General features: G+C 70.8%; 61 protein-coding genes (2 of these 61 running past the window's edge). 28 read left to right on the forward strand and 33 right to left on the reverse strand.

Going from position 1 to position 55396, the window contains the following annotated elements:
* Both OIE40_RS04395 and OIE40_RS04400 read right to left on the reverse strand, forming a co-directional pair.
* Window positions 1–138, reverse strand: partial view of a DUF202 domain-containing protein gene (locus tag OIE40_RS04395; protein ID WP_264700396.1) — the 5' end (the start) only. It extends 210 nt beyond the left edge of the window; the window shows 138 of its 348 coding nt (coding positions 1–138); the start codon lies at window positions 136–138; its stop codon lies beyond the left edge, outside the window.
* Entirely contained in the window at window positions 138–515 is a 378-nt protein-coding gene (locus tag OIE40_RS04400) for a YidH family protein (RefSeq protein WP_264700397.1), read from the reverse strand. Before OIE40_RS04400 ends, OIE40_RS04395 begins: the two co-directional genes overlap by 1 nt.
* Before the next feature lie 81 nt (window positions 516–596).
* On the opposite strand from OIE40_RS04400, the gene OIE40_RS04405 reads away from it, so the two are divergent.
* Entirely contained in the window at window positions 597–2165 is a 1569-nt protein-coding gene (locus tag OIE40_RS04405) for a hypothetical protein (RefSeq protein ID WP_264700398.1), read from the forward strand.
* 41 nt (window positions 2166–2206) lie between these two features.
* On the opposite strand, the gene OIE40_RS04410 is transcribed toward OIE40_RS04405, so the two are convergent.
* Window positions 2207–4069, reverse strand: a complete 1863-nt coding sequence (locus OIE40_RS04410; protein ID WP_264700399.1) for a Na+/H+ antiporter — start codon at window positions 4067–4069, stop codon at window positions 2207–2209.
* 140 nt (window positions 4070–4209) lie between these two features.
* On the opposite strand from OIE40_RS04410, the gene OIE40_RS04415 reads away from it, so the two are divergent.
* The 3 genes from OIE40_RS04415 (at window position 4210) to OIE40_RS04425 (ending at window position 7720) form a co-directional block, all read left to right on the forward strand.
* Complete coding sequence (locus tag OIE40_RS04415) at window positions 4210–5967, forward strand: proline--tRNA ligase (protein WP_264700400.1); 1758 nt, start codon at window positions 4210–4212, stop codon at window positions 5965–5967.
* Window positions 5967–6764: a sulfite exporter TauE/SafE family protein gene (locus OIE40_RS04420; RefSeq protein ID WP_264700401.1), complete on the forward strand. Its 798-nt coding sequence runs from the start codon at window positions 5967–5969 to the stop codon at window positions 6762–6764. Before OIE40_RS04415 ends, OIE40_RS04420 begins: the two co-directional genes overlap by 1 nt.
* 353 nt (window positions 6765–7117) lie before the next feature.
* On the forward strand, window positions 7118–7720 hold the full coding sequence (locus tag OIE40_RS04425; RefSeq protein ID WP_264700402.1) for a site-specific integrase: 603 nt from the start codon (window positions 7118–7120) through the stop codon (window positions 7718–7720).
* A gap of 57 nt (window positions 7721–7777) precedes the next feature.
* Here the strand turns inward: OIE40_RS04425 and OIE40_RS04430 are convergent, their stop codons facing one another.
* Genes OIE40_RS04430 through pduA form a run of 15 tightly spaced genes read right to left on the reverse strand, consistent with a single transcriptional unit; the run spans window position 7778 to window position 19765 of the window.
* Entirely contained in the window at window positions 7778–9187 is a 1410-nt protein-coding gene (locus OIE40_RS04430) for an aldehyde dehydrogenase family protein (RefSeq protein ID WP_264700403.1), read from the reverse strand.
* Window positions 9184–10182: a cob(I)yrinic acid a,c-diamide adenosyltransferase gene (locus tag OIE40_RS04435; RefSeq protein ID WP_264700404.1), complete on the reverse strand. Its 999-nt coding sequence runs from the start codon at window positions 10180–10182 to the stop codon at window positions 9184–9186. Before OIE40_RS04435 ends, OIE40_RS04430 begins: the two co-directional genes overlap by 4 nt.
* Complete coding sequence (locus tag OIE40_RS04440) at window positions 10182–10454, reverse strand: EutN/CcmL family microcompartment protein (RefSeq protein ID WP_264700405.1); 273 nt, start codon at window positions 10452–10454, stop codon at window positions 10182–10184. The genes OIE40_RS04435 and OIE40_RS04440 overlap by 1 nt, the downstream gene beginning before the upstream one ends.
* A gap of 1 nt (window position 10455) precedes the next feature.
* Window positions 10456–11319: a flavoprotein gene (locus OIE40_RS04445; RefSeq protein ID WP_264700407.1), complete on the reverse strand. Its 864-nt coding sequence runs from the start codon at window positions 11317–11319 to the stop codon at window positions 10456–10458.
* A complete protein-coding gene (gene eutJ / locus OIE40_RS04450) occupies window positions 11312–12154 on the reverse strand; it encodes an ethanolamine utilization protein EutJ (protein WP_264700686.1) in 843 nt (280 codons plus the stop codon). The genes OIE40_RS04445 and eutJ overlap by 8 nt, the downstream gene beginning before the upstream one ends.
* 5 nt (window positions 12155–12159) lie before the next feature.
* The gene (gene pduL, locus OIE40_RS04455) at window positions 12160–12801 is read right to left on the reverse strand and encodes a phosphate propanoyltransferase (protein ID WP_264700409.1); all 642 of its coding nucleotides are present in this window, start codon (window positions 12799–12801) and stop codon (window positions 12160–12162) included.
* Window position 12802: 1 nt separating this feature from the next.
* On the reverse strand, window positions 12803–13081 hold the full coding sequence (locus OIE40_RS04460; RefSeq protein ID WP_264700411.1) for a BMC domain-containing protein: 279 nt from the start codon (window positions 13079–13081) through the stop codon (window positions 12803–12805).
* Window positions 13082–13093: 12 nt separating this feature from the next.
* Entirely contained in the window at window positions 13094–13558 is a 465-nt protein-coding gene (locus OIE40_RS04465) for a BMC domain-containing protein (RefSeq protein ID WP_264700413.1), read from the reverse strand.
* 30 nt (window positions 13559–13588) lie between these two features.
* Complete coding sequence (locus OIE40_RS04470) at window positions 13589–13939, reverse strand: glycerol dehydratase reactivase beta/small subunit family protein (protein WP_264700414.1); 351 nt, start codon at window positions 13937–13939, stop codon at window positions 13589–13591.
* A complete protein-coding gene (locus OIE40_RS04475) occupies window positions 13936–15750 on the reverse strand; it encodes a diol dehydratase reactivase subunit alpha (protein ID WP_264700416.1) in 1815 nt (604 codons plus the stop codon). Before OIE40_RS04475 ends, OIE40_RS04470 begins: the two co-directional genes overlap by 4 nt.
* Before the next feature lie 13 nt (window positions 15751–15763).
* Window positions 15764–16309 (reverse strand): diol dehydratase small subunit, encoded by a 546-nt coding sequence (locus OIE40_RS04480; protein WP_264700417.1) that lies wholly within the window; start codon window positions 16307–16309, stop codon window positions 15764–15766.
* An 11-nt stretch (window positions 16310–16320) separates the two neighbouring features.
* Window positions 16321–16992: a propanediol/glycerol family dehydratase medium subunit gene (locus OIE40_RS04485; RefSeq protein WP_319805200.1), complete on the reverse strand. Its 672-nt coding sequence runs from the start codon at window positions 16990–16992 to the stop codon at window positions 16321–16323.
* A 10-nt stretch (window positions 16993–17002) separates the two neighbouring features.
* Window positions 17003–18664, reverse strand: a complete 1662-nt coding sequence (locus OIE40_RS04490; RefSeq protein ID WP_264700418.1) for a propanediol/glycerol family dehydratase large subunit — start codon at window positions 18662–18664, stop codon at window positions 17003–17005.
* A 15-nt stretch (window positions 18665–18679) separates the two neighbouring features.
* A complete protein-coding gene (pduB, locus tag OIE40_RS04495) occupies window positions 18680–19477 on the reverse strand; it encodes a propanediol utilization microcompartment protein PduB (protein WP_264700420.1) in 798 nt (265 codons plus the stop codon).
* A gap of 9 nt (window positions 19478–19486) precedes the next feature.
* Complete coding sequence (pduA, locus tag OIE40_RS04500; protein WP_264700422.1) at window positions 19487–19765, reverse strand: propanediol utilization microcompartment protein PduA; 279 nt, start codon at window positions 19763–19765, stop codon at window positions 19487–19489.
* A 234-nt stretch (window positions 19766–19999) separates the two neighbouring features.
* On the opposite strand from pduA, the gene OIE40_RS04505 reads away from it, so the two are divergent.
* Window positions 20000–20365: a BMC domain-containing protein gene (locus OIE40_RS04505; RefSeq protein WP_319805201.1), complete on the forward strand. Its 366-nt coding sequence runs from the start codon at window positions 20000–20002 to the stop codon at window positions 20363–20365.
* A gap of 7 nt (window positions 20366–20372) precedes the next feature.
* Entirely contained in the window at window positions 20373–20798 is a 426-nt protein-coding gene (locus OIE40_RS04510) for a EutP/PduV family microcompartment system protein (protein ID WP_264700423.1), read from the forward strand.
* 73 nt (window positions 20799–20871) lie between these two features.
* Here the strand turns inward: OIE40_RS04510 and OIE40_RS04515 are convergent, their stop codons facing one another.
* The 3 genes from OIE40_RS04515 to OIE40_RS04525 form a co-directional block, all read right to left on the reverse strand.
* The gene (locus OIE40_RS04515; protein ID WP_264700424.1) at window positions 20872–22017 is read right to left on the reverse strand and encodes an iron-containing alcohol dehydrogenase; all 1146 of its coding nucleotides are present in this window, start codon (window positions 22015–22017) and stop codon (window positions 20872–20874) included.
* Complete coding sequence (locus OIE40_RS04520) at window positions 21956–23263, reverse strand: AraC family transcriptional regulator (protein ID WP_264700425.1); 1308 nt, start codon at window positions 23261–23263, stop codon at window positions 21956–21958. The genes OIE40_RS04515 and OIE40_RS04520 overlap by 62 nt, the downstream gene beginning before the upstream one ends.
* Window positions 23264–23390: 127 nt before the next feature.
* Window positions 23391–24329: a DUF4439 domain-containing protein gene (locus OIE40_RS04525; RefSeq protein ID WP_264700426.1), complete on the reverse strand. Its 939-nt coding sequence runs from the start codon at window positions 24327–24329 to the stop codon at window positions 23391–23393.
* An 82-nt stretch (window positions 24330–24411) separates the two neighbouring features.
* Here OIE40_RS04525 and rimP point away from each other — a divergent pair, with 82 nt between their 5' ends.
* Window positions 24412–24888, forward strand: a complete 477-nt coding sequence (rimP, locus tag OIE40_RS04530; protein ID WP_264700427.1) for a ribosome maturation factor RimP — start codon at window positions 24412–24414, stop codon at window positions 24886–24888.
* Between the two features lies 1 nt (window position 24889).
* On the forward strand, window positions 24890–25858 hold the full coding sequence (gene nusA / locus OIE40_RS04535) for a transcription termination factor NusA (protein ID WP_264700429.1): 969 nt from the start codon (window positions 24890–24892) through the stop codon (window positions 25856–25858).
* Window positions 25859–26377: 519 nt separating this feature from the next.
* On the opposite strand, the gene OIE40_RS04540 is transcribed toward nusA, so the two are convergent.
* Window positions 26378–26944 carry a Clp protease N-terminal domain-containing protein gene (locus OIE40_RS04540; protein ID WP_264700431.1) on the reverse strand — a complete coding sequence of 189 codons (567 nt, stop codon included), beginning with the start codon at window positions 26942–26944 and terminating at the stop codon, window positions 26378–26380.
* A 279-nt stretch (window positions 26945–27223) separates the two neighbouring features.
* Between OIE40_RS04540 and OIE40_RS04545 the strand changes: the two genes are divergently transcribed.
* Window positions 27224–27826, forward strand: a complete 603-nt coding sequence (locus OIE40_RS04545) for a hypothetical protein (protein ID WP_264700432.1) — start codon at window positions 27224–27226, stop codon at window positions 27824–27826.
* Window positions 27827–27874: 48 nt separating this feature from the next.
* On the opposite strand, the gene OIE40_RS04550 is transcribed toward OIE40_RS04545, so the two are convergent.
* Window positions 27875–28045, reverse strand: coding sequence for a hypothetical protein (locus tag OIE40_RS04550; protein ID WP_264700433.1), 171 nt, complete (start codon window positions 28043–28045; stop codon window positions 27875–27877).
* 52 nt (window positions 28046–28097) lie between these two features.
* Here OIE40_RS04550 and OIE40_RS04555 point away from each other — a divergent pair, with 52 nt between their 5' ends.
* The 7 genes from OIE40_RS04555 to OIE40_RS04585 all read left to right on the forward strand — a co-directional run bounded on the left by OIE40_RS04555 (window position 28098) and on the right by OIE40_RS04585 (window position 34481).
* Window positions 28098–28607 (forward strand): hypothetical protein, encoded by a 510-nt coding sequence (locus OIE40_RS04555; protein ID WP_264700434.1) that lies wholly within the window; start codon window positions 28098–28100, stop codon window positions 28605–28607.
* A gap of 226 nt (window positions 28608–28833) precedes the next feature.
* Complete coding sequence (locus OIE40_RS04560; protein ID WP_264700436.1) at window positions 28834–28995, forward strand: helix-turn-helix domain-containing protein; 162 nt, start codon at window positions 28834–28836, stop codon at window positions 28993–28995.
* 610 nt (window positions 28996–29605) lie between these two features.
* On the forward strand, window positions 29606–29857 hold the full coding sequence (locus OIE40_RS04565; protein ID WP_264700438.1) for a YlxR family protein: 252 nt from the start codon (window positions 29606–29608) through the stop codon (window positions 29855–29857).
* 159 nt (window positions 29858–30016) lie between these two features.
* Entirely contained in the window at window positions 30017–32965 is a 2949-nt protein-coding gene (infB, locus tag OIE40_RS04570; protein ID WP_264700440.1) for a translation initiation factor IF-2, read from the forward strand.
* Window positions 32966–33055: 90 nt separating this feature from the next.
* Window positions 33056–33484, forward strand: coding sequence for a 30S ribosome-binding factor RbfA (rbfA, locus tag OIE40_RS04575; protein WP_264700441.1), 429 nt, complete (start codon window positions 33056–33058; stop codon window positions 33482–33484).
* 104 nt (window positions 33485–33588) lie between these two features.
* Window positions 33589–33744 (forward strand): ribbon-helix-helix domain-containing protein, encoded by a 156-nt coding sequence (locus OIE40_RS04580; protein ID WP_264700443.1) that lies wholly within the window; start codon window positions 33589–33591, stop codon window positions 33742–33744.
* Complete coding sequence (locus OIE40_RS04585) at window positions 33744–34481, forward strand: hypothetical protein (RefSeq protein WP_264700445.1); 738 nt, start codon at window positions 33744–33746, stop codon at window positions 34479–34481. Before OIE40_RS04580 ends, OIE40_RS04585 begins: the two co-directional genes overlap by 1 nt.
* A 19-nt stretch (window positions 34482–34500) precedes the next feature.
* On the opposite strand, the gene OIE40_RS04590 is transcribed toward OIE40_RS04585, so the two are convergent.
* Window positions 34501–34701, reverse strand: a complete 201-nt coding sequence (locus OIE40_RS04590; protein ID WP_264700447.1) for a hypothetical protein — start codon at window positions 34699–34701, stop codon at window positions 34501–34503.
* A gap of 83 nt (window positions 34702–34784) precedes the next feature.
* Between OIE40_RS04590 and OIE40_RS04595 the strand changes: the two genes are divergently transcribed.
* The 9 genes from OIE40_RS04595 to OIE40_RS04635 all read left to right on the forward strand — a co-directional run bounded on the left by OIE40_RS04595 (window position 34785) and on the right by OIE40_RS04635 (window position 43305).
* Window positions 34785–35381, forward strand: coding sequence for a GNAT family N-acetyltransferase (locus OIE40_RS04595; protein WP_264700448.1), 597 nt, complete (start codon window positions 34785–34787; stop codon window positions 35379–35381).
* Between the two features lie 17 nt (window positions 35382–35398).
* Window positions 35399–36289, forward strand: a complete 891-nt coding sequence (truB, locus tag OIE40_RS04600; RefSeq protein ID WP_264700450.1) for a tRNA pseudouridine(55) synthase TruB — start codon at window positions 35399–35401, stop codon at window positions 36287–36289.
* Between the two features lie 75 nt (window positions 36290–36364).
* Window positions 36365–37780: an APC family permease gene (locus tag OIE40_RS04605; protein ID WP_264700452.1), complete on the forward strand. Its 1416-nt coding sequence runs from the start codon at window positions 36365–36367 to the stop codon at window positions 37778–37780.
* Between the two features lie 178 nt (window positions 37781–37958).
* Entirely contained in the window at window positions 37959–38957 is a 999-nt protein-coding gene (locus tag OIE40_RS04610) for a siderophore ABC transporter substrate-binding protein (RefSeq protein WP_264700454.1), read from the forward strand.
* Window positions 38958–39000: 43 nt separating this feature from the next.
* A complete protein-coding gene (locus tag OIE40_RS04615) occupies window positions 39001–39951 on the forward strand; it encodes an ABC transporter permease (protein WP_264700456.1) in 951 nt (316 codons plus the stop codon).
* The gene (locus tag OIE40_RS04620; RefSeq protein WP_264700457.1) at window positions 39944–40978 is read left to right on the forward strand and encodes an iron chelate uptake ABC transporter family permease subunit; all 1035 of its coding nucleotides are present in this window, start codon (window positions 39944–39946) and stop codon (window positions 40976–40978) included. The genes OIE40_RS04615 and OIE40_RS04620 overlap by 8 nt, the downstream gene beginning before the upstream one ends.
* Window positions 40979–40982: 4 nt before the next feature.
* Window positions 40983–41735 (forward strand): iron ABC transporter ATP-binding protein, encoded by a 753-nt coding sequence (locus OIE40_RS04625; RefSeq protein WP_264700459.1) that lies wholly within the window; start codon window positions 40983–40985, stop codon window positions 41733–41735.
* Window positions 41736–41815: 80 nt separating this feature from the next.
* Window positions 41816–42067 carry a hypothetical protein gene (locus OIE40_RS04630; RefSeq protein WP_264700460.1) on the forward strand — a complete coding sequence of 84 codons (252 nt, stop codon included), beginning with the start codon at window positions 41816–41818 and terminating at the stop codon, window positions 42065–42067.
* Complete coding sequence (locus tag OIE40_RS04635) at window positions 42064–43305, forward strand: DUF6895 family protein (RefSeq protein ID WP_264700461.1); 1242 nt, start codon at window positions 42064–42066, stop codon at window positions 43303–43305. The genes OIE40_RS04630 and OIE40_RS04635 overlap by 4 nt, the downstream gene beginning before the upstream one ends.
* A gap of 15 nt (window positions 43306–43320) precedes the next feature.
* On the opposite strand, the gene OIE40_RS04640 is transcribed toward OIE40_RS04635, so the two are convergent.
* A complete protein-coding gene (locus OIE40_RS04640; protein WP_264700462.1) occupies window positions 43321–44331 on the reverse strand; it encodes an aldo/keto reductase family protein in 1011 nt (336 codons plus the stop codon).
* Between the two features lie 70 nt (window positions 44332–44401).
* Here OIE40_RS04640 and OIE40_RS04645 point away from each other — a divergent pair, with 70 nt between their 5' ends.
* The gene (locus OIE40_RS04645; RefSeq protein ID WP_264700464.1) at window positions 44402–45325 is read left to right on the forward strand and encodes a bifunctional riboflavin kinase/FAD synthetase; all 924 of its coding nucleotides are present in this window, start codon (window positions 44402–44404) and stop codon (window positions 45323–45325) included.
* 134 nt (window positions 45326–45459) lie between these two features.
* Window positions 45460–45960 (forward strand): hypothetical protein, encoded by a 501-nt coding sequence (locus tag OIE40_RS04650; RefSeq protein ID WP_264700466.1) that lies wholly within the window; start codon window positions 45460–45462, stop codon window positions 45958–45960.
* Between the two features lie 32 nt (window positions 45961–45992).
* Here the strand turns inward: OIE40_RS04650 and OIE40_RS04655 are convergent, their stop codons facing one another.
* From OIE40_RS04655 to OIE40_RS04670, 4 genes are all read right to left on the reverse strand, one after another.
* The gene (locus OIE40_RS04655; RefSeq protein WP_264700468.1) at window positions 45993–46481 is read right to left on the reverse strand and encodes a GNAT family N-acetyltransferase; all 489 of its coding nucleotides are present in this window, start codon (window positions 46479–46481) and stop codon (window positions 45993–45995) included.
* 108 nt (window positions 46482–46589) lie between these two features.
* Complete coding sequence (locus OIE40_RS04660) at window positions 46590–47969, reverse strand: NAD(P)(+) transhydrogenase (Re/Si-specific) subunit beta (protein WP_264700470.1); 1380 nt, start codon at window positions 47967–47969, stop codon at window positions 46590–46592.
* 5 nt (window positions 47970–47974) lie between these two features.
* Window positions 47975–48283, reverse strand: coding sequence for an NAD(P) transhydrogenase subunit alpha part 2 (locus OIE40_RS04665; RefSeq protein WP_264700471.1), 309 nt, complete (start codon window positions 48281–48283; stop codon window positions 47975–47977).
* 4 nt (window positions 48284–48287) lie between these two features.
* Complete coding sequence (locus OIE40_RS04670) at window positions 48288–49472, reverse strand: NAD(P) transhydrogenase subunit alpha (RefSeq protein WP_264700473.1); 1185 nt, start codon at window positions 49470–49472, stop codon at window positions 48288–48290.
* Between the two features lie 173 nt (window positions 49473–49645).
* Here OIE40_RS04670 and ahcY point away from each other — a divergent pair, with 173 nt between their 5' ends.
* On the forward strand, window positions 49646–51061 hold the full coding sequence (gene ahcY, locus OIE40_RS04675; protein WP_264700474.1) for an adenosylhomocysteinase: 1416 nt from the start codon (window positions 49646–49648) through the stop codon (window positions 51059–51061).
* A gap of 159 nt (window positions 51062–51220) precedes the next feature.
* Here ahcY and OIE40_RS04680 read toward each other — a convergent pair whose 3' ends face one another.
* From OIE40_RS04680 to OIE40_RS04695, 4 genes are all read right to left on the reverse strand, one after another.
* Complete coding sequence (locus OIE40_RS04680; RefSeq protein ID WP_264700476.1) at window positions 51221–51622, reverse strand: ribosomal maturation YjgA family protein; 402 nt, start codon at window positions 51620–51622, stop codon at window positions 51221–51223.
* 92 nt (window positions 51623–51714) lie between these two features.
* Window positions 51715–52860: an ABC transporter ATP-binding protein gene (locus tag OIE40_RS04685; protein WP_264700478.1), complete on the reverse strand. Its 1146-nt coding sequence runs from the start codon at window positions 52858–52860 to the stop codon at window positions 51715–51717.
* Window positions 52857–54620 (reverse strand): ABC transporter permease, encoded by a 1764-nt coding sequence (locus OIE40_RS04690; RefSeq protein ID WP_264700480.1) that lies wholly within the window; start codon window positions 54618–54620, stop codon window positions 52857–52859. The genes OIE40_RS04685 and OIE40_RS04690 overlap by 4 nt, the downstream gene beginning before the upstream one ends.
* 7 nt (window positions 54621–54627) lie before the next feature.
* On the reverse strand, window positions 54628–55396 hold the 3' portion of the coding sequence (locus OIE40_RS04695) for an ABC transporter substrate-binding protein (RefSeq protein ID WP_264700482.1). Its footprint extends 275 nt past the window's final position; the window shows 769 of its 1044 coding nt (coding positions 276–1044); its start codon lies beyond the right edge, outside the window — the gene reads right to left on this strand; it ends in the stop codon at window positions 54628–54630.

A 55396-nucleotide genomic window follows, 5' to 3' on the forward strand; every position in this document is an offset into this window, starting at 1 on the left:
GACCTCGATCACCAGCCGGGCGCTGACCAGGCTCGCGCCCAGGCCGGCCAGGTTGACCCGCTGCCAGGCCAGCGAGGTTCGCTCGACCTGCAGCCCGACGTCCCAGATCGCATCCTCGGGGTTATCGGAGGCCGACATCAGCCGAGCAGGGTGATGGCGGTCAGGCCGGCGATGAGCAGCAGCACGACGGTGAGCATCGGCAGCACGGTCGGTCGCGGCAGCGCCGTGCCCAGCCGCATCGCACGCTCGTTGCGCGCCCAGCGGGTCAGCGCGGTGACGCCACAGACCACCCCGCACAGCAGCATCACCACCGCGGCCAGGGTGAAGCGGCGTCCGGTCTGCGGGGCGAAGTGGGAGAGGGCGGCGATGCCCAGTCCGGCGGTGACGAAGGCCAACCCGGTGCGGACCCAGGCCAGGAACGTGCGTTCGTTGGCGAGGCTGAAGCGTGGGTCCGGATCGTCACCCCGGCCGTACACCCAGCCCGGCCATCGGGAATCGCGCTGCTGTGCCGGCATGCGCCTGAGGATAGCCGCGTCGGTTCACCGGCGACCGCCCGGAACCGTACACTCTGCTGCACAGCGGGGGAAGGACATGCGATGAGCCAGAACGGACCGTACGACGGCATGGGCAACGGCAACCAGCAGGGCCCGGTGCCCGGCGGCCAGGGTGGCGAGGGCGGCCAGTGGCCGGGGCAGTCGTCCGGCTACCCGCCGGCAGGTTCGTCCTTCCCCTCGGCGGGGACGCCGCAGGCTCCCGCCGGCTGGGACCAGCAGGGGCAACCTCCCGCCGCCGACCAGGGCTGGCCGGCCCAGGGTGGGCAGGGCCAGCCGTCCGGACAGGGTTGGCAGGGCCAGCCGCCTGTCTATCCGTCGGCCGGGACGCCGCAGGGTCCGGCCCCCGACTGGGGTCAGCAGCCGTCCGGCCAGGGTTGGCAGGGCCAGCCCACCCAGCAGCAACCCGCCGCGCAGGGTTGGCAGGGCCAGCCCGGCGGCTACGGTGACCAGCAGGGCTACAACCAGCAGGGCTACAACCAGCAGGGTTACGACCAGCAGGGCTACGGCGCCCCGCCGGCCGGCAACTACCCGGGCGGTCCCCAGCAGCCGTGGGGCTACCCGCCCGACGGGGGGCAGAACCAGCCCCGGCGCGGCAACAAGGCGGTGCTCGGGGTCGTCGGCGGCGTGGTCGGGCTGGCACTGGTGGGCGGCACCGTCTGGGCCGTCAACAACCGCAACTCCGCCGATCCCACGCCCAGCGCCTCCCAGGTCTTCGTCCCCTCGGCCTCGGTGCCGAGCAACTCGACCTCGGTGCCGCCGCCGACGGTCGCGACCGTGAAGGCGTCCGACGCGGTCACGGCGTACCTGCAGGCCCTCGCCATCGGCGACTCGATGGCTGCGTTGAGCCTGGCGGCCGTCGCGCCCGCCGGCGACACGACCTTCCTGGACAACAAGGTGCTGGCCACGACGACCCGGGGCAAGCTGACCGACATCCAGGTCGCCGAGGTGACCGACCCGAACGCCACCAGCGTCGACGCCAGCTACACACTCAACGGCAAGCAGGTCACCACCACCTTCGGGGTGACGAAGGTCGGTGACCAGTTCCGGCTCAACCAGGTGGCCGCCAGCGTGGACATCTCCCGGCTGCCCTCCCAGAAGGTCGCTGTCGCACTGGCGGGCGTGAAGCCGACGAGCACCGTGGTCAACCTCTTCCCGGGCGTGTACCGGGTGACGGCGGCCAACAAGTACTTCAGCTACGGCTCCACCACGATCAGCGTCACCGACCTTGAGGAACAGACCACGGGGCAGGGCAAGGTGTCGATCAGTTCGTCGGGCAAGACCGCGGCGGTCAGGGCGGCGAAGGCAAAGTTCTCCGCCTGCCTGAAGAAGCACCAGGTGAAGCCCTCGGGCTGCGGGTTCGCGGTCCGGGTGCCGACCGGAGTGAAACTGCGCAGCAGCACGATCAAGTGGACGACGCGCAGCGCGATCAAGTGGAGCAAGGTGTCGCCGAAGCTCGTGGCCGCCAACGTGGTCGAGGCGAAGGCCAAGGGCAAGGTGCACTTCTACGCCCGCGACGCCCGGGTCTCGGGCCGCTACTGGTACAAGGACGTCACGGTCACCGGCTTCATGGCCAAGATCTCCGGCTCGAAGGTGACCGTCTCGTTCTACTGACCCGCGATAGGGCTCCGGGGCGGACGGCGGGGCGCGGGCGGTCAGTCGTCGGGGCCCTCGTCGTGCAGCTGGTCGACGTAGCACCAACGCCAGTGCTCGCCGGGCTCGATCGAGCGCATCACCGGGTGACCGGTGCGGCGGAAGTGCAGCGCGGCGTGCTTGCCGGGTGAGGAGTCGCAGCACGCCACGTGCCCGCAGGTCAGGCACATCCGCAACTCGACCGGTTCCTGGCCGAGCCGGACGCAGTCCGCGCACTCACCGTGGGCCTCGAAGTCGACCTCGGCCGGCACTTCCCCCAGGTGCACGCACGGCGCCTCGCCGGACGCCCGGGCCGGCGCCTCCCGCACCTCGCGTTCCCGGTCCTCGCGGGTGACCAGGGTGGCCTCCTCGACGTCGAGTTCGGTGAGCAGGGTGCTGAGCACCTCGTGGTCGGCGAAGCCCTTGTCGCGGATCTCCAGCAGCTTGCGCCGCTCGCCGGCCATCGCCGCCTGCCGCAGCCGGCGCTGAGCCATCGCGGTCGACTCGGCGCCGTCGCGGGAGCGCCCCAGCCGTTCCCACTGCAGGTCGATCCGGCGCCTGGCCATGTTCTTCATCCGGTCCACCAGTTCGGCGTCGTCGGGTCCCGCGGCCGTCTTGAGGGCGTCGATGCCGGCCGAGATCGAGCGTTGGGTGACCATCGCCTCCTGCAGGGCGTCCTCGCGCGGATCGGGCCCACGGACGCCGAGCCGGCGCGCCACCAACGGCAGGGTGAGCCCGTGGATCAGCAGCGTGCCCGCCACCGTGACCAGCGCGATCAGCAGCAGCACCGGCCGCAGCGGCGTCTCGGCCGGCAGGGTGAGCGCGGCCGCGAGGGTGACCACGCCCCGCATCCCCGCCCACGAGATGACCAGCCCCTCCTGCCACGACAGCGGCCGGTGTCGTGGGCTGAGCAGCGGCCGGATGGCCATCACGTACACGATCCGCAACCCGATGACGGACGTCAGCACGGCCAGCGCCACCAGGGCGATGCGGCCGTTGCTGACCGGGTCGTCGCCGGCGGCGGCGAGGATCTGGTGGGTCTGCAGCCCGATCAGCAGGAACACGGTGTGCTCCAGGATGAACTGCACGGTCGACCAGTTCATCCAGGTCGACACCCGGGCCGGCGCGGATCGCACACGGGGCGTGGCGTGGCCGACGACCAGCCCCGCGACCACCACTGCCAGGACGCCCGAGGCGTGCACGCTCTCGGCCAGCGCCCAGGCGGCGAACGGGATCAGGAAGGTCAGCGTGGTGCTCGACGGGGTGTCGGTCAGCACCCGGAACAGCCAGATCGCGACCTTGGCGACGAGCAGCCCCGCCAGCGGCCCGACGACCACCGCCAGCGCGAGGTCGCTGCCGATGTCGGTGAAGGTCACCGAGGCGCCGAGGGCGGCGATCGCGGTGCGCAGGCTGACCAGCGCGGTGGCGTCGTTGAGCAGCGACTCGCCCTCGAGGATGGTCACCACCCGGCGCGGCAGTCCGGCCCGGCGGGCGACGGCGACGGCGGCGACGGCGTCCGGCGGGGCGACGATCGCGCCGATCGCGAAGGCGGCGGCGAACGGCACCGGCAACAGCCCGGCGATGACGAAGGCGACGCCCAACGCGCAGAACAGCACGAATCCGAACGACAGCCAGCCGATCGCGGCCAGGTTGGCCTTGAAGTCGACCAGTGAGGTGTTCACCGCCGCGGCGTACAGCAACGGGGGCAGCAGCCCGAACAGCACCAGCTCGGCCGACAGTTCGGGAATCTCGAACCACGGCTCGTAGGACACCGCGGCGCCCACCACGAGCAGCAGCAGCGGCGCCGGCACCGGCAGCCGGCGGCACAGCGAGGTGACCAGCAGCACGGTGCTGACGCAGCCGACGACCAGCAGCAGAATCTCCATGGCTCCTCCAACCCGAACCTTCGTGCGCTATCTCACCATGGCCGGCAAGCCGGGGCGGGAAATGGACGCCCAGCGCCAGCCACTAGGCTGACCCCTGCTCACCGGTCACCGTCCGGCGAGTGCGTCTGAGAGGGAAAGCGTTGATCACCCGCCTGTCGAAGTTGTTCGTCCGCACGCTGCGCGACGACCCGGCCGACGCCGAGGTCGCCAGCCACCGGTGGCTGGTCCGCGCCGGGTACATCCGGCGCGCCGCCCCGGGGATCTACAGCTGGCTGCCGCTGGGGCTGAAGGTGCTGGCCAAGGTCGAGGCCATCGTCCGGGAAGAGATGGACGCCATCGGCTCGCAGGAGGTGCGCTTCCCGGCGCTGCTGCCCCGCGAACCCTACGAGGCGACGAACCGGTGGACCGAGTACGGCCCGAACCTGTTCCGGCTGCGTGACCGCAAGGGCGGTGACTACCTACTCGGCCCGACCCACGAGGAGATGTTCACCCTGCTGGTGAAGGATCTGTACTCCTCGTACAAGGACCTGCCGCTCAGCCTGTACCAGATTCAGACCAAGTACCGCGACGAGGCACGGCCGCGGGCGGGCATCCTGCGCGGCCGCGAGTTCGTGATGAAGGACAGCTACTCCTTCGACATCGACGATGCGGGCCTGGAGGCGTCCTATCAGCGCCACCGGGAGGCCTACATCGCGATCATGAACCGGCTCGGGCTGGAGTTCGTGATCGTCCGGGCCACCTCGGGGGCGATGGGCGGTTCGGCCTCCGAGGAGTTCCTGGCCGTCGCCGACTCCGGCGAGGACACCTTCGTCCGCTCGCCCGGCGGCTACGCCGCCAACGTCGAGGCGGTGACGGTGCCCGCCCCCGAACCGGTCGACTTCTCCGGTATCGGGGCGCCGCGGCGGGTTCCGACCCCCGACACGCCCACCATCGCGACGCTGGTCGACCGGGTGAACGCCGACCATCCGCGTGACGACCGGCCCTGGCAGGCGTCCGACACGCTCAAGAACGTGGTGTTCACCCTGGTGCAGCCCGACGGCAAGCGCTCGATCGTGGCGATCGGGCTGCCGGGCGACCGCGACGTCGACACCAAGCGGCTCGAGGCGGCGGTCGCGCCGGCCGAGGTGCTGCCGTTCCTCGACGAGGACTTTGCCGCGAACCCGGCGCTGAAGAAGGGCTACATCGGCCCGGAGGCGCTGGGGGAGTCCTCGGCGAGCGGCGTGACCTACCTGGTCGACCCCCGCGTGGTCACCGGCACCCGCTGGGTGACCGGGGCCAACGAGTACGGCGTCCACGTGATCGACCTGGTGGCCGGTCGCGACTTCACCCCCGACGGGGTGATCGACGTGGCCGAGGTGCGTGAGGGCGACCCGGCGCCGGACGGCTCGGGCCCGCTGTCGCTGGCCCGCGGCATCGAGATGGGTCACATCTTCCAGCTCGGCCGCAAGTACGCCGAAGCGTTGGGACTGAAGGTGCTCGATTCCAACGGGAAACTGGTGACGGTCACGATGGGCTCCTACGGGGTCGGGGTGTCCCGGGCCGTGGCGGCGGTGGCCGAGGCGCGCTCCGACGAGCGGGGCCTGAACTGGCCGCGCGAACTGGCACCCTTCGACGTCCAGATCGTGCCGGCCGGCAAGGACGCGGCGATGGCCGAGTACGCCGAGACGCTGGCGATGGAGCTGTCCGCAGCCGGATTCGACGTGCTGCTCGACGACCGCAAGGCCAGCCCGGGGGTGAAGTTCACCGACGCCGAGATCCTCGGCGTGCCGACCGCGGTGGTGGTGGGCCGCGGCCTGGCCGACGGCGTCGTCGAGGTGCGTGACCGGGCCACGGGCGAGCGTTCCGAGTTGGCCGCCGAGGGTGCCGCCGACGCGTTGATCGATCTGCTCCGCACCTGATGGTCACGGGCCTCGAGCTCCCGCTGCTCACCCTGGCCCTGCTGGTGCTGGCGTCCTTCGTCGCCGGCTGGGTGGACGCCGTGGTCGGCGGCGGGGGACTGATCCAGCTGCCGGCGCTGCTGATCGGGCTGCCCGCCGACACCCCGGTGGCCACCATCGCCGGCACCAACAAGGTGCCGTCGTTCCTGGGCACCGCCACCGCGGCGGCCACCTACCTGCGCTCGATCAGGGTCGACTGGACGCTGGCCTGGCCGTTGCTGGTGATGGCGGCGGTCGGCTCGTGGTGCGGTGCCCAGCTCACCCACTTCATGTCCCGCCAGCACTTCACCCCGCTGGTGCTGTTCGCGGTGGTGACGGTCGGGGTGTACACGTGGCGGCGTCCGCAGTTGGGCCTGCACGGCCACGTCAAGCACACCGGCAACGACGCCCGGCTGCGGATGGCGGCCATCGGCGCGGTCGTCGGGCTGTGGGACGGCTTCATCGGGCCGGGCACCGGCACCTTCTTCGTCATCGCCCTGGTGTCGGTGATCGGGCACGACTTCCTGGCGTCCAGCGCGCTGGCGAAGCTGGCGAACCTGACCACGAACGCGGCGGCGATCGTCGCGTTCGCGGTGACCGGGAACCTGCTGTGGGGGCTCGGGCTGCTGATGGGCGCGGCCAACCTGACCGGCGGCTTCCTGGGTGCCCGCACCGCCCTGGCCCAGGGCAACGCGTTCGTCCGGAAGGTCTTCCTGGCGGTGGTGTCGGCGCTGGCCCTCAAGCTGGCCTGGGACACCTGGTTCACCTACCTGGGCTGAGCGTCCGGCCGACGCCGCCGGCCGCACGGCGCACGCCGCCCCACCTCGACGCTCGCCTAACCACCGAGCGCTCGCCAATGTTGGCGAGCGCTCGGTAGTCAGGCGAGTGCGTGGAGGCGGGGGAAGGGCGAAGACAACCAATTTGTGCTGGTCGACGTCGCTAGCCTGGGACCACAACAAGATCCGCTGGGCGGAGGGAAGCCGGTGAAAGACCGGCACTGACGCGCAACCGTGAGTCGGCGTGGCCGACGAGTCGGAATGCTCCTCCCGGCGGTTAGGCCCTTGACCCGCTGTCGCGAGCGCACGGTAGGCGATCCGTCGTCCTTCGTGCATGCAGCAGAAGGACGACGACGATGATCAGTCCGGTATCCACCCCTTCGCACCCACCGGCCCGCCTCTACGACCGCTTCCGGCGTCCGCTGCCTCCCCGCGCCGTCGCCGCGACCGCGCCCCCACCGGACGGTGGCATGCGCCCCTTCACCCCCGACGAGCTGGAGTGGGCGTGGGAGGCCTGGTGCGCGCAGTCGCCGGTGCTGGCCGACGCGCTGCTGGTGCTGGCGCGGACGGGGCTGCGCTGGGCGGAGTTGCGCGCGTTGCGGGTGGGCGACGTGGACGCGGACGTCGAGTCGGCCCTGGTGGCGCGCTCGGCGCCCGAACCGGAGCCGGCAGGGCCGCTGTCGCCCGACCGGGTGCGCCGGGTGCCGCTGGCGCCGCGGATCCGTGGGGCGGTCGCACGCGAGGTGGCCGGGCGGGACGCGGACGAACTCCTGTTCACCACCGCGCTGGGTGAGCAGTTGAACCGGACGCCGGTGCTGAGCCGGGTGCGCTGGTCGCAGACCGCCCGGGGCCGTCGGCTCACCGACCTGCGGCACACCGCGGCGTCGCTGTGGCTGGCCGAGGGCGTGGACGCGGCCACGGTCCGGCACTGGCTGGGGGAGCGCCGCCTCGCGGCCTAGGCACGCGAAGGGTCGCGGCCCGGCGGCGCACCCCGGCGAGCCCCGGCCCCTGTGCCGCTACCGGACGTTCAGGCCGCCCACCAGCACACACCGTCGGCTGCGGGCGAAGTTCTTCGCCGAGGTGAGGCCCTCACCGGTCGGGCCGGCGATGGTGAAGGTGCAGTACCCCTCGCCGCCGATACCGATGCCGGCGTAGGACGGTCCGTTCTTCACGAAGATCGTGGTCTGGATGCGCTTGGCGAGCTTGGTCAGGGCGTTCACGTCGGCCGAGTGCATGATCGCGGTGTGCCGGTTGCCGTGCTCGGCGATCACCGCCTTGTCCATGCCCTCGGCCAGGTCCCTCACCCGCACGATCGGCAGCACGGGCATCATCAACTCGACCCTGACGAACGGATGGTCGAACGGGACCTCGGCGATCACCAACCGGGTGCCGGCGGGGGCGTCCACGCCGATCGCCGCGAGGATGGCGGTGGCGTCCTTGCCCACCCAGTCGGTGACGGCGTGGCGTCCGTCGACCACCAGGTCGGCCAGCCGGGCGATCAGCGCGGCGTCGCGCAACTCGTAGGCGCCGTGCTTGAGCATCTCGAACTTGAGCAGGTCGGCGATCCCCGCGACGGCCAGCACCTCCTTCTCGGCGGTGCAGGGCAGATTGTTGTCGAAGCTGGCTCCGTCCACGATGTCCTTGGCCGCCTTGACGATGTCGGCGGTCGTGTCCACCAGGGCGGGGGGATTGCCGGCGCCGGCGCCGATCGCCTTCTTGCCGCTGGTCAGCACCGCCTTGACGATGCCCGGTCCGCCGGTGGCGACCAGCATGCGCACCAGCTTGTGGCCGATCATCGCGTTGGTGTTCTCGATCGAGGGCTCGGTGACGGTGGTGATCAGGTTCGGCGGCGCCCCCGCGTCGGCCAGCCCGCGGTTCAGCTCGCGGATCAGCCAGTGCGTCACCTTCGTCGCGCGCGGATGCGGGCTGAACACCACCGCGTTGCCGGCGGCCAGCATGCCGATGGCGTTGTTGATCACCGTCTCGGTCGGATTGGTGGTCGGGGTGATCGCCCCGACCACGCCGTACGGCGAGATCTCCACGGTGGTGAGGCCGTCGTCGCCCGACCAGGCCTGCGTGATCAGGTCCTCGGTGCCGGGCGTGAAGGACGCCGCCGCCCGGTTCTTGGCGATCTTGTCGGCGACATTGCCCATGCCGGTCTCCTCGACCGTCGCCCGGGCCATGTGCTCGAGGTGCTCGGGCTTCAACGCCACGTCGCGGATGACCTGCACGAACCGGGCGCGGTCCTTCAGCGAGCAGTCCAGGTAGGCGCGGTACGCGGCGTCCGCGGCGGTGACGGCGGCGTCCATACTGGCGAAGACGCCGTCACCCCCCGGGTCGGACGCCGGCGCGCCGGCCTGGGCAAGGGTCGCCTGCACCACCTGGGCGACGACCCGGCGGACGTCTTCGGGGCTGATCGTGGTCATTGTTCCTCCAGTACCGACAGTGCATGGGTGACGATGTCGACGTCCTGTTCGACGGTGCCCCCGGAGACTCCGAGGCCGCCGGCGATCAGGCCGTCGACGAAGACCGGCAGCCCGCCCCCGAAAACGACCACCCGGCCGCCGTTGGAGTGCTGGATGCCGTGCAGCGCACCCGCCGGGGTCGACGGGTCCTTCAGCGCCGCGGTGGGCAGCTTGAACGCCGCCGACGTGAACGCCTTGTTGAGGGCGATGTCGATGCTGCCCAGCAGCGAATCCGCCATCCGGTGCAGCAGCAACGGGTGGCCGCCGGCGTCCACCGCGGCGAAGACGATCGGCACCCCCACCTCGAGGGCTCGCGCCTCCGCCGCCTCAGCGGCCCGCTTGGTCGCGGCCAGGTCGAAACGGGTCACGCCGGCCACCGAGGGGTCGCCCAGTGCCCTGGCGACCGCCTGCCGGACCAGTTGCTCGATGCGGGACAGGTCGTAGCTGTGCTCGGCCAGCCTGGCCAGCGCGTACAGGGTGTCGGAGAGGCGGTTGAGGTAGGTGATCAGCTCGGGACGCACCGGCTCGGTCTGTGCCAGGGTGAGCACCCGCCGCTCGGCGCGCCGGGTCACCGTGCGGGCCCGGTGCAGCGCGGCCGACGGCTTGTCCCGGCCCGGCACCACGAACGCCCGCTGCGGCCCCGTCACCTCCAGGCACATGTCGATCAGGCCCTCCAACTCGGTGACGTCGGCGGCGTCGATCGTGTTGTCGAGGATGTCGCGACCGGCCTGATCGGAGGCGAGTTCGGCGGCCAGCACGAACAGTCTCTGCTGGATGCCGTGCAGCGTGTCCTTCACCACCTGGTCGGTGGCGATGGCCTTGGCCTCGCCGATCGAGGAGTTCGCCTCGTCGACGGTGCCGTACGCCTCGACGGCCGGGCTCTGCTTGGGCACCCGCGAACCGCCGAACAGGCCGGTCAGGCCGCGGTCGCCGGTGCGGGTGTAGACGTTGGGCATCAGGCCGGACCTATCTCCACGGTGTCGACGATCCCGACGATGGTCAGGTCGATGGGGGCGTCCGGCCGGGTGGCGGCGAACCGTGCGGAGCTGCCGCCGGTGACGATCACCGTCTCGCCGACGCCGGCCCCGACGGTGTCGACCGCCACCGACGGGTTCGTCACGTACTCGCCCTCGACACCGATCCGGTGCACCACCAGCAGCTTGAAACCGACCAGCCGCTCGTCCTTGCTGGTCGAGACGACCGTGCCGCGCACCTTGGCCAGGAACATGTCATACCTCCCGTGAGATTCGGATCGACCGGGCCGCGGCGAGGTCCTTCGCCATCGCGGTGACCAGGGTCGCCGCGCCCACCCGCAGCTGCGTGCCGGGCGGCAGCTGCTGGACGACCTGGTGGCTGACCAGACCGGCCCGGACGTCCTCGCCGGCGATGGTCGTCGATGCTGCCTCGCGCCCGGCCGGGCCTGCAGTGGCCGGCGGTGTGCCGGGCGTGGCGGACCGGTCGCTCCGCGCGCGCAGCCCGGCCAGCGAGGTGCCCAGGGCGGCCACCACCGGGGCGCGACGGGCGGCGTCGCGCCGGTCCCAGGCCGCCTGCGCGGTGCGGCACAGGGTGCCGGCCAGCGGCAGCCGGACGCCGAACGACGCCATCGTCGCCAGGTTGCCGCGCAGCAGGTCGGCGTAGGCGGGCGGCATGTTCGGGAACCACGAGATCTTGTCCGCGCCGTCCGGACAGACCGCGTTGCGGGCGGCGATCACCAGCTTGTTGCTCATGATGAACTCGCTGAACAGGTTGCTGCCGAGGCAGTCGGTGACGCCGTGGGCGACCTTGGCGGCCAGGTTGGCGGTCAGCGTCGGAACGATCAGCAGATCGTGCTCCTCGACCATCCGGCGGCTCACCTCGCGCATCCCGATGCCGGCGATCAGGTCCTGATCGAGCACCCGTTCGGCACTGGGCGTCAGCCGGTAGTCGAGCTGGCAGCCGGTGGCCTGCAGCCGCCTAAGGCTGGCCACCGCGTCCTCGAATCCGAGCAGGCCGCCGGCGAACAGCACCAGCGCGCGCCGCGGCGGCGGGACCAGCAACTCGGCCAGTGCCTCCACCACGAGCTCGCGGACGCCGGCCGCGGTCGGCTCAGTCATCGCCCACCACCCGCATCGGAATGCCCAACGGGGTCACGAACAGCGGCTCGGCCGGCCTCACCACGGGCCTGCCCAGCCGGCCGGCGAACACGTCCGGGGCGTTGGGGAACGAGCTGGACCCGCCCACCAGGTAGACCAGGTCGACCTCGATCCCGGCCAGCGCGTCCGCCGCGATGGACGCCATCTTCTCCAGGGTGGGCCGGATCACCCCGACCACGTCGTCGCGCCGGGCCGGGTCCTTCTTCATCGCCTCGGCGGCCTCGTACTCGATCCGGTAGGCGCCGGCCAGCACCAGGCTCATGTGGTGGCCCCCGGTCGCCTCGTCGACCGACAGCACCGTCCGGCCGCCCGACAGCACCGACACCCCGGTGGTGCCGTGGCCGATGTCGATCACGCAGCCGTCGCTGATGCCGAGTGCCCGGGCGGCCGCGACCGGCTCGTCCACCACCTCGTCGACGTCCAGGCCGGCGGCCCCGGCGACGTTGCGGAACACCCTGGTGTCGCCGTCGCTGATCCCCGGCGGAACGGAGACCGACGCCGAGGCGAACCGGTGCCCGAGCCGCGACTCGACGGCGTGGGTCAGCCGGCGCACCGCCGAGGTGGCGCCCGCCCAGTCGACCACGACGCCGTCACGCACGACCGTGGAGTGCGCCCAGTCACCGGCGACGGGACGGTTGGCGGCGTCCACCACCGATACGACGATGTTCGCCGTGCCCAGGTCGATGCCGAGCCGGGGTTCGCCCGCCGGTTCGTCGACCGCGCCCGAGCGCACCAGCTCCGCGAAGCGGCGAATGGCCGCCTCGGGAGCCTCGATGCCCTTGATCGCCGGGGTCATGATGGTCACCGCCTGATCAGCGTCCCGTAGTCGCCGGTGTGCAGCCCCAGCGCGTTGGCCTCGTCGGTATCCAGGTGGATCTCGGGGATCCAGTCGTCCTTCAGCCGCACGATGAAGTTGTGCAGCACGCCGCCGCGCTCGCCGTCGAACCGCACCTGCACCCGGTCCTGGTCGGCCAGTCCCCACGCCTTGGCGTGCGCCGGGCCCATGTGGATGTGCCGGGCCGCGACGATCGCCGCATGGTCGAGGTGGATCGTCCCACGCGGGCCCTCGATGTCGATCGGCCCCGCGGCGTCCAGGTGGCCCGACTGGGTCAGCGGTGCGTCGATGCCGAGGGCGATCGCGTCGGTGCGGCTCAGCTCGACCTGCGACTTGGGCCGGCACGGGCCCATCGCCCGCACCCGGGCGAAGCTGGTCCGCGGCCCGTGCACCGCCACGATCTGTTCGGCTGCGAAGTCCTGCGGTTGCCGCACGGGCCGGTACAGGGTCAGCTCGTCGAGGCCGAACAGGGTCTGCAGGTCGGCCCGGCTGAGGTGGACGTGCCGGTTCGACACACCCACCACGATCCGGTCGGACGCCTCGGCGAGGCGATGCAGGACGGCGCTGGTGATCTGGTCCACGAGTGCGGCCGTCTCGGACTCGCCCACGTCACGCCTGCTTGGGCAGCAACTGCTCGACGTCGGTGTGGGGCCGGGGGATGACGTGCTTGCTCAGCACCTCCTCGCCGACCGCGGCCGCTGCCGCCGCGCCGGCGTCCACGGCGGCCTTGACCGCTCCGACGTCGCCCCGGACCAGCACGGTGACCAGGCCCGCGCCGACCTTCTGGTAGCCGACCAGGGTCACGTTCGCCGACTTCACCATGGCGTCCGCGGCCTCGACCGCCCCGACGTACCCCTTGGTCTCGACCATGCCGAGTGCCTCGCTCATGTCTGTTCCCTTCTACTTCCTGCTGGACGTGGTGGCGCGCCGCCGGGTGGCGGGCGGTGTTGCTGGGTCGGAGGGCGCGGCGGACGGGCCTGCCGCAGGCTCGCCGGCGTCGGCCGGCTCGGGTGATGCCTCGTCGTCCGGAGCCTCCGCAGCCGGCGGCTCGGCCGGCTCGGGCGCCGGGGTCCGGTAGCCGACGGTCTCCGCGGTGTACACCACCGGCGGCAACTGCGCCGAGGGCCGGGCGATCACCGAGGTGGCGAACACGGTGGTGATCTGGGCGGCGGCGGCCCGGGCCGCCGCGACCGCGGCCTGGACGGCCGATACCTGGCCCTCGACCTTGACCGCGACCATGCCCATGCCGTCGGTGGTCTCGTAGCCGATCAGGCTCACGTCCGCGGTCTTGCAGGCCACGTCGGCGGCCGCGACCGCCGCGGGCAGGCCGAGCACCTCGATGGTGCCGAGGCTGAGTTGTGGCATCTGGTTCTCCTTCGATCTGCGAGGTGCTGTTCAGACGTTCAGTGGCATCCGCTTCACCAGCCGGGCGGCGTTTGCCCCGGCGGCGCGGTCGGTGGTCTCGGATTGGTTCAGCACGCTGACCAGGTACGGACGCCCCGGCGGCAGCTTCTCGGTGGTGGTGACCACCCAGTCGAGGCTGATCCCGATGCCGATCCCGAGCCGGGAGGCCAGGCTGGCGGCGTGGGCCAGTTGCAGCGGGTTCAGTTCGGCGTCCACGATCACCTCGACGGGGACGCCCTCCTCCTCGATGCCGTGCAGCACCTCGGCGATCCGGTCCCGGGGCAGCCGGTCGTTGACCCGCAGCCCGATCCGGGGGCGTTCGGCGTCGCTGATCGGCCTCATCGCGACCCCTCCCACGCCAGCACCAGTCCGGTCGCCACCGCGTTGCGCGGGCCCTGGGTGCCGCGGATGTTCGCCCTGCCGGCGACGACCCGGTACTCGGCGAGCGCCCTGGTGACCAGCTGCGGGATCTCGAAGTCGAGCGCCGAGCCGCCGACCAGCACCACGTGCGCGATGTCGCGCACGCTCGCCGTCGGGCTGACCGCCCTCAGCGCCCGCAGCGCGTTGGTGACGAAGACCCGCTCCTTGGCCCGGATGCGGACCTGGCGGATCACCTCCAGGGGCTGCCGCAATGGCAGCGGGATCATCCCCTCGGGGTGCAGCACCACGGTCCTGGCGAAGGTGTGCGGCGGCAGCGGTTCGTCGAAGAACTGCACCGTGCCGTCCTCGTGGCGGATGTTGAACAGCGTCTCGACCCTGGCCAGCGGGTACCGCTTGACGTTCTCGGCGTCCTCGGACGTCTCCAGGCCCAGCTCGGACTGGATCAGCAGGGTGACCATGTTGCCTGCGCCGGCGAGGTGGATGGAGCGGGGCTGCTGCCCGGCCCGCAGCACCGCGGCGTCGGTCGATCCGGCACCCATGTCGAGGATCGCGATCGGCACCGACGAGCCCGGCGTGGTCAGCGCCCCCCGGACGGCCATGTCGGCCTCGACCCCGCCGACCTCGACGGCGATGCCGAGCTGCTCGGTCATCTCGGTCGCGATCCGCTGCATCTGCAGCTTGTCGGCGCGCACCATGGCGGCGATGCCGACGGCGGCCTCGAGATGGAACTCACCGGCGAGTCCGCCGGTGACCGCCTGCGGCACCTGGGTGTCGACGGCCAGCAGGTCGGTGACCTCGATCCCCCCCGGATCGCGGTCGGTGAGCCGGCCCATCACCACCCGGACCTTCTCCATCATGCCGCCGACGTTGGTGCCGGGCTCACCCTTGATGTTGCGAATCTCTCCGACGCTGCCGGCGACCCGCATGATCTCCTCGGCGCCCAGGTCGACGTCGACCTCGGCGCTCCGTTCGCCGACGAACTGCAGCGAGCCGGACGGGATGCGTCGCTCGGTGACGTCGCCGGCGGGGGTCTTGATGACGACCGCCGAACGGTTGCCGACCAGTGAGCGGGCCATCGGCACGACCGAGGCCGTCTCGTCGGGATCGAGGCCGAAGAGGGTGGCGATGCCGTAGGGGTTGGCCAGGGTCTCGATGATCCGCCCCACGTCGGCCACCTCGATCGCGGCCGGCATCCCGATCGGCACCTTGTCGATCAGCGCCACCTCGTCGACGATCGGCACCTTGCGGGTGAGCCGGTTGTGCACCAGCACGCCGTCGTCGCGCTGCAGGATCACCCCCGTGATGTCGAGCCGCTCGGACGCCGCGTTGATCGCCGCAGCCACCTGCTCGAAGCCGTGGCCGCGGTCGGCGACCACCACGTAGGGGGTGCCGGGGGAGAGCCGGGGCAGGTCGTCGACCGGCACCGTGGTGCCGACCCCGATGCCCAGGCCGCCGGGCGTGGTGGGGTTGTGCCCGATCATCGTCGACTCGGTGATGACGGTTTCGGAGATCGTCTCCATCGCGACATCGCCGATCACCGGGGCGGCCTCGTTGATCCGGATCAGGCCGAGGTCGGCCAGCGGGCGGCCGGCGGCGTCCAGCGCCTGGGTGAGGGCGGCGAACACGCCCTGGGTGTTCTGGGCGGTGCCCTTGATGCCCGTCGTCGGCACGATCGACGACGCGACGAACGCCGGGGCGGCGCCCGCGGACGCCTCCGCGAGCGCCACCTCGGTGGTCGCGTTGCCGATGTCGATGCCGGCGATCAGGGTCATGACGGCACGGGCCTCAGTCGGTCTTCAGCCGGCCGCGCTTCTCGTACACGTCGGCGGCTTCCCGGATGAAGGCGGCGTTGATCGGGCAGCCGTACTTCGATTCCAGGCCGTCGGCGATGCCGTACAGCTCGGCCTTGGTCGAGCGGTAGGGCCGCAGCGCGTTGTAGACCTGGAGCAGTTCGTCGTCCGGCACCTTGATCAGCTCGGAGGCCCGGCGCATGTTGCGGGCGAGGCTGTCGCGGCCCACCGATTCGGCCACCTGGGCCTGCAGTTCGAGGGTCTCGGGCGCGATCCGGAAGTCGTCGGCGACGAGTTGGCCCGACTTCACCTGCTCGAGGGTGAAGTCGCGCAGCACCTTGCCGGTGTTCGACTTGATCCGGTCGGGCATCTTCTCGCCCAACGGGTAGTCGCCGGCGTCGGCCCGGCCCGCAGCGGACGAGCCGTTCGCGGCGGACGAGCCGTTCGCGGCGGCCGGCTTCTTGGCGAAGGTCACCTGGTCCTTGCCGAGGTTGGCCATCACCTCCGCCATGATTTGGCGGATCAGCTCTTCGGATTCCATCTCAGTCTCTCCTACCGGTACTCGACCCGAAGGGCCTGGGTCTTCTTGGCCGCGTCGCACAGCTGGGTTTCCTTGATGTGCCACAGCGCCGCGATCGCCTGGTACTTGGGGCGGGCCATCTGGTCGTTGCGCACCGGCACCGGGGACGGCGACTCGCCCTTGGCGTACTTGGCCGCGTTCTTGCCGATCGCCCGGAAGGTGTCCAGGTCGATCAGCGGGGCCTGGCTGAACAGCTCCAGGTTCGACAGCGGCGGCAGGTCCTTCTGGTGGATCACCGTCGTGCCGCGCGACTGGATACCGATCCCGATGCCCGACCCCGACAGCTTCGCCGCCTCGTGGGCGATGAAGCCGACATCGGCGGTCCGGAACACCCGGATGAACCGGTAGGACAGGCCCTCCTCCTCGATGCCTGCGCACAACTCGCGCAGCACGTCACCGTGGTCGAGGTCGATCAGGGTGCTGGTCATCCGGCCGCCGAACCCCGGCGCCAGGGCGATCACCACCTCACGCGGGTTGATGCCCCGCTCGGCCGGGCCGTCCTCGCTGATTCGCAGCGAACCGGACGCCGAGCTGACGCTGGGTGCGGTCGCGACGGCCGTGCCACCCCGGGGGGCACCACCGGCGAACTCGTTGACGACCTCCTCGATGATGCTGCGCAGGGTTTTCTCGTCCATGACTGTCATCGCCGTCTCCTCAGACACTCTCGGGGCTGATCGCCTGCCGGATGGCCTGCAGTTGCGCCCACTTCTCGTCGCTGATCTGGTACCCGGTCTGCGGCCCGCGGTAGTCGTTGGGCTCGTTGACCGCGCTGATCACGGCGAAGTCGCCGGTGAGGATCGCCGAGGTGTGCAGGTAGTCACCCGCGACGCGCTGCTTGAGCATTCCGAACACCGATTTGGCGACATCGTCGTAACCGGCCCGGGCCAGTGCCTTCACGATGTCGACGCCGGTGAGCCCGCGTTTGAGCAGGTCCTCGGCGGCCTTCAGGTCCTCCACCACGTTGCGGTCCGGCATGTCCTGCGAGCCTCGCGCGTAGGTGGCCGCTTCCACCTCGGCGTCGGTCACCTCGGTCAGGCCGAGTTCGCGGAACAGCGCCTGGATCACCTTGGCCGCCTTGTTGCGGGCCGCCACCACGTCGTCCTCCAGCACCGGCACCAGCCCGCCGTCGACCTTCAGGTCGCGCTGAATGATCACCCAGTCGTCGTAGTCGTCGGCGTCCCAGTTCGAACCGGCGAACATGTTGTCGTAGTTGGGCGTGGCCGAGTAGCCGGAGCAGATGAAGTCGGTGCCGGGCACGAACTGCATCAGCGACCGGGCGACCCGGCGCAGGTCGGAGTGGGTGAACGTCTGGTCGTTGGACGACGCACACTCCAGATCGAGGGCGGTCGCGATCAGGTTCTCGGCGAGGATGGCCCGGATGCCGCCGGGCACCGCCGCGGGGACGCCGACGCAGGAGACCGATCCGTTCTGGATGCCCTGCGAGCCGGCCGCCTTGGTGATGTAGAGGCAGCGGGCCTCCAGGTACAGCATCGACTTGCCCTCGGCGTAGCCCATCTGCACCTCGGAGCCGGTGCCCGAGGTGAACCGCATCTTCAGGCCACGAGACGCGTAGCAGGAGGCCAGGAAGGCCTTCGACCACGGAGTGTCGTCACCGTCCATGAACACCGGCTCGGTGCCGTAGACCGACACCGTCTCGGCGTAGGCGGTGAAGCCGCGCATGCCGAGGTTGAGCTCGGTGGCCTCCTCCACCGCGCACTGGGTGAGGATGCCGGGACGTCCGACCTGGGCGCCGACCATCAGTGCGATGGCATTGAACGGTGCGTACCGGGCGATACCGACGGTGGTCTCCAGCTCGGCGAACCCACGCAGTGCAGCCTCGGCCGCATCGGCCGCGATCTGCACCATGTTGTCCTTGAGGTTGGTGACGTGGGCCTGGTTCGCGGGCGACTTGCGGGCCCGCATCTTGGTCACCGCCATCATCATCTCGAGCACGGTCATCGTTCCGACGACCTCGGTGATCTTGGCCGGGGTCATCGCGGTGGTCAGTGCGACGACCTCGGCGCGCGGCACGTTGAAGTCGACCAGCTTGCGGGCCAACTCGAGCGAATCCGTCGCGCAGACCCGTTCGGCGTTGTCGAGCCGGATGCCGTAGTCGGCGATGAACGTGTCGATCATGTCGAAGTCGGCCCGCTTCTTGCCGTCCAGTTCGGTGACGACGCCGCCCTCGATCCTGATCGACGGCTTGGGGTCGTTGGGGCTGTTCATGGCGATCAGGCCCACCTCGGGCCATTCGGTCACGTAGCCGTCCTGGCTGACCGGACGGGCGTCCAGTGCCTCGAAACGCTTGCTTCTCACGGAGTCGCCCCGATCTCAGATGTAGGGGGTGGTGGTGGATTCGGGGAAGTCGCCCAGGGCGGCGAGCAGTCCGCGGCCCACCTCGCGGGCGGCGATGATGGCCTGCCGGACCGCGCCGGAGTCACCGCTGAAGAACGAGATGACCTCGTTGGAGTAGCTGGTGCCGGCGGCCGGGCTGGCGTAGCCCACCACGTCGATGGTGGACGCCTTCACCGCGGTGTCGGCCAGCACGACGCCGATCGCGGCCGGAGCCCCGACGGTGATGCCGAAGGCCTTGCCCAGGGGAGCGTTGAACGCCTTGTTGAGGGCGTGGCTGGCGCGGGCGGTGTACTGGAACTCCAGGTGGCCCGCGTCGTTGCCGTAGACGTCGCCGAAGGTGCGGTCCAGCTCGGCCAGGGTGACCTCGACGGCCCGGCGGGCGTCGGAGACGTCCTCGGCGCCGAACACGATCAGCGAGCCGTGCCCGGCCCCGCCCTTGGTATCGCGGGGCAGCTCGATGGTGAGCACTTCGGTGTTGGTCGCCTTGACCGCCTCGTCGGCGGCGAAGATGTGCGGGCCGGCTCCGGTGCGGGCGCCGACGATGCCGATCGAGCGGTACTTGGCGTCGATCTTCATCAGCTCGTGGATCTGCGGGTCGACGTTGGCGATGACCAGGCCGATCGTGTCGCCCAGCGCGTTGGTTCCGACGAACTCGGTGCTGGCGGGACGCGCGCCCGAGGCGGTCGGGGCCGGGGCCGGGGCGGCGGACGCCGGGGCGTCCAGCTTCTTCATCACCGCGGACATGATCTGGTTGACCAGTTCTTCAGTAGCCATGGGTCAGCCTCACTTCGCGGCGGACGGGAGGATCTTCTCCACGTCGTTGTGCGGACGCGGAATGACGTGCACCGAGACCAGCTCGCCGATGTTCTGCGCGGCGACCGCGCCGGCGTCGGTGGCGGCCTTGACGGCGCCGACGTCGCCGCGCACCAGCACGGTGACCAGGCCCGAACCGACTCGTTGGCTTCCGATCAGGATCACGTTGGCCGACTTCACCATCGCGTCGGCGGCTTCAACGGCGGCGACGAAACCCTTCGTCTCCACCATCCCGAGGGCTTCTTGCATTACGGACTCCTTCGTTGGGATCTCCGGCCGCCGGCTGCCTTGCCGGACGGGTTCCGAGGCCGAGGCTAGGCCGGGTGGTGCGCACGAAAACGGCTCGCCGGGGCCACTTTCCGGTGGGCTTGCGGCCGCCTTGCTCGACCGTTTCGTGCAACTCGGGAACCGATTCGTGCAACTGAGCACAGGACGCTCCGATCGCTTGCCGACGGGGCGGCGCGGGGTCAGGATGGCGGCGAGGTGAGGCAGCCGATGGCGGACGCGATGGTGGACAAGCAGCGGATCATTCAGGAGTTCGTGCCGGGCAAGCAGGTGACGCTGGCCCACGTGGTGGCGAACCCGGACGCGCGGCTGTACCCGAAGATCGGCCTGCCGCCGGAGGGTGGTGCGATCGGGGTGATGACGATCACGCCGAGCGAGGCCTCGATCATCGCCGCCGACATCGCTACCAAGGCCGCGGACGTCGAACTGGGCTTCGTCGACCGGTTCTCCGGTTCCCTGGTGGTGCTCGGTCGGCTCACCGACGTCGAGTCGGCGGTCGAGAACGTGGTGGCGATCCTGTGCGGTGAGCTCGGGTTCGCGAGGCCGCCGATGACCCGTACCTGAGGCCGGGGTGAAGCGGATCCTGCTGGTCGGCAGCGTCGGCTGCGGCAAGACCACCCTGCTGCAGGCGCTGCACGGCGCCGCCCTCAACTACTCCAAGACCGAGACGATCTACACCGACGGCACGGTGATGGACACGCCGGGGGAGTACCTGGAGCTGCCGTACTTCAAGCACGCCCTGCGGCTGGCTTCCTACGAGGTCGAACTGGTGGTGCTGCTCGCCTCGGCGACAGTGGCCGAGTTGAAGTTCCCACCCGGCTTCACCACCTTCTTCATGCCTCCCAGCATCGGGGTGGTGACCAAGACCGACATCGCGTCCCCGGGCCAGATCGACACCGCCGGCGACCACCTGCGGCTCGCCGGCGTCGGCGAGGTGCTGCAGGTGTCCGCAGTCACCGGCGCCGGCCTGGACGCCCTGCGCGAACGGCTCGCCTGACGAGGCAGGCTGCTCGAGCCCGTGGAACCCCGGGCACGCCCCGTCCCGTCGTCCAGCGAACGCCGGAATCGCGTTACGCGACCTGGCGCAGGATCCCCGCCAGTTCGGCCTCCGACGGCTGCACCGGGTTGCCGGCGGTACAGAAGTCGACCCGGGCGGCGGCCGCGAGATCGGGCACGGCGGCCAGGAAGTCCGCGCTGGCGACCCCGGCCGCAGACACCGTCGCCGGCATCGACAACTCGTTGCGCAACCGCTCCACCCACCCGATCAGGGCCCGCACCAGGTTCCGGTCGCCGGACGCCGTGAGCCCCAGCGCCCGGGCCAACGCCGCGTAGCGCCGCGCGACCGGGCCTGGGTCACCGGGACGCCAGCCCAGGTCGCCGGCGTTGAAGTTGATCACCGTGGGCAGCAGGATGCCGTTCAGCCGGCCGTGCGCGATCGGGAAGGCGCTGCCGATGGAGTGCGACAGTCCGTGCACGATGCCCAGCCCCGCGTTCTGGAAGGCGATCCCGGCCATGCAGGCCGCCGCATGCTGGTGCTCGCGGGCCACGGCGTCCGAACCGTCGCGGAAACACACCGGAAGATGCTCGCCTGCCAGCCGCAACGCCTTCTCGGCCAGTGCGTCGGAGAAGTCGTTGCAGCCGGTGGCGACGTAGGCCTCGATGGCGTGGCTTACGGCGTCCATGCCCGAGTCGGCGGTCAGCTTGGGAGGCGCGGTCAGCACCGCCTCGGGGTCGAGGATGGCCAACTCGGGAAGCATGTCGGCCGAGCTCAACGGCAGTTTGCGACCGTCGGCGCGGGTGACCACCGCGAAGGAGGTCACTTCCGAGCCGGAGCCGGACGTGGTCGGAATGACGGTCAGCCCCGCCGGCAGGTCGCGGCCCTGTTCGAGGGCCAGCTTGCGGACCGTCTTGGCGGTGTCGATGGGCGACCCACCGCCGAGCGCGACGATGCCCTCGGGTCCGAACTCGAGGAAGGCGGCCAGCCCGGCGCCGACCGCGGCGGTGTCGGGGTTGGGCCGGACGCGGTCGAACACGGCGACCTCGGCGCCGCGCAGGGCCTCCTTGACCCGGCCGAACAGGGGAGTGGTCGCCAGGAAGGCGTCGGTGACGATCAGCACGCGCCGGCCGTCCAGGGTGGACAGTTCGTCCAGCGAGTCAGGCCCGTAGCGCAGTGTGGTCGTGAGTTGGAAGCGGTACATCGGCGGGTCTCCCGTCACGCGCGGAACACTGGCGCCGGTACTCGCTGGGCGACATTCCGGTGTGCGCCCGGAACACCCTGGAGAAGTAGTTGACCTGCTTGAAGTCGAGGTCGGCCGCGATCCTCTGCACCGGCGTTTCGGTGCACGCTAACAACAGCCGCGCCCGGGCGATCCGCCAGGCCGTCACATACGACACGAATGTGTAGCCGGTGACCGATTTGAACAACTTCGACAGGTGGCCGGGGGAGAAGTGGGTGGCGGCGGCCGCCTCGGTCAGCGACAGGGCGCGGTTGGGGTGCCGGGCGATCGTGTTCAGCAGGTCACGCAGGTCGCGCCGTCGGGCCGGATGCGAGCGCATCACCTCGTCGAGGATCATGCCCAGCGTCCGCTCGAGGTAGAGCTGGACCTGGTAGCGGTTGGTCGAGGCGGTGCGCCGGTCACGGTGTCGCTGCACCACCCCAGTCAGGTGCGGCGCCAGCCGGGGGGTCAGCTCGCGCGCCACCCCGAGCAGCCCGTCCTCCAGCTCGACCAGGGCCTCGGCCACCCCGGCCGGGTCGCGGTAGGCGGCGTCCAGTCGCCGGCTGACCAGGCCGTAGGCCGTGGCCAGATCCTCGGCGCCCAGCGCCTCGCGCAGTCTCGGCAGGGCCGCTTCGGGCTCGGCGGCGGGCGCCGGCGCAATCGCGGGCTCGGCGACGATCGACAGCAGCCGGGTCTGGCGAACGGGCGGCCGGGCGGGGATCGGCAGCACCGTGACCGATCGGTGCCGGACGCCGTCGATGCCGGCTGCCAGCCCGAGCAGGGTCGTGGCGGCGGCCCGGATCTTGCGCCGGCTCAGCGTGGGCACCTGGTCGTACAGCACCGTCAACTGTCGATCGCCGCGCCACGACGACCCGTGGCTGAGGAAGTCGGGTTGTTCGGTCTCGGGGACGCGGACCTGGCCGCACAGGATGGCGCCCACGTAGCTGTCGCCGTCGGTGATCGGGACGCCGAAATCGACCAGCCCCGAATGGCAGCGGTAGACGACCGGGGAGCCTTCGATCATCGACTGCAGGCCGCCGTGGGCGTCGCAGCCGTGGCACATCCGGCTGCGCACCGGGTCGGAGCGGGTGAGCCTGCAGAAGTCGGTGAAGGCGACCGTCTGGGTGACCGGGGTGCCGCGCGGGTCGACGGCGACGGTCGCCAACCCGGTCGCCTCGGAGAAGTCCTCCAGAACCTGTTCGAGGTGCTCCAGATCGAGCGCCGCACCCATGCCCCGTTGCGCCATTGCTGCCTCCGGTGTGGAACTGCTTTTGAGCGTAGCCCATCGTCGCGCGCCGAGGAACGCCGGGTGTTGGGCCCGCTCACCGGATCGGGGCTGCCGTCGCCGGGGCGGACGGGCCGGTCGCGGGCGCCTAGCCGGGCCAGCCCGGCCAGCGCAGCGCCGACCCGCCGAAACGGACCAGCGCGGCGTTCGCAGCCGCCAGCGCGTCGACGCCGAGCCTGCGTTCGGTGGCCGCCGCCGTACCGGCGAGCCAGGCGCCGAGCAGCGGCAGCGCCGTGCCCTCGGTGGTGGCGGCGAGTTGCCGCGCCGCGGCGGCGTCGCGCGCCGGGCGCAGGTCGTAGCCGATCGGCGGGGGGCTCGGGGTCACGCTCGGTGCGGCGACGAGGAGGGCGGCCCGCAGCGCCCGCCAGGCGTCCAGCCGGCCGCGCAGGGCGGAGCCGTCGGCGTCCGACAGTCGGCGGGCGGCGAGCGCCAGTTCATAGCTGTAGGCGGCCTGCTCGGTCAGGGCCAGGATCGTCGCCGCCGACGTGGCCGTCAGGTCGGGGGTGAGGTCGCTGCCGTCGTCGCCGAGCGCCGCCATGCCGGTGGGCAGCACACCCGCCATCGTGCCGCTGAACGCGGACAGCGACGCCCACAGCAGGGCCGCGGGGCCGGACGCCGAGCGGGCCGAGGCGGCGTGGGCGTCGGCCAGGGTGGCCAGCCGGGTGGTCAACGCCGTGGTCGTCGCGGCGGCGGTTCGTTGGCCCGGGGCGGTGACGCCGGGCGGTGCGGCGGTGGAGACCTGGCGCCGGGCCGGGTCGGCCGACGAAAGCACGGCGACGTGCAGGTCGGTCGCGGCGGCGAACCAGTCCAGGGTGGCCACCCGGCGCTCGCTCAGCTTCCACTTCACGGCGTTGTTGCTCAGGTGCCGGGCCAGCGCCGCGGTCGCGGCGACGCGTCCGACCACCCCGTCCGCCACCTCGACCGGCAGCGGCGTCGGCGACGTCCACGGCAACCAGTCGACGGTCTCGGCGGTGCAGCCGGCCAGCGCGACAGCGCCACCCAACAGCAGCAGCCGGCGTCCGATCACGGCCCGACGGTACCGGGTAAACTTCCTGTCCAGCCCGTAGGGCCCGACAACTGCACCGAAAAACCGGATCGAGGAGGACGCGATGGATCCAGCAACCATCACCGAGTTGGTGGCTCCGGCGGTCGCCGCCTGCGGTCTGGAGGTCGACCGGGTCGAAGTCGTCCCGGCCGGCAAGCGCAGGGTGGTGCGCATCTACCTCGATGGTGACGGGCCCAGGGGCAGGGGGCCGTCGCTCGACGAGATCGCCGAAGCGACCCGTGAGATCTCCCGGGTGCTCGACGACGCGCCGGCGATGGGCCACGGCTCGTGGACGCTGGAGGTGTCCTCGCGCGGGGTCAGCCGGCCGCTCACCGAGCTCAAGCACTTCCGCCGCAACACCGGACGCCTGGTGACCCTCACCGGCGACGAGGGCGAGATCACCGGCCGGATCACCGCCACCGGCGACGACACCATCACGCTCGACGTGGCGGGCGCGGCACGCACGATGCCGCTGGCAGCCATCGGCCGGGCCGTGGTCCAGGTGGAGTTGAACCGCAGCATCGACGACGACGAGGAGTGACATGGACATCGACATGGAGGCACTGCGCGCCCTGGAGCGCGACCGCGAGATCCCGATGGACGTGCTGATCGGTGCGCTCGAGGACGCGATGCTGAACGCGTACGAGAAGACCGACAACGCCGTGCCCGGTTCGCGGGTCGAGGTCGACCGCAAGACCGGACGGGTCACCGTCTTCGCCCCGGAACGCGACGAAGAGGGCGAGAAGATCGGTGAGTACGACGACACCCCCGCCGGCTTCGGCCGGGTCGCCGCCACGACGGCGCGCCAGGTGATCTACCAGCGCATCCGGCAGGCCGAGGACGACCAGAAGTACGGCCACTTCTCCGCCGTCGAGGGCGACATCGTGGTGGGCGTGGTGCAGCAGGACCGCGACTCGCGCACCGTCCGGGTCGACCTGGGCAGCATCGAGGCGATCATGCCGCTGGCCGAGCAGGTGCCCGGCGAGGACTACTCCCACGGCCGGCGGCTGCGGGTGTACGTGGTGTCGGTGCGGCGGGAGCTGCGCGGGCCGCAGGTGGTCGTCTCGCGGACCCATCCGAACCTGGTGCAGAAGCTGTTCAAGCTCGAGGTGCCCGAGATCGAGCAGGGCGTGGTCGAGATCAAGGCGATCGCTCGCGAGGCCGGCCACCGCACCAAGATCGCCGTGCTGTCGAACAATCCGGACGTGTCGGCCAAGGGCGCCTGCATCGGACCGATGGGGCAGCGCGTCCGGGCGATCATGCACGAGCTCAACGAGGAGAAGATCGACATCATCGACTACTCCGCCGACCCCGCGAAGTTCGTCAAGGAGGCGTTGTCGCCGGCGAAGGTGTCACAGGTGATCGTCACCGACGCCACCGCGCGAGCCGCGCGGGCCATCGTGCCCGACTACCAGTTGTCACTGGCGATCGGACGCGAGGGCCAGAACGCCCGCCTGGCCGCCCGGCTGACCGGCTGGCGCATCGACATACGCCCCGACACCCAGGCCTGACGCGGCCTCGCCGGTCGAGTCGGTCGGTTCCTCGGCCGGCAGGGCCCCGGTCGCCTCAGTCGGGGGCCGTCGGTTCTCTGCAACGCCGACTACTCGCACCTACGCCGGCTACTTTCGTGTCACAACACGAGAGCAGTCGGCGTTCCCGAAAGTAGTGGGTGTTGTCGAGAACGGGCCCGGGAATCCCGGGCACCTTACACGGGAGCAGTGGGCGTTGATGAGAACGGGCCCCCCTGAATCCCAGGAACACCCCGCGGGAGCAGTCGGCGTTCCCGAAAGCAGTGGGTGTTGCTGAGAACGGGCCCTGAACCGCAGGTCACCCCTAAGCGGAGTCGACTCTCGACCACGCTCGACCACGTGGCGTACGAGAACTCGATCAAACGCCGGACCGGCGTGGACGACGTCCGGCCCCTCACCCGGGGGATGGTGAGGGGCCGGAGGTGGAGCCCGCCGGGGGCGGCTTCGGCGAGCGACCGCCGGGGGGATGGCTGGTCGTCACGCTGCCGACGGGAGTCTGGGTCAGGCGCTGGCGCTCGCGCTTGGTTGCGGGGCCTGTGAGGCGTCCCCGCTGGGCTGGTCGGTCTGTTGCTCGGAGCGGACCTCTTCGATCGCCTTGGCAACGGTGTCCTCGTCCAGGCCGAGCGCCTCGGCCAGCGACTTGGCCAGCTGGTCGTCCATGCCGGAGCCGCCCCCACCGGGACCGCCGCCGCCGTTGGGCCCGCCGCCGTTGCTGGGCGCCCCGCTGGGCATCGCTCCGGACGATGCGCCGTCGCTCGGCATCGCGCGACCGCTGGCGTCGCCACTGGGCCGGTTCGCCTGCATGGCCTGCTGCAGCGCCTCGGTCACCTTGTCCTCGTCGACCCCCAGCTTTTCGGCCAACGCCTTGGCGAAGTTGCTCATGTTGCCCATGCCGCCGCCACGGCCCTCGCCGCCGGGCCCTTCGCCCTGGCCGCTGCCCTGGCTCGGCTGGGCCTGGGCCTGGGTGGTGGTCGCGGCTCCGCTGAAGGCGTAGCCGACGCCGAAGGCGGCGCCGATACCGATCACCGCCGAGCCGATGGCGAGGCCGGTCTTCTGCTTGCTGTTCATCTGTGCTGGAGTCTCCCGTGCCGATCTCGGTTCGTTGTGCTGACAACCAGTGAGCCGGACGCCGCTGGCACGGTCCTGATCGGTGGCTGTGGGTGTGCTGTGGGTCGTCTTCCGGCCTGACCGGTCAATTCGGACCGTGGGGACTCGGTGGGCAGCTATGGAACCCGAGAACAGTCGGCGTTGCTGAGAACGGACGCCCCGGACGCGACAGAAGGGTCGTGTTCCGGTGGTGGGGCTGAACGACATTCGGCCGCGGGGGCGGGCGACTACCCTGAGCGGGTGCCTTCCGAGAACAGCAGACCCCGCCGTCCGGCCTTCCGTGACCCGGCCATGCTCGAGCTGATGGGCGTGGGCAGCGACCCGATCGCCCAGCTGCACGCCGCCCACGAGACCGCCGCTGTCCTGCTGCGCACCGGCCGGGCGGCCGACGATCCGGCGGTGACCAGGCGGTTGGTCGACCTGGTGGACGAGATCGGGCTGTCGACGTTGGCCGATCTGTGGTCGTCGCGCCCGCCGCGCTCGCTGCCCGGTGCGTTGTGGCGGCTGTACTTCCTGCGCGAGTGGATGCGCACCGACGCCCCCGGCGTGGCGCGCAGCTACGCCGCCGGCGTCCGGTTCACCGAACCCAACCACGTGGTGGCGGGCATCGATCCGCCCCGGCCCGACGACGTCCGCCGGGTCGCCGACGACATTCTGCGCGGCGCCTTTACCGGCGACTTCGCCGTCGCCCTCGAGCGGGCCGCGGCTTTCTGCCTGGTGGCCTCCGCCGGCGGTGCCGACCTGGAGGGCTCCGAATGGCTGCTGCGGTCGCAGCGGCTGCAGCAGATGGCGTCCGACCTGACCGCGTGCGCGGGGCTGTGGCGGGCCGGCACCCTGCAGTGAATCAGGCGGAGGGTCGTCCCGGACCCGTCGCGGTGCGGGCCGGCCGGATCATCGTGGGGCTTGGCCGAGCGGCTTGACGGCCCTGATGAAGGCGCTGGCCAGCGCGCCATCGAGGGCGTCCACGGCGTCCGCCACCGTACGTCCCGCCGGCAGTTCGTCGCGCAGCGGTTCGGCCAGTTCGGCTAGCTCGTCGCGGTCGTAGCGCCGCGTGATCTGCACGTCGGGTGCCCCGAAGCCGGCCGAGACGAGCTTGTCGCGGTAGTCGGTGACGGTGAGCGCCGACGACGCACCCCGTCCACAACCCCGCCACCCGCACCCATTGCGGTGCCAGTTCGCGCAGCAGGACGACGTCGGCCGCGGCGAACCGGCCGTCGGGCCGCAGTACCCGGAACGCCTCGGCGAGCACGGCGTCCTTGTCGGTGGACACGGCCAGGCTGAGCAATTCGTCGGTGGCGTCGACCCCATAGGCGATGCCGCCCGGAGCGACGCGACGCGCCGACAGCAGGACGTCCAGCCCGCCGCCCGAACCGAGGTCGAGCACGTCGTCGCCGGGGTTGAGGTCGATCAGGGCGGTCGGGTTGCCGCAGCCGAGCGAGGCTGCGGCGGCGCCGGCCAGCGGCGCTTCGACGGCTGTGTACAGGTCGCGGGTGATCCGGTCGCAGCTGCCGCCGCAGCACGCGCCGTCGGTGCTGTCGGCGAGTCCCACCAGGCGCTGTGCGGACGTCGCGAACCTCTCGTGAACGGCCTGGGGGAGGTCGGCTGCGTCCATGGCGTCTCCTGATTCGATCAGTCTGGAATCAAGAGGTTGGCACGTAATTCGGCCAGGTCGGCCTCGGCGTCATCGGTCACGATAGAGGCATGACGATCGAGGTGGACGCCTGCTGTCCCGGGCAGGGATCGACCGGTGAACCGGCCCCCGACGACCTGGCCGCCGGCTTCAAGGCGCTCGGCGATCCGGTGCGGGTGCGGCTGTACGCGCTGATCGCCGCACGCGACGAGATCTGTGTGTGCGAGCTCACGCCGCAGTTCGAGCAGTCCACGTCATCACCCATCACCTCAAGGTGTTGCGCGAGGCAGGACTGGGTCGCGCCCAGCGCCGCGGGACGTGGGTGTACCACGCCTCCGTGCCGGACGCCGTGGCGCGGCTGGGAGCGTTCCTCACCGCCTGATCGGCTGAGCGTCCGCAGGGCGCCGCTTCGATCGCGCAACGCTCGAGCCGGGCCGGATTTGGGTTCTGGGTGGGACGGCCTATAGTTGGCGGTCGGTGTCGGGCTGAGGTAGCCCCGGGCTCCAACACTTGCCGCTACGAGCGGCCACGCGCCGAGAGGCGCTCCCAGCCCGGCACCGATCTTCTTCTCTCCCATGCCCTCGGTGAGGTCCCGGCATTCGCCGGGATGACGGATGTGGGCGGCCTTCGGTGAGGTCCCGGCGTTCGCCGGGATGACGGGGTGCGGTGGGTTCTCGGTGGGGTCCCGGCGTTCGCCGGGATGACGGGGTGCGGTGCGGGCCCTTCGGTGAGAATCCCCGGCGTCCGAACACGACTGAGCCCGGCCGTCCGAAGACAGCCGGGCCGGGAAGAGGAATCAGTCGATCGTGCGTTCAGACGCGCCTCCCTTCCGCACCACCACGCTCGCCGGCACCAAACGCTCGCCCCGGCTGGACGGCGATCGTGGTGGAGACCCGGTTGTTCATGTCCGCTACTCAACCGGCCGTTTCCGTGGAGGCTCTGGCTGCGTCCTATGGCCTGCCTGTGAGTGCGGCCCGCTACCCTTGGACGCCGTGACGACCCCCCAACGGATGTGCGCCGGCTGCCGCGAGCGGGCCGCCAAGGACGCCCTGGTCCGGCTGGTCTGGGACGGCGAAACCTCGGTCGTCGTCGACCTCCACCAGCGGTTGCCGGGGCGGGGCGTCTACCTGCACCCGGCCTGCGCCGCCCGGGCACTGAAATCGCGGGCGATCGGACGCGGCCTGCGCCGCAACCTCGACGGCAAGGAGGTGGGGAATGTCCTCGCCACGCTCCCGGTTGGGTGATTCGAGGGCGACGGCGATAGACTTGCAGGTGCGCCTCCGCCGATCCGTGGCGGATCCCAACCAGAAAGTGGGCTAACGCTCATGACCACTCGATGAGTACCTCGAAATGAGCAACAACAACTAGCTGGCCTGCGCACCACGCGGGCCTGAAGGAGAGTAGTGGCCAAGGTCCGCGTCTACGAGCTCGCCAAGGAGCTCGGACTCGAAAGCAAAGATCTTCTGAAGAAGCTGAACGACATGGGCGAGTTCGTCCGGTCGGCTTCTTCCACCATCGAGCCGCCCGTCGTCCGGCGGCTCAACGAACGCATGTCGGCCGAGAAGGCCCCGAGCGCGCCGTCGTCCGGCGCCAAGCCCCAGGCCAACCGTCCCGGCGGCTCGGTCCCGCGTCCCGCTCCGGCTCAGCAGTCCGCGCCGCAGGCGTCCGCGACCACCGCCGGCGGGCAGCAGAGCACCCAGGCCCGGCCGTCCGGCCCGCGCCCGGGCGCCGGCCAGTCCGGCCAGGCGAGCCAGGCGAGCCAGCCGGCACCGAGCGTCCAGCAGCGGCCGTCGGCGACGCCGCAGCCGCGTCCGAGCGCGCCGCAGGCCCGCTCCGACGCAGGCCAGGCGCGCCCCGCCGAGCAGCAGCGCCCCGCGGCCCAGTCGCGTCCGGCCTCCGGCGAAGGGTCGGCAGCCACGGCGGCCCGTCCGTCGTCCGGCACCCCGGGGCCGCGTCCGTCGGCCCCGCGGCCGATGCCGCGTCCGGGTGGCACCGGCGGCCTGCCCGGCCAGGGCGGCAACCGCCGGCCCGGCGCACCGCGTCCGGGCAACAACCCGTTCTCGTCCAGCCAGGGCATGGGCGTGCGGCGCGCCCGGCCCGAGGGCGGCACGGCCCCGGCCGGCCGCACGGACGCCCGTGGCGGCTCCGCGCGTCCCGGACAGCCCGGCGGTGCCCGGCCCGGGCCCCGCTCCGGCGTGCCCGGCATGCCGCGTCCCAATCCCGCGATGATGCCCCGCCAGGCCAACCCGTCCCTGGGCAGCACCCAGGGCCGCACCGGTGGCGGCGGCGGACGCGGTGGCTTCGGCGGCGGCGGACGCCCCGGCGGCGGTCCCGCGAACCGGGGTGGCTTCGGTGGTCCCGGACGTCCCGCGGGTGGGCCTCCCACCGGTGGCGGCGGTCGCGGCCGTGGTGGCCGCGGCGGGTCGGGCACCCAGGGTGCGTTCGGTCGCGCCGGCGGGCCGGCCAAGCGCGGACGCAAGAGCAAGAAGCAGCGCAGGCAGGAATTCGACCAGATGGAGGCCCCGACGATCGGTGGCGTCCGGATCCGGTCCGGTGACGGCTCGACGGTGCGGCTGCGCCGTGGCGCGTCGTTGACCGACCTGGCCGAGAAGATCGGTGTCGATCCGGCGTCGCTGGTGCAGGTGCTGTTCAACCTGGGCGAGATGGTCAACGCCACCCAGTCGGTGGCCGACGACACGCTGCAGGTGCTGGGCGCCGAGCTCAACTACTCCATCGAGGTCGTCTCGCCCGAGGACGAGGACCGCGAACTGCTGGAGAGCTTCGACATCGAGTTCGGTGAGGACGAAGGCGGCGAGGCCGACCTGGCCCCGCGTCCGCCGGCCGTCACCGTGATGGGCCATGTCGACCACGGCAAGACCAAGCTGCTGGACGCCATCCGGCACACCAACGTGGTCGCCGGCGAGGCCGGTGGCATCACCCAGGCCATCGGCGCCTACCAGGTGACCACCGAGGTCGACGGCAACGAGCGCAAGATCACCTTCATCGACACCCCGGGTCACGAGGCGTTCACCGCCATGCGTGCCCGCGGCGCCAAGTCGACCGACATCGCCGTGCTGGTGGTGGCGGCCGACGACGGCGTGATGCCGCAGACGATCGAGGCGCTCAACCACGCCAAGGCGGCCGAGGTGCCGATCGTGGTCGCGGTGAACAAGGTCGACAAGGAGACCGCCGACCCGGCCAAGGTGCGCGGCCAGCTCACCGAGTACGGCCTGGTGCCCGAGGAGTACGGCGGCGACACCATGTTCGTCGACGTCTCGGCCACCACCAGGCAGGGCCTGGACGAGCTGCTCGAGGCTATCGTGCTCACCGCGGACGCCTCACTCGACCTGCGCGCCAACCCGGACATGCCCGCGCAGGGCGTGGCCATCGAGGCGCACCTGGACAAGGGCCGCGGCCCGGTCGCCACGGTGCTGGTGCACCGCGGCACGCTGCACACCGGCGATTCGATTGTCGCCGGCTCGGCGCACGGTCGCGTCCGCGCCATGATCAACGACCAGGGCGAACAGGTCGACGAGGCGCCGCCGTCCATGCCGGTGCAGGTGCTCGGCTTGACCTCGGTGCCAGGCGCGGGCGACAACTTCCTGGTCGTCGAGGACGACCGGATGGCCCGGCAGATCGCCGACAAGCGCGAGGCCCGGAAGCGGGCGGCGATGCTGGCCAAGTCGACCCGGCGCAAGACCCTCGACCAGCTGTTCGAGCAGCTCGAGAAGGGCGAGACGCAGGAGCTCAAGCTCATCCTCAAGGGCGATTCGGCCGGTTCGGTCGAGGCGCTCGAGGACGCGCTGGCCAACATCGAGATCTCCGACGAGGTCAGCCTGCGGGTCATCGACCGCGGTGTCGGTGCGATCACCGAGACGAACGTGTCGCTGGCCGAGGCGTCCGACGCGGTGATCATCGGCTTCAACGTGCGCCCCCAGGGCAAGGCCACCCAGCTGGCGGATTCGGCCGGTGTCGACATCCGCTACTACTCGGTGATCTACGCCGCGATCGACGACGTCGAGTCGGCGCTGAAGGGCATGCTCAAGCCGATCTTCGAAGAGAAGGTCACCGGCCAGGCCGAGATCCGGGAGATCTTCCGGTCGTCCAAGTTCGGCACCATCGCGGGCTGTATGGTCATCGACGGTTCCGTGCGGCGCAACTCGAAGGCCCGTCTGATCCGCGACGGAGTGGTGGTGACCGACACCTCGATCGCCTCCCTGCGGCGCGAGAAGGACGACGTCACGGAGGTCCGCGAGGGCTACGAGTGCGGCATGACGCTGACCAACTACTCCGACATCAAGGTCGACGACGTGATCGAGACCTACGAGATGGTGGAGAAGCCGCGCGACTGACGCGTCAGGGGCCCCGGTGGATGTCCTCCACCGGGGCCTTGGCGCACTAGGGTGGGGGCGTTTCGTGACCCGCCGAGAAGGAGGCCCGTGATGGGTAACCCGCGTTACATCAAGGTCGCCGAGCAGATCAAGGTGATCGTGGCGGAGCTGCTCGAGCGGAGGATCAAGGATCCCCGGCTCGGGTTCGTGACGCTCACCGACGTCCGGCTCACCGGCGACGGCCGGGAGGCGACCGTCTTCTACACCGTGATGGGCGACGAGCAGGCCCGCACCGACAGCGCCGCGGCGCTCGAGTCGGCGCGGGGGCTGATCCGCTCGCAGGTGGGCAAGCAACTCGGGATGAAGTTCACCCCGACCATCGCGTTCGTGCTCGACTCGGTCCCCGAATCGGCCGCCGCGATCGAGGACGTGCTGGCCCGGGCTCGCGCCGCCGACGAGGCGGTGGCCGCCCAGGCCGCCGAGGCGTCCTATGCCGGCGAGGCGGATCCGTACCGCAAGCCGGACGACCCGGAGGCCTGAGCGCCCCGATCGGCTCCGTCAAACACCAGCGCCCACGAGCTATCGTGGGCGCTGGTTCGCTTGTGGGGGCTTGCATTTCGCGCCTAGAATGCTAGCATTCAAGTATGCGAGCAAATGAGGACGAGGACCCCAAGGTCCAGTTCAACGTGTACCTGCCGAAGTCGCTGGTCACGGCGTTGAAGCACCGGGCCATCGACGAGGGGCTGAGCATGTCGGCGTTCGTCGAGCGGCTCGCCCGTGACTACCTCAAGGAGCAGTGATGATCATCAGTAGGCCCGTGCAGTACACCAGCCGGGTGGGTGAGTACCGCGCGTTGTTGCGGGCGCTCGGCCTGGTCGAGTTGCCGACCGAGGCCGAAACCGGTGGGTCCGATGTCTGGACGGTGTTCCAGGCCGGGTCGGGACGGGTGGCGCTGCACGCCGTGGACGCCGGCGACCCGCTCGACGGCGGCGCGGCGCTGGGCTTCGAGACCGACGAGCTGGACGCCGTGGCCGGCCGCCTCGCCCAGGCGTCCGGGGTGGAGGTGCGCCGCTTCGCGCGCTCGGACGGCAAGGCGATCGAGGCGGTGGCGGCCGACGGTCAACACCTGTTCCTGCTGGCCCCGACCCCCGGCCAGGTCACGGCCGAGGTGGCCGAACTGGCCGCCCTGGCGCTGTGGGTGACCCCCGACGTCGCGGGCGCGGCTTACGTGCTGAACGGGCTCGGGTTGCGCGGCACGGTCGCCAGCGACGGTGGGGGCTGGTACCAGGCGTCCGCCGACGGTGGCGGGCTGGCCGCCGCGCACGACGGGACCGAGGCCTCGGCGCAACTGTCGTTCGAGTACGACGGCGACGTGCAGGCGCTGCAGGGCCGGCTCGAGGCCCATGGCATCGGCTGCGCACTGGTGGACGAGTCCTACGGACGCACGCTGCTGGTGGACCGCCCCGACGGCGGCGACCCGCTGTGGGTGAACGAGCGGCAGACCGATCTATACGGCTACGTGGCCCTGAACGCCTGACAGCGCGGGGCGGGGTGGGTCAGCGGGACGCCGCTGCCGCGCCCACCCCGAGCGCGACGTCGGCCAGGGCGTCGGCGTGGGCCTGGGCCGAGTCGATCAGCGGCAGCGGGCTCTCCTCGGGGCCGACCAGTAGGCCGATCTCGGTGCAGGCCAGCACCACCGCCTGAGCGGCCAGGTCGTCGATGGCGCGAAGGTAGTCGCGGCGGGAGGCGTCCGTCACCACGCCCTGGGTGAGTTCGTCGAAGACCTCGAACGCCCCCTACCGGTAGTGATCCGTCCGGAATGGTGCCTAGGGTGAGCGACGTGAGCACGAGACGGGAGGACGGCATGACCCAGTACCGCGTGGAGGAGTTGACCGCGGCGACCTGGCCGGCGTTCGAGGCGCTGGTGCGCAAGCACAACGGCATTTTCGGCGGGTGCTGGTGCCTGTGGTTCCACGAGCAGCCCGGGACGGGTACCCAGGACGGCAACTGCGCGGCCAAGAAGGACCTCGTCGAGGACGGCGTCGCGCACCACGCCCTGGTGATGGAGGGTGACGCCGCGGTCGGCTGGTGCGAGTACGGCAGCCCCGCCGAGCTGCCGAACATCTATCACCACAAGGAGTACGACGCCAGCGGCATCGAGCCTACGAGGTACCGGATCACCTGCTTCTTCGTGGACCGCGACCACCGGCGACACGGCGTCGCCGAACTGGCGCTGGGCGGGGCACTGGATGCCATCGCCCGGGCCGGCGGCGGCAGCGTCGAAGGGTTCCCACGGCACGATCTGGACGGCCGCAAGCTGTCGGCGTCCTTCCTGTTCAACGGCACCTTGCACATGTTCGAGCGGGCCGGTTTCAGTCGGGTCCGCGACCTGGGCACGTTGCGTACCATCGTCCGGCGTGAGGTGGCCCCCGCCTGAGTCACTACCCTGAGCGGGTGAATGACAGCGGCATCCTGGTCGTCGACAAACCGCAGGGCTGGACGTCCCATCAGGTCGTCGGCCGATGCCGCCGGCTGCTCGGCACCCGCAAGGTCGGCCACGCCGGCACCCTCGACCCGATGGCGACCGGCGTCCTGGTCGTCGGCGTGAACCGGGCCACCCGGCTGCTCGGCCACCTGGCGCTCACCTCCAAGAGCTACACCGCCACGGTCCGGCTCGGCGTCGCCACCGTCACCGACGACGCCGAGGGCGAGGCCACCTCCACCGCGGGTGCCGCGGGGTTGGGTGACGACGCGATCGAGGCCGCGCTGGCGCCGCTGCGCGGCGACATCGTCCAGGTGCCCTCGACGGTGTCGGCGATCAAGATCGACGGCCAGCGGGCCTACGCCCGCGCCCGCCGTGGTGAAAACGTGCAGCTCGCCGGACGCCCCGTCACCGTCAGCCGCTTCGAGGTGCTCGGACGCCGTGACGCCACCGCCGACGGCGTCGCCGTGGTCGACCTCGACGTCGTCGTCGACTGCTCCTCAGGCACCTACATCAGGGCCCTGGCCCGCGACCTGGGAACGGCACTCGGCGTCGGCGGGCATCTGACCGCCCTGCGCCGGACGAAGGTCGGCGGGTTCGACCTGGTCGGTGCCCTGACGCCCGTGGCGCTGACGGCCGACCCGCCCAGGCGTCCGGCCCTGATCCCACTGGCCGAGGTGGCCCGGCGCAGCTTCGCCTGCCTCGAGCTGGACGCCGACGAGGCCCGCGATGTCGGCCACGGGCGGCCGCTGCGGCGTCCGGTGCCGGCCGAGGTGACCGCCCTGCTGCACGACGACGAGCTGCTCGCGCTCTACCGTCCCGAGGGGGAGCGCGCGGTCCCGGTGGCGGTGCTGGTCGGCTGAGTTCTCCCGCCCGGAAGACGCTTGTCAGGCGTCCGCAGGTGGTGCAGGGTGTAGCCACACACCCCGGAGGTTGCCATGTCCGCCACCGAACAGACCGAAACCGGCAAGCCCAACGAACTGAAGCGGGTGATGGGGCCGGGCCTGCTGCTGCTGTTCATCGTGGGCGACATCCTCGGCACCGGCATCTACGCCCTGACCGGCGTCGTGGCCAAAGAGGTGGGCGGGGTCGTCTGGCTGCCGTTCCTGATCGCCTTCGTGGTGGCCACCATCACCGCCTACAGCTACCTGGAGCTGGTCACCAAGTATCCGCGGGCCGCCGGTGCGGCGCTGTACACCCACCGAGCCTTCGGCATCCACTTCCTCACCTTCGTCGTCGCCTTCACCGTGATGACCTCGGGCATCACCTCGGCCTCGACCGCCGCCCGCGCCTTCGCCGAGAACCTGCAGAAGGGCTTCGGCATGGACGCCTCGGCGGCCCTCACGACGGTGATCGCGATCGGTTTCATGCTGCTGGTGGCCGCGGTCAACGTTCGCGGAGTCGGCGAGAGCGTCAAGGCGAACGTGGTGCTGACCTGCATCGAGCTGTCCGGCCTGCTGCTGGTCATCTTCGTGGCCGTCTTCGCCATGTCGCAGGGCAGGGCCGACTTCTCCCGGGTGACCGTCTTCGACACCCCCGAGGACAAGGGCGTCTTCATCGCAGTCACCACGGCGACCTCGCTCGCCTTCTTCGCCATGGTCGGGTTCGAGGATTCGGTCAACATGGCCGAGGAGACCAAGGACCCGACCAGGATCTTCCCGCGGATCATGCTCACCGGGTTGAGCATCACCGGGCTGATCTACGTACTGGTGTCCATCTCCGCGGTGGCCCTGGTGCCGCCGGGCGAGTTGTCTCAGGAGGGCGCCACCCCGCTGCTGCTGGTTGTCCAGACCGGCGCCCCGGACCTGCCGATCGCGGCCATCTTCCCGTTCATCTCGATGTTCGCGGTCGCCAACTCGGCCCTGATCAACATGCTGATGGCGTCGCGGCTGCTGTACGGCATGGCGAACGAGGGCGTGCTGCCTCCGGTCTTCGGCAAGGTGCTCAAGGGACGGCGGACGCCGTGGGTCGCGATCCTGTTCACCACCGCGCTGGCCGTCGGGCTGATCACCTTCGTCGGCCAGGTCTCCCAACTCGGCGGCACCACCGCGCTTCTGCTGCTCGGCGTCTTCGCCCTGGTCAACGTGGCCGTGCTGGTGCTGCGCAAGGACACCGTCGAGCACGACCACTTCACCGCCCCGAGCTGGCTGCCGATCGTCGGCGCGTTGAGCTGCGCCTATCTGGTCGGGCCGTGGACCGGCCGCTCCCTCGAGCAGTACTGGATCGCCGCGGTGCTGCTGGCGATCGGCGTCGGCCTGAGCCTGGTGATGTTCCTGGTGAACAAGCGGCAGCACCGTCCGATGAGGTTCGAGCACCCCGACGACGACCTCGGGTCGCGCGGCCCGCTCAACTGAGCCCGCACGACCGAATTCCCCAGCGCCGGGCAGTGCCGCTGGCGAGGCGTGTGTTCACACTGCGGACCGGAGCCACCACAAGGCTGTCGACTAAATACGTTATGCGCGTGTACTCAAATAAATCTCCCCGCACGTTGCCCCTGACGACCCGAAATCGGACCGCCGGGCCCTGCCTGCGGTGTTGCTCGCCGCGGTTGCGCTGCTGGCCACCGCCTGCAGCGCCGGCACCCCCGCGGCCTCCACGCCCGCCGGTCCGACGGTCGAGGTCGAGAACGCCAAGCCGACCCTGAAGCAGGTCGAGGAAGAGGGCACCACCTCGATGCAGGAGGACCTCGAGGTGGCCCGCGCCTCGGTCACGGTGCCGCAGAACCCGGCCAAGGTGGTCACCTTCGACATCGCCACCCTCGACACGCTGGACGCCATCGGCGCCGGTGACAGCGTGGTGGGCATCCCCACCATCGGCCTGCCCGACTACCTCTCCACGTACGCCGACCTGCCCAAGGTCGGCACCCTGTTCGAGCCCGACTTCGAGGCCGTCAGCGCGCTGGCGCCCGACCTGATCGTCACGGCGGCCCGCAGCACCGGCCAGTACGACGAACTGGCGCGCATCGGCACCACGATCGACCTGACCGCCAAGTACGCCGGCACCTTCGACCCCGACGCCGGGCTGGTCCGCGCCGAGCAGCTCGGCACCATCTTCGACAAGGCCGACGAGGTCACCAAACTGGCCGACGCCATCAAGGCCAAGCAGCAGGCGCTGCAGGCCTCGGCCAAGGACGCCGGCACCGCGCTGGTGCTGTCGGTCTCCGGCGGCGAGTACGGCGCGTTCGGTGAAGGCTCCCGGTTCGGCTACTTCTTCGACACCCTCGGCTTCACCCCGGCGGTCCCGGCCGCCGAGCTGCCGGGCGCGGAGGGTTCCTCGCACGGCGACACCGTCTCGAACGAGTTCATCCTGAAGGCCAACCCCGACTGGATCATCGCGTTCGATCGCGGCGCCGCCACCGGTGAGCCGGCCAGCGCCGAGGAGACCCTGAGCAACGAGCTGGTGGCGAAGACGACCGCGGGCAAGGAGCAGCAGATCATCTACCTGCCCGCGCCCGAGCTCTACATCGTGATCAACGGCGTCACCGCCATCGATCGGGTGCTCGACTCGGTGCAGTCCGTGCTGGACAAGTGAGCCGGCGCTGAAGCGTCCCACCCTGCTGATCGTCGCGGGGGTCGTGCTGGTCACGGCCCTCGCGACGGCGTCCGTGCTGGTCGGTGTCGCCGAACTCGACCGTTTCGTGCTGCTCGCCAGCCGGCTGCCGCGCACCGCCGCCCTGGTCCTGACCGGGGCGGCGATGGCTGTCACCGGCCTGATCATGCAGCTGCTGACGCGCAACCGGTTCGTCGAACCGACCACCACCGGCGCCGGGGACGCCGCCAGCTTCGTCCTGCTGATGCTGCTGCTGACCACTCCGGGGCTGCCGCTGGCCGGCAAGGCCGCGGTGGCCACCCTGGGCGCGCTGGTCGGCGTGTTCGGCTTCCTCGCGCTGGCGCGGCGCATCCCCGTCCGCTCCAGCGTGCTGGTGCCGGTGATCGGCATCATGTACGGCGGCGTGATCGGCGCCGTGACCACCTTCATCGCCTACCGCACCGAACTGCTGCAGGAGCTGCTCAGTTGGAGCGTCGGCGACTTCTCTGGCATCCTGCGTGGCCGCTACGAGATGCTCTACCTCGCCGCCGCTGCCGCGCTGGTGGCCTGGGTCGCCGCCGACCGGTTCACCGTCGCAGCCCTCGGCGAGGACACCGCGCGCGGGCTGGGCCTGGACAGCCGCGGCGTCCTGCTGCTGGGGGTCACCATCGTCGCTGTCGTCACCGGCATCGTGTCGGTGACCACCGGGCTGGTGCCGTTCCTGGGCCTGGTGGTGCCCAACCTGGTCAGCCGGATGATCGGCGACCACATGCGTAGGGCGGTGCCACTGGTCGCCCTGCTCGGGGCCGCCCTGGTGCTGGGTTGTGACCTGATCGGACGCCTCGTCCGGTTCCCGTTCGAGATCCCGATCTCGATCGTGATGGGCATCGTGGGCGGCGTGACCTTCCTGTGGCTGCTGCTCGGTCCCGCCTCGCAGCCGGGGCGCGCGTCACGTCCGGCCGCCCGGCCGGTTCCGGTGGGCCGACGCCGTGGCTGAGCACACCCGCGCCGGAGCCGGCACCCGTCCCATTGCTTCGGGCGCCGCGTCAGGCACCACCTCCGCCCGGCGCCGTCCGGCCTTCGGTCCGGGCGCCCGGATCGCCCTGCTCGCAGTCGTGGCGGCAGGGGTGCTCGCGCTCTACCTGTTCCAGGACCTGCCGGCCCGGTGGCAGTACCCGCTCGACCTGCGCGGCCGCACCCTCGCCGGCATGCTGCTGGTCGCGGTCGCCGTCGGCGTCTCGACCGTGCTGTTCCAGACCATCACCGCCAACCGCATCCTGACCCCCGGGATCATGGGGTTCGACGCGGTGTTCATGGCCATCCAGGTGTTCACCGTGTTCGCGCTCGGGCCGGTGGTGCTGGTCGCGACGCCGCCGCTGGTGTCGTGGGGGGTCGAACTGGTGCTGATGTCCGGCTTCGTGGTCGGGCTGTACTGGTGGCTGTTCATGGGCCGCCGGCTCGACCTGCACGTGATCGTGCTGGCCGGACTGGTGCTCGGCACGGTGTTCCGTTCGATCACCGCCTTCCTGCAGCGGCTACTCGACCCCGACACGTTCGCGATCGTGCAGGACCTCGCGTTCGCGAGCTTCACCTCCGTCGACCGCACCCTGCTGCTGCCCACCGCCGTGCTGGTGCTGGCGGCGCTGGCCAGCCTGTGGCCGATCCGGCACGACCTCGACGTGCTCGGCCTGGGCGAGGCGCCCGCGATCGGGCTCGGGGTGGAGCACCGCCGGGTCGTGATGCACGTGATCGTCGTGGTCGCGGTCCTGGTGGGAGCGTCCACCGCGCTGGTCGGGCCGGTGATGTTCTTCGGCCTGCTGGTCGCCAACGTCGCCTACACGATGGTGGGTCACCGGCACTCGCGCAGCCTGCCCGCGGCCGTGCTGATCGGGCTGATCGCCCTGGTGGGCGGGCAGTGGTTCCTCGACCGGGTGCTCGGCTTCGCCACCGAGCTGCCGGTCGTGATCGAATTCCTCGGCGGGGTCGTGTTCATCGCCCTCGTGCTGGCCGGAAGGGCACGGTGATCCGATGATCCAGACTGATTCGCTGACCAAGCGGCACGGTGACATCGTGGCGGTCGACGACGTCACGATCGAGCTCGGAGACGGGCTGACCGCAATCATCGGGCCCAACGGCGCCGGCAAGTCGACCCTGCTGTGCTCCATCGGCCGGCTGATCCGCGCCGATGCCGGACGCGTCGTGGTCGGCGGTCTCGACGTCGCCACCACCCGCTCGCGCGACCTGGCCCGCCGGCTGGCCGTCCTGCGCCAGGAGAACCACCTGCCGATCCGGCTCAGCGTCGAGGAGCTGGTCGGCTTCGGTCGCTTCCCGCACGGCGGCAACGGTCGCAGCGTGCACGACCGCGCCCGGATCGAGAACGCCCTCGATCTGCTGGGCCTCGAACCGGTGCGCGGACGCTTCCTCGACGAACTGTCCGGCGGGCAGCGGCAGCGCGCCTTCGTGGCGATGGCGCTGGCCCAGGACACCGACTACCTGCTGCTCGACGAGCCGCTGAACAACCTCGACCCCCGGCACGCCGTCGAGCTGATGCGGCTGCTCACCCGGCTGGTGACTCAGCGTGACCTACGGATCGTGGTGGTGCTGCACGACCTCAACGTCGCCGCCCGCTACGCCGACGAGGTGGTGGCGATGCGTGAGGGCCGGGTGGTCGCCCAGGGCAGCGTCGAGCAGGTGATCACCGTCGAGCAGCTCAGCGACCTGTTCGAGACCCCGGCCCGGGTGGCCGAGGTGGAGGGCCGCCGGATCGTGCTGTGGGAGTAGTTCTGCGCAGTCCCGGACGCTGCGGCGTCCGCTCCTGACAGGCAGGCCCGAACACCCGGACCGCTCTGATAGGAGGCGACATGCCCAACGAGGAGATCGACGCCAAGCTGGCTGCGAACTTCGCCCGTGCCATCGACTTCGCCGCGGTCGGTTCGACCGTGACCGAACTCGGCGGCTCCGTCTACGACGACGACGGCTGGATCCGGTGGTGCGGCAGTGACTACCGCATCTTCAAGTGGCGGGGCTTCGACGCCCGCGACGAGCTGCTCAAGGAGCTCACCCTGAACCTGCGCGAGCTGAACGCCAAGCTCGGCCAGGGCCGGATCGGGTGATCACCACCACCACCGCACCCCCGGCCGGGCTCGCGTCCCGGCCGGGGGCGCCCGGCCCGGCGCCGACATCCGCACCGCCGATCGACCATGTCTGGGTCGGCCGCGGCCTCACCCTGGCGCACCGCGCCCTCGACATCGTCACCACCGCCGACCCGGACGCCGCCGCCGAGCTGGGCGCGAGCACCGGCAAGGTGATCGCCGAGACGGCGATCCTGCTGCGCGCCCTGCCCAGGGAGCATCGCGGGCCGCAGTGGCGGGCGCTCGCCGACCGGGTGGCCGCGCTGGCCCGGGATCCGCGCACGCTGCTCGCCCTGGCCCTGCACGCCTCGGCGTCGTTCGAACTGGCCGTGCCCTACCTGGTCCTGCGCGAACACTCCCGGTCGGAGGCAATCGATGCCCTGCTGCGTGCCTGCTTCGAGGCCTCGGCCGCGCAGGGCCGCGAACTGCTGCCGCACCGTGGGCTGGAGCGGCTGTGGCTGCTCGGCATGCTCGACGGCGACCCGACGATCGACCCGGCCGACCTGGCCGGCACCGTGCTCGCGCACGAACTCGACGTGCTGCACGGCACCCGCGACGATCACTACGCGTTCACCCACGCGCTGTTCTACGCCACCGATTTCGGGCGCTGCCCGGGCGCCGTGCCCACGACGCTGGTGCCCGGCCTGGTGGCGCAGGCACGCTCGGCACTGGCCGGCGCCCTCGATGACGACGACTATGACCTGGCCGGAGAGCTGCTGCTCACCTGGCCGCTGCTGGGAGTGCCGGCCGGGCCGGTCGAAGCCACCGCACTGCGGGTGCTGGCCGAGGTGGCCGAGCAGGTCGGCACGCTGCCGTCGCTGACCCTCGCCCTGCCGCAGCCCGAGGGTGCCGCTGTCGCTGCCGCGGACGCCGCGGTGCTCAGCACCTACCACACCGGCTTCGTGTTCACCGTGCTGGCCGCGCTCGCCGGCCGGGTGCCGTGGGCGGCTCCCGAGGCGTCCCGCCGTGAACCCTTGGACGGCGGCGCGGCCGCAGGGCCGACGCTCGACTGGCCCGACGACGGCCGGCGTCCGGGCTGGCTGGCGGTGCCCGCCGCGACTTTCGCGATGGGTGCTCTGCCGCTGGAGGCCCGGCTGCGCCGGCTCGCGCGGGCCGGCCGGGCGTCCGACCTGGCGCAGCTGCTGTGCCGCCGCGGCGTGCCGTCGACGCCGGCGACCAGGCAGGCGCTGCACCTGCTGCAGCGCCTCAGCCTGCTTTGACCGCGATCGGCGGGGTCAGCTCGGGCGTTTCTCGGGGGTGCTCTGCGCGGTCAGCGCCGGGTCACGCACCACCACGTCGCCCAGTGCCTCGTCGATCGCGGCCAGCACCTCGGCCGACAGCCTCACCCCGGACGCCTGCGCGTTGCCCGTGACCTGCTCAGGCCTCGACGCGCCGACGATGGCGCAGGCGACGTTGTCGTTGGCCAGCACCCAGGCGATCGCCAGTTGCGCCATCGTGATGCCGAGATCGGACGCGATCGGCTGCAGCCGTTGCACCCGTTCGAGGATCGTGTCGTCCATGAACCGGCTGATCGTCCGCTGGCCGCCCTTGGTGTCGGTGGCCCGGGAGCCCTCGGGGGCCGCCTCGCCCGGCAGGTACTTGCCGGTCAGCACGCCCTGCGCGATCGGCGACCACACCACCTGGGACATGCCGAGCTCCTTCGAGGCGGGCACCACCTCGTCCTCGATCACCCGCCACAGCATCGAGTACTGCGGCTGGTTCGACACCAGGGCGAAGCCGAGCTGCTTCGCCAGTTGCTGCCCGGCGCGCAGCTGGTCGGCCGACCATTCGCTGACCCCGATGTAGAGCGCCTTGCCGGCCCGGACGACGTCGGCGAAGGCCTGCATGGTCTCCTCCAACGGAGTCTCCACGTCGAAGCGGTGCGCCTGGTACACGTCCACGTAGTCGGTCCGCAGCCGGGTCAGCGAGCCGTTGATCGACTCCATGATGTGCTTGCGGGACAGTCCCGAGTCGTTGTGGCCGCCCGGGCCGGTCGGCCAGAACACCTTGGTCATGATCTCGATCGACTCGCGGCGCTGACCGGCCAGCGCCTCACCCAGCACCGTCTCGGCCTTGGTGTTGGCGTAGACGTCGGCGGTGTCGAAGGTGGTGATGCCTGCGTCCAGCGCGGCCCGCACGCAGGCCAGCGCCGCCTCGTTCTCGACCTGCGACCCGTGGGTCAGCCAGTTGCCGTAGGTGATCTCGGAGATCTTCAGCCCCGAGCTGCCCAGATGACGAAACTCCATGCGCACCATCCAACCACTCCGGCGTCCCGCTGCTCCGGGGGTTGCGGGGGACGGACTAGGGTGGCTCCTCGTGAGCGGAACCGTGGTCGTGATCGGCAACTTCGACGGCGTCCATCCGGGCCATGTGGAGGTGTTGAGCGAGGCCAGGACCCGGCGTCCGGAGTTGCCGCTGGTGGTGGTCACGTTCTGGCCGCACCCCGTTCGGGTGCTGCGTCCCGAGCAGGCGCCGATGCTGCTGACCGGGCTGGCCGACCGGATCGCGCTTCTCGAGGCCGCCGGGGCCGACCGGGTCGAGGTGATCGACTTCACCCCCGAGTTCGCCCAACTCAGTCCCGAGCAGTTCGTCGACCGGGTGCTGTGGCCGCTCGACCCCGAACTGATCGTGGTGGGCGACAACTTCCGCTTCGGGCACCGCGCCGCGGGCAACGTCGAGACGCTGCGTGAGTTGGGCCGGGGCCGGTTCGAGGTCGAGGGGCTGCGGCTCGTCCGCTACGGCGACGAGGAGACCTGCTCGACGGTGATCAGGGAGGCGCTGGCGCGCGGCGACGTCGCGCACGCCGCCGAGCACCTCGGCCGTGCCTTCCGGTTCACCGGGGTGGTCGCGCACGGCGACCACCGCGGCCGCGAGCTCGGCTACCCGACGGCGAACCTGCCGGTGCCCGACGAGCTGGCGTGTCCCGCCGACGGCGTCTACGCGGGCTGGCTCACCCGGCTCGACGGACGCGACGCGCACGGCCTGCTGCTCGGGGCCGGCAGCGGCGCGCCGCGCTGGCCGGCGGCGATCTCGGTGGGCACGAACCCGACCTTCGACGGCGTCCAGCGCCGGGTCGAGTCCTACGTGCTCGGCCGCACCGACCTGGAGCTGTACGACGCGCCGATCGCGGTGGAGTTCGTGGCGCGGATCCGCGGCATGGTGCGGTTCGACGGTATCGACGCGCTGATCGAGCAGATGGACGACGACGTCCGCCGCACCCACGAGATCCTCGGCGCCTGACCGTCCGCCTTCCGCCGCTCGCCCAACTACCGAGCGCCACCGCCAAGCTTCGCGAGCGCTCGGTAGTTAGGCGAGCCGGGGGGGAGGGGGTGCGGGCTATTGCGCAGCGTCGGGCGGAAGCGCACAGTTGACCCATGGCCTGGCTGGTCGCGCTCCTCGTCGTCACCGCGCTCGTCGCGGTCGCGGTGGTGCTGCCGAAGGGTTCCCGTCGGCAATCAACGGCGCAGGTCGTGCCGGCCGACTACAGCCCCGCCCCGCTCAACACGCTCGGCCTCGCCAGGGGCGATGCCGAGGAACTGTGGGAGGTCGGACGCCGGGTCGAGGAGGAGTTCGGCCTGGCCCCGGTGCAGATCCTGCTGAACCGGCTCGGCAACGTGGTCCGTCGCAACGTTCCGTTGCGCGCCGTGCGTCCGGGCCCGTCGCGGGGGCTGGCGCGGATCTGCTTCGCCGACGGCACCACCCTGCAGGTGCGCGGACGCCAGGCCGGCGACCTGGGCCACCTGGCCGTGACCACCCTCACTCAGAAGGTATGGGTGTCGGACTTCCACGCCGAGCACAGCAACGTGGTGCTCAACCTCGACTGGAACCGCGGCCGGGTCAGCGTGCTGGCCGTCGGCCTCGACCAGGCCGACTGAATTCCCTGGTCAGCCCGGCTTCGGCGACCTCCTCAGAGCAGCCGCAGCGACTTGCGGTAGATCGCGTCCATCTCCTCGCGGGAGTGGGTGTTCCCGAGCCCGTCGACGTACTGGTACGTGGTCAGCTTGTGGTCGCCGGTGGGGGTGTAGTCGAGCGAGATGTACATCGGGATCGCCGCAGCGTTCTGCGGGTCGACCCGCAGGAAGATCTCGTCGAAGCCCAGCTCGATGGCCTGCTGCTCGAGGAACCGGGTCAGTTCCCGCGCCGCGCCCTGGCGACGCGACTCCGGATAGACCCACAGGCTCTTGAGCTCCGGCTGCAGCAGGTTGTCCTCGCGGCAGTCCAGCACGCTGGTACCCAGCTGGGTGTCGCCGCGCAGGGCGATCGCGAAGAAGTAGTTGCCCTGCTGCTGGTGCTCGAAATGGCCCTGCGCATACCGCGCGTTCGGATGCGGCTCCCGGCGTGCCAACGAGGCGAGGTCGTCCTCTGTGCACAGTCGCACCACGATGGGCTCCGTCATAGATTTCCTCCACGGTTCAGGTGTCGTGTCGGTGGCCGCCGGGCCGGATCGAACGACTCATTGTGTCAGACGCTGGCTAGCCTACGACCCCCGCAACCCACGGGAGCCTCAGCCGAGCTCCTTGAGCTGGCCGATCACGTCCCCGACGGCCTGCTGTGCGCTGCCGTACAGCATCGAGGTGTTGTCGGCGTAGAACAGCGCGTTCTCGATCCCGGAGTAGCCGGCGCCGCGGCCTCGCTTGATCACGATGCAGTTGCGGGCCTTGTCGGCGTCCAGGATCGGCATGCCGTAGATCGGCGACGACTTGTCGGTGCGCGCCACCGGGTTCACCACGTCGTTGGCGCCGATCACCAGCGCCACGTCCGACTGCGGGAACTCGGCGTTGATCTCGTCGAGGTCGAAGATCTTCTCGTACGGGACGCCGGCCTCGGCGAGCAGCACGTTCATGTGGCCGGGCATCCGGCCGGCCACCGGGTGGATCGCGAACGACACCTCGACCCCGGCGTCCTCGAGCAGCTTGGCCATCTCCCACACCTTGTGCTGGGCGCCGGCCACGGCCATCCCGTAGCCGGGGATGATGATGACCTTCTCGGAGTAGCGCATCAGCGCGGCCGCGTCGGTGGCCGACATCTCCTTCATGCTGCCCTCGATCGCGCCACCGGCCTGCGCCTCGCCGCTGATCGGGGTGAACAGGACGCCGAGGATGGGCCGGTTCATCGCCTTGGCCATCAGCTGGGTGAGCAGGGTGCCGGAGGCGCCCACGACGATGCCGGCGATGATCAGGGTCGGGTTGCCCAGCACGTAGCCCTCGAAGCCGACCGCGAGGCCGGTGAAGGCGTTCAGCAGCGAGATCACCACCGGCATGTCGGCGCCGCCGATCGGCATCGTCACGATCGCGCCCAGGGCGAGCGACAGGACGAAGAACAGCACCAGCAGCCACGGGTTGGCCGAGCCGGTGCCCATCGACGACAGCACGATCACGACACCGAGCGCGATGGTGAGTAGCGCCAGCACGATGTTGATGAGGTTCTGGGCCGGTAGCCGGATCGCCTTCTTCATCACGCCCTGCAGCTTCAGGAACGCAACCACCGAACCGCTGAACGCGACCGAGCCGATGAGCGAGCCCAGCACCGCCAGGGTGCCCACCACCGGCCCGTGCACCTCGGCGCGGGCGAACTCGACCGCGGCGATCAGGGCTGCGGCACCGCCGCCCATGCCGTTGTAGATGGCGACCATCTGCGGCATGTCGGTCATCTTGACGACGCGTCCGGCCCACCAGGCGACACCGCCGCCCAGCACGATGGCGACCAGGATCAGGGCCAGGTTCTGCATGCCGGGCACCAGGAAGGTGACCAGCGTGGCCAGCACCATGCCGACCCCGGCCCAGGCGATGCCGCTGCGCGCCTTGACCGGCGACGACATCGCCTTCAGGCCGAGGATGAACAGCACGGCGACCAGCAGGTACACCCCGTTGACAAGCCACTCCACGGTGATCAGGCCTCCTGCTCGCCGGCGGGGAGCTTCTTCTTCTTGGGTGCGAACATCGCCAACATCCGTTCCGTCACCACGTAGCCGCCCGCGGCGTTCGCGGCGCCCAGCAGCACCGCCAGGAAGCCGAGCACGATCTCCAGCGGCGTCTCGGCGTGACCGAGCGCGTACATGGCGCCGACCAGCACCACGCCGTGCACGAAGTTCGAGCCGGACATCAGCGGGGTGTGCAGGATCACCGGCACCCGCGAGATCACCTCGTAGCCGACGAATGCGGCCAGCATGAAGATGTACAGGTAGAGCAGGTCGGTCATGGCGTCACGCGTCCCCTCGTCCCGCCTGCGGCTGGTCGCCCGGCGGTTGTTCCGGCGATGGTTGTCCGAGCCCCAGCACCCGTGCCACCAGCGGGCTGGCCACGGCGCCGTCCAGGGTCAGCGCGGTGCCGGCGATCACCTCGTCGGTGAGGTCGATGGCGAGGCTGCCGTCGGTCACCATCGGGGCGGTGAAGTTGTAGAGGTTCTTGGCGAACATCTCCGAGGTGTGCACCGGCATCCGGCTGGGCAGGTTGACCGGTCCGACGATGTGTGCCGGCCCGACCCGGACCTCCGAGCCCGCCACCGTCCCGTACACGTTGCCGCCCTGTTCGGCGGCCATGTCGACGACGACGGCACCGGGCCGCATCGCGTTGACCATCATCTCGCTGACGATCCGGGGGGCCCGCTTGCCGGGCACCGCGGCCGTGGTGATCAGCACGTCGCACTGGGCGATCGCCTTGCCGAGCTTGGCCTCCTGGGCGCCCTTCTCGGCCTCGGTCAACTCACGGGCGTAGCCGCCCTCGCCGACGGCGGCGACCCCGGTGTCGACGAACTTCGCGCCCAGCGACTCGATCTGTTCCCGGGTCTCGGGGCGGACGTCGTAGCCCTCGACGATCGCGCCCAGCCGCTTCGCCGTCGCGATCGCCTGCAGCCCGGCCACCCCGGCCCCGATCACCAGCACCCGGGCCGGGCGGACCGTGCCGGCGGCGTAGGTGAGCATCGGGAAGAACTTCGGGCAGCGGGCGGCGGCGATCAGCGCGCACTGGTAACCGGACGCCGCGCCCTGGCTGGACAGGATGTCCATCGACTGGGCGCGAGAGATGCGCGGCAGGAGCTCCATGGCGAACGAGTCCACACCGCCGGCGGCGAGCGCCCGGACTCGTTCGGCGTCCGCGAAGGGGGCCAGCGTGCCGATCAGGATGGTGCCCCGGCGCAGGGCCGCCAGGGCCTCGGGAGCCGGCGGGCCGATCGTCCACACCACGTCGGAGCCGGCTATCACCTCCTCGGTGGTGGCCGCCCAGGTGACCTCGCCGAGGTCGAACTCGGTGAGGTGGGCGCGGTCGGTGGCTCCGCGCTGGATCAGCAGGGTAGCCCCCAGCGACCGCAGTTTGTTCGCCACGTCCGGCACGATCGGGGTGCGCCGTTCGGCGGGGTCGGCGCTGACCGGTATGCCGAGCACGAAGCCCATGGCTCTCCTTCTGATGGCTGTACGCCCCCCATCCAACCGCGCCGGGGCCGCGCTGTCAGACGAACCCGCCGATGTCCGCAGGACGGACGGTTCCGGCTCGGGACGCGGCCCGCGCGCCGCTGCCCCCGGCGCAGGCGGCGGGGGAGCCGGGCGGGCTGCACTAGGCTGCTGCGGTGGATTATCGCGTCGCTGACCTGAACCTGGCCGACTTCGGGCGGAAAGAGATCGAACTTGCCGAGCACGAGATGCCGGGCCTGATGGCCATGCGGGAGCGGTACGCCGACAGCAAGCCCCTGGCCGGGGCCCGGATCGCCGGTTCGCTGCACATGACCGTGCAGACAGCGGTGCTGATCGAGACCCTGGTGGCGCTGGGGGCCGAGGTGCGCTGGGCGTCCTGCAACATCTTCTCCACCCAGGACCACGCCGCCGCCGCGGTCGTCGTCGGCCCGGACGGCACCCCCGAGGACCCGCAGGGCGTCCCGGTGTTCGCCTGGAAGGGCGAGACGCTGCCCGAGTACTGGGCGTGCACCGAGCAGATCCTGGACTGGGGCGAGCGGCGTCCGAACATGATCCTGGACGACGGCGGCGACGCCACCCTGCTGGTGCACAAGGGCGTCGAGTTCGCCAAGGCCGGTGCGGTGCCGCAGGCGGGCCCGGGTGACTCGGCAGAGTACGCGGTGGTGCTGCAGCAGTTGCGGGCGTCCGCCCTGGACTGGGTGGCGATCTCGAACGAACTGCGCGGCGTCACCGAGGAGACCACGACCGGTGTGCACCGGCTGTACGAGATGGCCAGGCAGGGGTCGCTGCTGTTCCCGGCGATCAACGTCAACGACTCGGTCACCAAGAGCAAGTTCGACAACAAGTACGGCATCCGGCACTCGCTGATCGACGGCATCAACCGCGGCACCGACGTGCTGATCGGCGGCAAGACCGCCGTGGTCTGCGGCTACGGCGACGTCGGCAAGGGTGCCGCGGAGGCGCTGTCGGGCCAGGGCGCCCGGGTGATCGTCACCGAGATCGACCCGATCTGCGCGCTGCAGGCGGCGATGGACGGCTACCAGGTGGCGGTGCTGGACGACGTGCTCGACGTGGCGGACATCATCATCACCTGCACCGGCAACCGCGACGTGGTGAGCGCCGAGCAGATGGCGAAGATGAAGCACCTGGCGATCGTCGGCAACATCGGCCATTTCGACAACGAGATCGACATGGCCGGCCTGGAGTCCTACCCGGGTGTGCAGCGCACGGTCATCAAGCCGCAGGTCGACCGCTGGACGTTCCCCGACGGCCACTCGATCCTGGTGCTCTCGGAGGGCCGGCTGCTGAACCTGGGCAACGCCACCGGGCATCCGTCGTTCGTGATGAGCAACTCATTCACCAACCAGGTGCTGGCCCAGATCGAGCTGTTCACCAAGCCGGAGGAGTACCCGGTCGGGGTGTACGTGCTGCCCAAGGAACTCGACGAAGAGGTGGCCCGGCTGCACCTGGCCGCGCTGGGCGCTCGGCTCACCACCCTCACCCCGGTTCAGGCCGAGTACCTGGGTGTGGAGGCCGCGGGTCCGTTCAAGGCCGCGGCCTATCGCTACTGACCCTACGGGCTCCGGTCGATCGCGTTTCGAGACCAGGGCCCCGCCGGGAGTTTGCCGTTCTCATCAACGGCGACAGCTTTCGCGAACCGTTACTGCTTTCGTGTTACAACGCGAAAGCAGTCGACCGGAGGTGAAAGTAGTGGGCGCTGGTGAGAACGGTCAGCCTTGCGAGCGCCGTCCCAGGGCGGCGTCGATGGACGCCGCCAGCGCGACGGCAGCCACGTAGACGACCAGATCCCGGGCGTCGAAGCCGCTTCCGAACACCAGAGCGGCGGGACGGAAGACCGCCGCCCAGGCGCGGGGCAGCCCGGTGAGCTGAAACACCTCGATCGCGACGCAGAACGTGCCCGCGATCACCGCCACCCGGGCCGGACGCCACCGCGGCAGCAGCGTGACGGCCAGGGCGTAGATCAGCACCGCGTACAGGGCGTCGCCGGCGATGTCGGTGGCCACGCTGCTGGGCAGGGCCAGGTGCACCGCGAGTCCGGCGGCCACCGTGACCACGGACGCCAGGGCAGCGCGCCCACGCCGCCCGGACGCCGGGGTCGCCTCGCCTGCCATGCCGGCCAGGCTAGCCGGGACCGATCCTTCGTCCTCCCGTGCCTGCCCCGGGCTCGATGTCATCTCCGACGGGGCCACCCGTACTGCGAAGCTCACTCGGCAGGCAGCACCCAACCGCGCGAGCGGGGGAAGTCCACCTCGACCACGTCACCGACGGCGAGGATGTCGGAGGGGTCCGGGTCGCTGTCGATCGCCACGATCGGCCCGGCGGCGGTGTCCACCTCGTACTCGACATGCTCGCCGTAGAACACCGAGCGCAGCACCCGGCCGTGGTTGCCCTCGACCGTTTCTGCGCCCGCCGGGGCCTGCACGAGCCGACTGACCTTCACCGACTCAGGGCGCACCAGCACCACGTGGCCGGACGCCGCCGCGACGCCGGGCGCGGCCGGGATGGTCCGCTCGCCGCCCAGCACCTCGACGATCGCGTTGCCGTCCGACGCCGACTGCAGCGTGCACTCCAGGAAGTTCGCCGAACCGATGAAGTCGGCCACGAACACGGTCGCCGGATGCCGGTAGATGTCCTCCGGCGTCCCGATCTGCTCGATCCGGCCGTGGTTCATCACCACGATCCGGTCCGACAGGCTCATCGCCTCATCCTGGTCGTGGGTGACGTACAGGGCCGTGATGCCGAGCCGCTGCTGCAGGCTGCGGATCTCGGTGCGCATCTGCACCCGCAGCTTGGCGTCCAGGTTCGACAGCGGCTCGTCGAACAGCAGCACCTTGGGCCGCATCACCATCGCCCGGGCCAGTGCCACCCGCTGCTGCTGGCCGCCCGACAGCTGGCTGGGTGCCCGATTGACGAACCGGACCAGATCCATCGAGGTCAGCGCGGCCTCGACCTGCTCGGCGATCTCTGCCCTGGGCAGCTTCTTCAGCTTCAGCCCGTAGGCCACGTTGTCGGCGACGCTCATGTGCGGGAACAGGGCGTAGCTCTGGAACACCATCGACATCGGCCGCTTGTCGGGGGTGAGCCGGGTCATGTCGTCGCCGTCGAGGGTGATCTGCCCGGACGTCGGGGTCTCGAAGCCGGCCACCATCCGCAGCGTGGTGGTCTTGCCGCAGCCCGAGGGGCCGAGCAGGGTGACGAACTCACCGGCCTCGGTGTCGAGGTCGATGTGGTCGACGGCCAGGGTGGCCCCTTCGCGGGAGTCGAACTGCTTGACCAGCTGGCGAAGGCTGATCCGGCCGAACTCCGCGGTGGCGTCGGTGCTGGTCAGGGCGGTGTCGGTGGCGGTCACTGGGCTGCTCCTACGGAGTTGCGGCCCGCGGGGTTGCCGCGGACGATCAGGCTGAGAAGACCCATCACAGTGACCACGATGGCCAGCAGCAGGGTGCAGAAGGCGAAGGCGTTGCCGAAGCGTCCGGCGTCCACCTCGGCGAGGATCTGCTTGGTCATGATCCGGGTCTCGGGAGTGGTGATGAAGATGATCGGCGACAGGGTGGTCATCGATCGGGCGAAGGCGTAGATCAACCCGGACAGGAACGCCGGCCGGATCAGCGGCAGGGTGATGGTGCGGAACGTCGTCACGCCGGTCGCTCCCAGCGAGGCGGACGCCTCGTCGATGGAGGGGTCGATCTGGCGCAGCGCCGCGATGCCGGCGCGCTGGCCCGAGGGCAACGATCGGATCGTGTACACCATGACGATCGCGGCCGCGCCGCCGAGGATGGCGGCGCCGCCGCCGAGCGCCGGCAGGAACATCCGGTTGCCGATGATCAGTGGCTGGTTGAACGCGATCGCGTAGCCGATGCCGACGACGGTGCCCGGCACGGCGAGGCCGAGCATGCCGAGGAAGTCCAGCCAGGCCGACCCGTGACGCAGCCGTCGCACCACCAGCCAGGCGATGACCATGCCGAGCAGGCCGGCGATCGGGGTGGCGATCAGGGCCAGCACGGTGGTGTCGATGATGGCCTCGTTGCCGATGCCCGACAGCACGTACCTGAAGTTGTCCAGCGTGAACTCGTTGTTGACGCCGAGGATCTTGACGAAGGCGCCGATCAGCACCGTGGCGTAGATGCCGACGATCACCAGACCGACCAGGCCGGCGAACACCAGCAGCGGGACGCGTCCCGACGGGTTGGTCAGCAGTCTGCGCTGGCCGGCCGGCTTGCCCGTGACGCTGATCGTCGACTTGCGGCTGACCCAGTACTGCTGGATGACGAACACCAGCACGGCGGGCAGCAGCAGGATCAGCGAGTAGGCAGAACCGGCCGCCGTGTCGTACTCGCCGGTGATGGCGATGAACGCCCGGGACGCCAGCACGGTGAAGTCGCCGCCGATGACCAGGGGGTTGGCCAGGTCGGCGATGGCCTCGACGAACAGCAGCAGGAAGGACGCCGCGAAGCCCGGCACCAGCATCGGGATGATGACCTTCCAGAAGGTCTGCCATTTCGAGCCGCCGAGGTTCTCCGAGGCTTCCTCGAGCGCCGGGTCGAGGTTTTCGAGCATGCCCTTGAAGGTCATGTAGGCGACCGGGAAGAACGACAGCACCAGCACCAAAGTCAGCCCGGGCAGGCCGTAGATGTTGGTCTGGGCGCCGAAGATGCCGTAGGTGATGATGCCTCGGCGTCCGAGCAGGGTGATGATCGCGGTGGCCACGGCGAACGGCGGCGACACCACAGGCAGCAGGCAGATCAAGTGGAAGATCTTCTTGCCTCGGAAGTCGACCATCACCTGGATGTAGGCCAGGACGAACCCCAGCAGCGTGCCCAGGGCCCCGACCACGGTGCCCAGGACCAGGGTGTTGGCCACAATGCCGCGGTTCACCGCCGAGGTGAACATCGAGGTGACGACCTCCCAGCCCGACTGGCTGAAGGCCTGGGCGAAGATCATTCCCAGCGGGTAGACGATCATCAACCCCAGCAGCAGCACCACGACGCTCACCACGACCACGGTCGAGACGTCGACCCCGGCCCGGCCCGACGTCCGCCGTCGCTTGGCGGGCGTGGGCAGGGTCGCGGCCGACGGCTCGATCACGGCCGGCACGGTTCCAGCGCTCATCGCAGCGTCATTCCTTCGGCTGGGCGGCGATCTCGGCGTCGAACCGGGCGGTGAGTTCCTTCTTCGCCGCGGCCGCCTTGGCGAAGTCGTAGTCGACCAGCTTGATGTCGGACAGCGTCACCATCCGCGGGTCCGAGGCTGCCTCGGGGTTGGTGTGCACCTGATACGAGCCGACGGTCGGGCCGATGTTCTGCGCCTCGGCGGTCAGCGCCCAGTTCACGTACTGCTTGGCGGCGTCCATGTTCCTGGCGTTCTTGATCACCGCGACCCCGCCGACCTCGTAGCCGGTGCCCTCCTTCGGGAACGACACCTCCAGGTCGGTCATGCCCCGCTCCTTGTACAGCACGCAGTCGTGGCTGAAGACGAGGCCGACGGCGACCTCGCCGCGGCCGGCGACCTGGCCGGGGGCGGTGCCCGACTTGGTGTACTGCAGCACGTTGGAGTGCATCTTCTTCATGTAGTCGAGGCCGGCGTCCTCGCTGCCGAGGCGGGTGACCTGCGTCCACAGGGTGGTGAAGGCGGTGCCCGACGTGGAGGGATGGGCGGTAGAGACCTGCGACTTCAGCTTCGGGTCGAGCAGGTCCTCCCACGAGTCGGGGACGTCGAGGCCCAGCTCGTCCAGCACCTTGGTGTTGCTGCAGAAGCCGAGCGCACCCACGTACACACCGGCCCAGTAGCCGTTCGGGTCCTTGTACTTGTCGGGGATCTTGGCGGCCTCCTCGGGCACGAACTTCTCGATCAGGTCCTGCTCGACGGCGGCACCGAAGCCGTCGGCG

This window comes from Micropruina sonneratiae, from assembly GCF_025972045.1.
GTDB lineage: Bacteria > Actinomycetota > Actinomycetes > Propionibacteriales > Propionibacteriaceae > Micropruina > Micropruina sonneratiae.

Excerpts from the sequence above, each read along its gene's own strand:
- OIE40_RS04465 (WP_264700413.1), bottom strand. The coding sequence starts at position 13,558 with ATGCCACAACTCAGCCTCGGCACCATCGAGGTGCTCGGCCTGCCCGCG.
- OIE40_RS04440 (WP_264700405.1), bottom strand. The coding sequence starts at position 10,454 with ATGTTCCTGGCCAAGGTGCGCGGCACGGTCGTCTCGACCAGCAAGGAC.
- OIE40_RS04650 (WP_264700466.1), top strand. The coding sequence starts at position 45,460 with ATGGCCTGGCTGGTCGCGCTCCTCGTCGTCACCGCGCTCGTCGCGGTC.
- OIE40_RS04420 (WP_264700401.1), top strand. The coding sequence starts at position 5,967 with ATGGTCACGGGCCTCGAGCTCCCGCTGCTCACCCTGGCCCTGCTGGTG.
- pduA (WP_264700422.1), bottom strand. The coding sequence starts at position 19,765 with ATGCAAGAAGCCCTCGGGATGGTGGAGACGAAGGGTTTCGTCGCCGCC.
- OIE40_RS04625 (WP_264700459.1), top strand. The coding sequence starts at position 40,983 with ATGATCCAGACTGATTCGCTGACCAAGCGGCACGGTGACATCGTGGCG.
- rbfA (WP_264700441.1), top strand. The coding sequence starts at position 33,056 with ATGGGTAACCCGCGTTACATCAAGGTCGCCGAGCAGATCAAGGTGATC.
- OIE40_RS04655 (WP_264700468.1), bottom strand. The coding sequence starts at position 46,481 with ATGACGGAGCCCATCGTGGTGCGACTGTGCACAGAGGACGACCTCGCC.
- OIE40_RS04430 (WP_264700403.1), bottom strand. The coding sequence starts at position 9,187 with ATGACCACGATCAGCCCCGAAGACGTCCGCCGGGTCGTCGCCCAGGTG.
- pduB (WP_264700420.1), bottom strand. The coding sequence starts at position 19,477 with ATGGCTACTGAAGAACTGGTCAACCAGATCATGTCCGCGGTGATGAAG.
- OIE40_RS04470 (WP_264700414.1), bottom strand. The coding sequence starts at position 13,939 with ATGAGGCCGATCAGCGACGCCGAACGCCCCCGGATCGGGCTGCGGGTC.
- nusA (WP_264700429.1), top strand. The coding sequence starts at position 24,890 with ATGGACATCGACATGGAGGCACTGCGCGCCCTGGAGCGCGACCGCGAG.
- OIE40_RS04445 (WP_264700407.1), bottom strand. The coding sequence starts at position 11,319 with ATGACTGAGCCGACCGCGGCCGGCGTCCGCGAGCTCGTGGTGGAGGCA.
- rimP (WP_264700427.1), top strand. The coding sequence starts at position 24,412 with ATGGATCCAGCAACCATCACCGAGTTGGTGGCTCCGGCGGTCGCCGCC.
- OIE40_RS04400 (WP_264700397.1), bottom strand. The coding sequence starts at position 515 with ATGCCGGCACAGCAGCGCGATTCCCGATGGCCGGGCTGGGTGTACGGC.
- OIE40_RS04460 (WP_264700411.1), bottom strand. The coding sequence starts at position 13,081 with ATGAGCGAGGCACTCGGCATGGTCGAGACCAAGGGGTACGTCGGGGCG.
- OIE40_RS04585 (WP_264700445.1), top strand. The coding sequence starts at position 33,744 with ATGATCATCAGTAGGCCCGTGCAGTACACCAGCCGGGTGGGTGAGTAC.
- OIE40_RS04580 (WP_264700443.1), top strand. The coding sequence starts at position 33,589 with ATGCGAGCAAATGAGGACGAGGACCCCAAGGTCCAGTTCAACGTGTAC.
- OIE40_RS04665 (WP_264700471.1), bottom strand. The coding sequence starts at position 48,283 with ATGACCGACCTGCTCTACCTGTACATCTTCATGCTGGCCGCATTCGTC.
- OIE40_RS04435 (WP_264700404.1), bottom strand. The coding sequence starts at position 10,182 with ATGCCCAACGTCTACACCCGCACCGGCGACCGCGGCCTGACCGGCCTG.
- OIE40_RS04640 (WP_264700462.1), bottom strand. The coding sequence starts at position 44,331 with ATGGAGTTTCGTCATCTGGGCAGCTCGGGGCTGAAGATCTCCGAGATC.
- OIE40_RS04475 (WP_264700416.1), bottom strand. The coding sequence starts at position 15,750 with ATGACCCTGATCGCCGGCATCGACATCGGCAACGCGACCACCGAGGTG.
- OIE40_RS04630 (WP_264700460.1), top strand. The coding sequence starts at position 41,816 with ATGCCCAACGAGGAGATCGACGCCAAGCTGGCTGCGAACTTCGCCCGT.
- OIE40_RS04520 (WP_264700425.1), bottom strand. The coding sequence starts at position 23,263 with ATGGCGCAACGGGGCATGGGTGCGGCGCTCGATCTGGAGCACCTCGAA.
- OIE40_RS04425 (WP_264700402.1), top strand. The coding sequence starts at position 7,118 with ATGATCAGTCCGGTATCCACCCCTTCGCACCCACCGGCCCGCCTCTAC.
- OIE40_RS04405 (WP_264700398.1), top strand. The coding sequence starts at position 597 with ATGAGCCAGAACGGACCGTACGACGGCATGGGCAACGGCAACCAGCAG.
- OIE40_RS04605 (WP_264700452.1), top strand. The coding sequence starts at position 36,365 with ATGTCCGCCACCGAACAGACCGAAACCGGCAAGCCCAACGAACTGAAG.
- OIE40_RS04690 (WP_264700480.1), bottom strand. The coding sequence starts at position 54,620 with ATGAGCGCTGGAACCGTGCCGGCCGTGATCGAGCCGTCGGCCGCGACC.
- OIE40_RS04410 (WP_264700399.1), bottom strand. The coding sequence starts at position 4,069 with ATGGAGATTCTGCTGCTGGTCGTCGGCTGCGTCAGCACCGTGCTGCTG.
- OIE40_RS04540 (WP_264700431.1), bottom strand. The coding sequence starts at position 26,944 with ATGAACAGCAAGCAGAAGACCGGCCTCGCCATCGGCTCGGCGGTGATC.
- OIE40_RS04670 (WP_264700473.1), bottom strand. The coding sequence starts at position 49,472 with ATGGGCTTCGTGCTCGGCATACCGGTCAGCGCCGACCCCGCCGAACGG.
- OIE40_RS04480 (WP_264700417.1), bottom strand. The coding sequence starts at position 16,309 with ATGGAATCCGAAGAGCTGATCCGCCAAATCATGGCGGAGGTGATGGCC.
- OIE40_RS04485 (WP_319805200.1), bottom strand. The coding sequence starts at position 16,992 with ATGACAGTCATGGACGAGAAAACCCTGCGCAGCATCATCGAGGAGGTC.
- eutJ (WP_264700686.1), bottom strand. The coding sequence starts at position 12,154 with ATGACCCCGGCGATCAAGGGCATCGAGGCTCCCGAGGCGGCCATTCGC.
- OIE40_RS04680 (WP_264700476.1), bottom strand. The coding sequence starts at position 51,622 with ATGGCAGGCGAGGCGACCCCGGCGTCCGGGCGGCGTGGGCGCGCTGCC.